Raw genomic sequence first — 57463 nt, 5'->3', positions numbered from 1 at the left:
TTAGGAAAATGGAATTAGGCAGTAAAGAAACTGTCCTCATTTTTATCTTCATTCCAGTAATATTCAATTTCTTTGGCTTTTTGTCTTGCGATATCAATACCATGTTGATCAGCAATAAACCCATAAGCCATATCCATCCCAGCACTCACTCCAGCCGAAGAGTAGTATTTCCCATCAACCACCCAGCGAGCCTTACCGCTCCAATTTACTTGTGTAGATTGTTGTATTACCCATTGCCAAGCAAGCTTATTAGACGTTGCAGATTTTCCATCAAGTAATCCTATTTTAGCTAGCAAGGCACTACCTATGCAAACGCTTAATACAAATTCAGCTTTTTCACAATATTGTTTTAATACAGTGAGAAATGCTCGGTCATTGACGAGCATTCTAGTACCCTTGCCGCCCACAATTAGAAGGATATCAGTAGAAAGTAAGTCATCTTTGATTGACTGCGTATGAATCTGTACATTTTGTGAACTAGGGCGTGTCCCTAATTTGAATAAGCCCAAAAGAGCCCTATTTTAACCCTATATTCCAACAAAATATAGGCAAACACAAACAATGGCGAGAACCGCAATAACTGACAACATATGGGAACAATTACAAACAACCATGAAAGCGCACGGCTGTCATCAATGGAAGAACGACCGTACTGTTATGGAAGCCATACTATGGAAGCTAAGAACAGGTGCACCATGGCGAGACATACCTATTGAGCTAGGGTCATGGAAAACCGCTTATAACCGCTTTAACCGATGGTCTAAAAAAGGCTTGTGGCAGAATTTTTTTTTGATCTACGAAAAGAAATTGACAAAGAATGGGTATTCATCGACGGAAGTTATGTACGGTGTCATCAACATGCAAGTGGAGCTCGGCGTGGTTTCGATAGAGCAATTGGACAAAGCCGTGGCGGAAACACGACAAAAATACACCTATGTGTGGACTCGCATGGAAATCCGCTCGATTTTAAAGTCACTGGGGGTAACGTGCATGACAGTCAAGTTGCAAACGACTTGATAGAAGTCATACAAGAAGCTCAATATTTTATCGCTGACAAAGGGTATGACTCGCAAGAAATCAGAGATAAAGCGATAGAACACGGTATGAAAGCTATTATACCAAAGCGTAAAAATGCCAAGCAACCTAACCCTGATTTTGATAGCTACCTTTATAAATTACGCCACTTAGTCGAGAATGCATTTGCACGATTAAAGCAGTTTCGTAGTATTGCTACTCGCTATGAGAAATTAGCTCGTAATTTTAAATCGATGCTTTACTTGGCTTGCTCTATTATTCATGCTAAGTTAAATTGAGGACACGCCCTAGTAATCAGCCCACCTTATAGCGAAACAAATTGACAATGATAGATATCTGGCAGACGCCCAAAAACCTCAACAACGCCAAATAAGTCTAAGGTTTCAAAATCATCAAAAATAAGACATGTTATAACTTTTTTCATTATTAATTTCCTTGTAAACGATTTAAGTTTCGTTATAACCTTAACCAAATATTCCTCATATACGCGGCTTTAAAATATCGGGATTGCATTACTTATAAAAAACTAACATAAGCAATTTAAAGCAAATGATTAAGCAACTCGTTTCTATTTTTTGTTTTCTCCGACAATCATAATAATGCCACCAATAGTAACGACCGCCAATCCTAACATTTTATAAAAATTAATAGGTTTAGGATCTAATCCAAATAGACCTAATTTGCCAATAATTAACGCAAAATACATTTGGCCAAGAAAAACCCAGAGTAAGGTATTGCCAGAACCTATCTTAGGGGCAGATATAAACATAAATAAGATATAAAAGCTACCTAGAAACCCTGGTAGCCACATCCACCATGAAGCAGCCTCTGCATGGGGTGGCTTTACGCCACCCATTGATATACAAGATATAATAAAAGAGGCAATTGTACCGCCTACGTAAAGGTAGAAAGTAGATTGTATTTGAGATGCTTGTGTTGTTTTTTGAAAAGCGTTGACTATTGCTAGTTGCAAAGGAACAATTGCACCGCCTAATAAACTAATTAGTATGTAAGGTAGTATATTCATAGCATTCCTACTGCCTTTTAGCTCTGAAATTTTGGGGCGTATCATAATAAAATAGTGAAAATCGTCGGATAAAAGCCGAACAATTTTGATAACCACATTTTTCAGCAATCATAGCAATTGGCATATCCGTATTAATAATTAAACCGCGAGCCATCTGCATACGAAGCGCAGCGAGATAGGCTTTGGGCGTTATATCTAGCTGCTGCTTAAAAAGCTTTTTGAATTGGCTTTGGCTTAAACAAGCAATGTTTGCCAGTGAAGCAAGCGAATGCTTAGCGCCAATATCCTTTTTCATCACACTGATGGCATGAAGTAGCCTACTATCAATTTGCTTATTCACATTAATAGTTCTTAAAAACTCTATTAAAAGCTGCAAAAGATAATCATTAATGGTCTCATTAAACTCAGTCATTAGCTGTTTTTCAATGATATTAAGATAGCACAACGTCTTATCATCCAAAAAAACATGCACTTCGTCATCATTTTGCGTTGGCAGAAAATCAATGTCTTCAAGATTAATTACCAAAAAGCGAAAAAGCTGATCTGCTTTGAACTGATGATACCCATGTTTAGGGATAATATAAACTTCCCCATATTTAACTTGCACGGTTTTCGTTTCTAACATCAAATGAATGCTGCCAGATAAGGGTATTAGGACTTGATGATAAGGATGCTGATGTCCCTCTAACTGCGTGTTGTAGGTTCGTATAAATAGCTTATTTAGGTAATCTTTTTCAGTCATAGCTTGTTATTTTTTAGGTGAAAACGGCTTAAATTGGTACAAAAATAAACTTACACATACCAATATATCGCCGGCAATCGTTAACCCATTTAGTTTGGTATTAAAAAATACACTTTCAAATAGCATTGTGATTAAAGGTAGTAAAAAAAACAATGTACTAACCTTCTCTGCAGACCGAAATCTTAACATCAGCGTTAACAATAAAAATGCACCCACAGATACAATAGCGCCCATCCAAATTAAAGCTGCCAGCGAATAAACATTGAAACTAAACACAAAACCATTTATGGCGGTTAAAATAGCAAAAATGCCAAGCGCCGATATTGTTTGTATAAGCAAAGTTAAAACAGGCTCTGTGGTGATTTTAGCTTGGATGACTGTGCCAAAAGTAATGGATAGTAACGCAAAAATCGCCAACACAATGCCTATCAAATTTATTTTTTCAATATTATGATAGCCTAATGTGGCGATGCCCAAACCTATGAAACACATGACTAGCAATATTATATCGCCCTTTTTTAGGGCATCTGAAACCATCAGCTTAGTCATAATCGGTTGAATACCTAGAATAAGTATAATAATTCCTAAAGAAAGCTGGGTCTTGATGGCAGAAAAGTAAAAAATTAGATAAAAAACTTGCAGTAATAGCCCCGAAATAATAATTCGACACAGCTCACTTTTTTCAATTGCGTGAGTTTTTAGACCATTATTGTTATGTTTTACCCTTCCCCAAAATAAAATAAGCAATAGTCCTAGTGCAAGCACTGCTCTTAAGAATAGAAAACTCCAAGTATTGGCATACTGTAGCCCCAGTTTTGAGAATAAAGCACCCCCACTCCAAATAAGCAGAAATAGCAGAGGAAAACCCACCGTTATCAAGGTTGCTGTTAACTTATTCAAATGGCCACCAAACATTCTGACAAGGTTTAAGTCGCTATGATAGCCAAATAATTTCATGGTCGGTATTTTATAAAGATTAAATAATGTGCTAAAAAGCCGATTGATAAATCTTACACATTGGCTAGCAATAAAAATATACCTAGCAAAGTAACTATTTATCAAAAACATTTAATTTAGGCCTAAAAAGTTGAAATGCTAGTTAAACTAATATATAGTTAAGTGCAAATGACATGCAAAATAGGTACACATTATGTCTACTTCTACCTTTAATGTTCGATTAGATGATGAACTTCGCACGCAAGCAACGCAAATTTTTGAAGGGTATGGTTTATCGCCTACGCAAGCGATTAAGCTTTTTTTCAACCAAGTTGTAGCGACTAAATCCATCCCACTGAATTTTGATTATAAAAAAGATGAGTTTTTTCCCAATCTAGAAACTCAACAAGCTATTGTAGCGGCACGACAAGAATATCAGTCAGGAAAACTACCCCGCTATAGCTCAGCAGATGATGCTATGACAGCCATGGCGGAATTAGCCAATGAGTAGAGATGTGGTATTTTCAAGCCAATTTAAAAGAGATTTAAAAAAGCACCATTTAGAATTAGTACATCCTGCTTGGGCAGAAGTTTTTAATTGTTTGTTAAATGATGTCCAGTTACCAGAAAAATATTGTGATCATGCTTTAAAAGGCAATCTAACAGGTTCGAGGGACTGCCATATCAAACCTGATTTGGTACTTATCTATGAAAAGCCTGATGCTAATACGTTACTATTAATCAGGCTAGGTAGTCATAGTGAGTTAGCTATCGCCTAAATTTAATTAAGCTCGTCTTTGAAGATGATAAGCAAAATATTATTGATAGGTTTTAAATGAAATAAATAATACAGCTTATTATTGAATGCCAAATACGATAAAACCGCTAACTAATGTAGCAGTTTTCATTTTCAACAATAACAAGTGTTTTACTTAATTGAGAATTGACTGTGGTATATCTAATAGATATGGGTTTTGATTTATAAAATGGCGAAAAATAATTATTTTTATGGGGCACAGTCCTTTTTGACTAATTCATTATCAAAGTTTGGCTAAACATTTATTAAATCAAGAAATAAGCCCCTATTTCGGGGCTTATTTTTTAACACCACCACACAATTATTGATCAGTCATTCGCTCAATTCTCACCAACATCACCCGATTTGAGAAGATCTCGATAACAGTAAAGCGATAACCATCTTCCTCAATACTGTCATTGATATTTGGTAAATTGGGCAAATTCGCACCCATATAACCCCCAATCGTCAACTGCTCTGCATCCGCAAACAAATCGGAGTTATCGAGTTCTAAGCGCAACTGGTCTAAGCTTGCGGTACCATCGACCAACCAATGATTATCATGCTGGGTAATTTCTGGTGATTCGTCTTCGTCAGGGAACTCACCAGCAATCGCCTCAAACAAATCCAGCGGCGTGACCAAACCTGACACTTGACCAAACTCATCAATCACGATGGCTAAATTACCTTTGGCATTTTTAAGTAGCTTAATCAAATGCAAATTATCAATCGTGTCTGACACATACACGGGCTGGTGCTGTTTTGCCAAATCATACAAGGCTTGTTTATCAGCGTCTGTCATCGTTTCAAGCGTTGATAAAATACTCTTAGAACGCACCACACCCAAGATTTTATCGACTGAGCCATCGCAAATCGGTAATAAGCTATGCGGGGTACTTAACACCTGTGTCTTGATATCAGCCAACGACCCATTGATATCGACCCATGAAATGTCATTGCTCGGTGTCATCACTGTTTCGATATCTCGCTCACCTAGGGCTAACACGCCGCTAATCATATAGCGTTCTTCTTGGACAAAGGCGACTTCCGTATCAGATGGCCTATCTTCGCTAACGAGTTCACTGTTTGGCTCTGCTTTACCACCCATTAGTCGTAAAATACTGTCGGCGGTACGCTCACGTAGTGGTACACGATTTTCATATTTAGTGCGGTTACGTTGGGCAAACTGGTTAAAGGCTTCAATTAAGATTGAGAAACCAATTGCCGCATACAAATAGCCTTTGGGTAAATGAAAACCAAAACCTTCAACAATTAAGCTAAAGCCAATCATGAGCAGGAAGCTTAAACACAAAATCACGACAGTTGGGTGACGACCGACAAAGTTCGTCAACGGCTTTGAAGCAAATAGCATCACCGCCATAGCAACGATTACGGCAACCATCATCACTTCAAGCTGTTTTACCATACCGACCGCCGTAATCACCGCATCAAACGAGAATACCGCATCTAAAATCACAATCTGTATGACGACAGCGGTAAAACTGGCGTAAATCTGCTTACCACCGGTGTGTTCAGGTTTACCTTCGATACGTTCATGTAGTTCTGCCGTGGCTTTAAACAACAAGAACACACCACCGACAATCAAAATTAAATCTCGAACAGAGATATCGAACGAACCGAATAACGCAATGGGATTGGTCAAGGTGATTAACCAAGACATCACGAACAACAATCCGAGTCGCATGACTAAGGCTAACGTCAAGCCTAAGTTACGGGCTTTATCCCGCAGGTGAGGTGGTAATTTGTTGGCAAGAATGGCGATAAAAACGAGATTGTCGATACCCAGAACGATTTCTAGAATGACAAGTGTGAAGAAACCCAGCCAAACCGATGGATCAGCCAATAGTTCTATCATGAAAACTATACCCTTTTAAGTAATTAATCAGTCATTAAAATTGTTGAGTCAATGACTAGGGCAGATTGGGTGGGAAAGTTGGATAAAATAGGGCGTTGTTAGCGGTTTTCCTGACCTCCTCTTACCTTAGCAAAAGACAAGTCAAGGTCTGGCTAACTATGGGAAACCTTTAAATTTTAAATAAGGTTAAATGGTCATAGCTGATTTACCGATGGGATGGTAACATCCACATGGATTGACGATAAATCACAAGCTTAAAAAAGCAGGAAGTTACTCCCCTTGATGATCATGAGTATATTTTAAGCAACACTAAAAAGCAAATAGTTGCTTAAATTAATTAAAGCAATTTGTAACTAAACAATTCGACTATTAATGTCGTAAACTTTTAATCGCTAACACAATCGCCCCAACCACCATCGCAATGGCAGCTCCATAAAGAAAAGTATTAAAATTAGCGCCACTTTCAACGGCTTGCTCCAAAAATAAAATCACTAAAATGATCATCGATACTTGCATCAAATTAATTTTTAAGTCATGAAAATCATGAATGCCAAGTACAGTTAAAAAACGAGATTCTTGCGCAGGTTTATTGGAGATAAATAAACGGTAATAGGCAATCGCAATCATCTGAAAACTTAACGCAATCAATAAAATATCCAACGTCTTTAGCAGATTAACCGCCAAAATCTGCCCATCAAGGGGTTTAACCGCGGGATTGGTAACAAAGTCGGATAGCACATGAAAAATAATATTTAATGAAGCAACATACAGCGTTACTGAAGAGAGTAGGCTCACAATAATCGTGAGAAACACCAAATAACGGCTATTTTTAAACAGCTTTTCCATCATAAAAAATAAGCCTTTGTAAAAAAGGCTTATTTTATCACAGTTAAACATTATCATTAGCAATCGGTAATTACCGTCGGGTCTATGCTTTACCCAAATTCGGAAATTTCACTGACAAAATCGCCGTTATCGTTAATACCGTAGCGATAAAGCCGAGTGAAATAGCCATCGGCACGTGAAACACCTCAAGCAGTAGCATCTTGGCACCGATAAACACTAAAATCACGCTTAATGCATACGGCAGTAAATGGAACTTATCCGCCAAGCCTGACAACAAGAAGAACATCGCACGTAAACCCAAAATCGCCAGTAAATTTGCTGTCAATACAATAAACGGGTCGGTGGTTACCGCAAAAATCGCAGGAATCGAATCCACCGCAAAAATCACATCCGACAATTCCACCAAAATCAGCACCACCGCTAATGGGGTGAAATACTTAACGCCGTTTTTAACCAGTACAAATCGCTCTTGACCCGATGCATCATGGCTATCATCACTGATTCGCAAATGTTTTTGTAAAAACTTATACAAACCTGACTGTTTTGGGTCTTCTTGTTCATCATGGTTTTGCCACATCTTGATACCCGTGTACAGCAAAAAGGCACCAAATATATATAAAATCCAGCTAAACTCACTTACCAGCCACGCACCCGCAAAAATCATCACGGTACGCATGACAATGGCACCAATCACGCCATACAGTAGAATTTTACGCTGCATCGCAGGCGACACCGCAAACGCCGCAAAAATCATGAGCCACACAAACACGTTATCAATGGCGAGTGACTTTTCGAGTAAATAACCCGTGAAGAATTCACCGACTTTTTGATTGGCGATTGCCGAGCCAAACGACCCGTTTAGATACCACCATAAGCCACCTGCAAACAGTACAGAGACACCAACCCAAATCGCACTCCAAATCCCTGCCTGTTTCATGGATACGGATTCGCCTGGCGGCGGAGTCTTAAAAGTAAAAAAATCGACTAACAGTAATGTTGCCACAATGGCAAAAAACACGGCGTATAACATCGGACTGCCGATAGCTATCGCTTCGGTGTTGGCAGGTAAACTCGCAAGTAACATTATCGCTCCTTAAACGTCTCATCAAAAAATTGATAGTGTCGTGGAAGCGATGGAAAAAGGTTAGCCTAAAACAGAAAAACCTTGACCCATGCTAACCACAAATGATTAACAACGAGTCAAGGTCTGGCTAACTATTGTGACAATAGCTGACTTACCGATAAGGGCTAATAATTGAACAATGCCTTATGTAATGACGATAAGCCACAAACTTAATAAAGTGAGAAGTTACTCCCCTTGAGTAACGCTAGCTTACTTTAAGCAACATCATTAGTCAATATGTTGCATATAAATAATTATAGAAGGAGTCAGCACAGAATTCGGAGAAAATAGTACGCTAAGGAATTTTGTTTATTAATAAGTTTATTAAAATCAAAGACTTATTTTTTACCCTTTGCCTTTTTAATAGAGATGAATAATATGCAATTTAATTAAGAGTATTTTCATAAATTTATTAAACAACTAACTTGTCTACAAATCAGCATCCAATAAATATATAGATAGGCCCTATTAGAAAATTTTAATTAAAATCAACGAAGGGTAGTTACTAAAAGGCTTCAAGTACTACGCCAAATGAGCAATCTCATCAATTAACTCAGGCTTTTTACCCAATAATTTAAGTAAAACTTGAGCTGAACCGCTGGGTTTACGTTGTCCTTGTTCCCAAGATTTTAACGTATTGACCGAAATGCCTAGGATTTTGGCAAATTGACTTTGCGATAAACCCGCTTTATGACGGACTTGAGCCGTATCTGATATGTCTGTCATACGTGCAAAGATACCTGCTTTGATTTGGTTCAATGCTTCAATCAGATTGTCTCGCTCTGCTACTAAATCAGGTTCATCATCAATAATCGCTTGAACAGCTGCTTCAATATCGAAGTCTTTAGGAAAATTTGTTTTCATCGGTTATCTTTTTAGCTTTTGAAGCTCACTTGGCGATATATTTTCTTGTTCATTTTTTGCGTAGAAGTAAGACATCACAATCAGCCCATCTTCTAATACATTAAAGTAAATGAGACGAACGCCGGTATTTTCAATCATAAAAAGACCAAACAAATTTCCTTAGCGTGCTATTTTCTCCAAATTCTGTGCTGACCCCATGTAGGTTTGAATTTTATTAGTGTCCTAAATTAGTTGACCACCACCAGATTCTTATCAAAGACTTCATCATCTATTATTCGCCAAACGGCAACTTGCTGATGGTCTTTGGTGGTGACTAGATTTAAAGTTTGTTCAATCATTGCTTGAGGTCTCATATCCTTATGATGTTTATTTGCTTCAAACCCAGTTACTTTACACTTAGCGGTTTAATTAAGCTACTTACTTGAGCTATTTGCTTCAGTTACTAGGCTTGGCTACTTACTCAACTTCAATATTCTAAAGGCGCCCTGAATAACTAAAGCAAATACGATGCTACCAATAATCAAATCAGGCGTACTAGAGTGTAACCAATTAACCAAAATCCCTGCAACAATTACCCCTAAATTGATAATCACATCGTTTGAAGTGAAAATCGTACTGGCTTGCATATGGGCTTCTTCTTCTTTGCTTTTCGATTTTTGTAGTAAATAGAGGCAAATCGAGTTTGCAATTAGCGCAAGAATCGATATGACTATCATGGTAGAAAAGTCAGGTAACTGCTCATTGCCAAAGAAACGTCTTAGTACTTCTAAAAAACCAAGAATCGCTAGCGTAATTTGAAAATATCCGGCAATTCTAGCAATCCGTTTTTTCTTAATGACCGTTCCACCGACCGCAAATAAGCTAATTCCGTACACGAAGCTATCTGCTAACATATCTAAGCTGTCGGCGACCAACCCCATCGAACGAGAAATCAGTCCCGTGCTCATTTCAATAATAAAGAAAGCAAAGTTAATGACCAGCACTATCCATAGTAGCTTTCTTTGCTCAGCATCTTTTTTGTGACTAGAGTCAGCATCAACTTTAAAATTATTGTTGGGATCAGAGGGGTCAATGGTTTCGGTCGAGAGTAAGGTGTCTCCTAATTTTAGGTCATGAATAGCAGTCTCTATCCCTTCTATATTGTCATGATGAAACACAGTTAATTGACGGTTAGGAATGTCGAACTCAAGATGTTCAATATTCGAGTGGCCCTCTAATTTCATTCGGATTAGGTTTTCCTCCGAAGGGCAGTCCATCTTCGATATTTTAAAAGTTGTTTTATTCATAGCTACATTTATATCCGGGTGGTGGTTCAAAAACTAGGCTGGAAAAAACAGGCTGAGAAATTGATAAATAGTGAAATGCAAATGACACTATACATCAAATGCCCAGCCTGTCTAAGTGACAATATAAAGAAAAATGGTTTCAAAAGCTATGGTAAGCGAAACTATAAATACAAAGACTGCAAAAGGCATTGAAGGTAATAATTGCACTATCAGACATCGAGTAAGGCGAGCATTTAGGCGAAGTTGTAACTTTCCTAAAAAACTGGAAAATCACTTTAAAGCCTTTGATTTAGCTTTCTTTGGGGTCAGCACAGAAAACGGACCATATAGGGTGGTAAGTACATTTGTTTAGTATTTAAATTACTGTGATAGGTAAAACTCATCATTGGAACAACTGACCTCTGCTGTCAAGAACGGAGAAAAACACTTGGTAGATTATGTCAGGCAGCCTGACGGTAAAAGGGGTCAGCACGGAATTCGGTTCATATTGTACGCTAGGTACATTTATTGAATTTTATGTGTTTGTTGTTTAATAAATTTATGAAAATACTCTTAATTAAATTGCATATTATTCATCTCTATTAAAAAGGCAAAGGGTAAAAAATAAGTCTTTGATTTTAATAAACTTATTAATAAACAAAATTCCTTAGCGTACTATTTTCTCCGAATTCTGTGCTGACCCCATTTACTGCTATCTCTAGCTCCAATTGTTTTCGAAGTGTTTTGAAAAGCGTGCCGAAAGTAATAGACAATCATAAATATACAACCATCTTTTGTTAGGTAAGAAGAATATTGAATTAGTTAACCGGACTTATAACAGCCTAATGCCATCTAAATAAGACCTAGACGATCACACCTGAAAGACAGGCGCGAATCCACCGCCTGGCGTACGGAAGTTAGTCACCTGACCTTGATACACACGCGCAGCAGGTAGTAACAGTTTTCCGCCATACGTATAAAGACGTATATCTACCTTTCTTGTTGTTACGATGTCATCAATTTTGAGTGATCTCTCTCCTGCAGGGACAAAGGTCTGTGCGATATAATCTTCATCCAGAATGTTTTCGAAGACGCGTCGAGTCAGTTTGCTACCGCGATAAACGCCTTTGCTTCCATGACCAGCAACTGGCTTAAAAAACAGTTGCCGCCGAGTAAGCCACAACTCTGCTGCATCGTCTCTTGATACAATCTTAGTCCTCGGTACAGACCTTTCGAGGCACTCCACTGCAGCCTCATCCAGACCCCAAGAGCGCAATATTTGGGAGTCTGATAGCAATGTCAGGTTTTGCTTATTGGCCAACATAGCATGTACGCGGGGATTGGGTGTCACTACCACAGCACCCTCTAAATAAGCCTGCTTAAGCAATACATGGTCAGGGTCCTCAAATGCAAAGTCGACAAGCCGATTGTAAATCATATCGATTTTCTGGCCATGGGCTGTTAACGTACCGTCGATATACTCGAGTTCAGAGGGATCAAGTATCACAGTATCAATACCTCTAGCTTGGAGCAGTTGACAGGCTAACTCAAACTCTAAGAACATGAACTGACTCTCGGGGTCATTGTCCACAATGGCTATCCGATTGGGCATAGCAACAGCGGACTGTCGCTGCCATTCCTGTTTGAACATGTCAAACACTGCTTCCTCGAACCTATCTAGCATTTGATTGGTTGCAGCGCTTTGCTCTGAGGGGTTGCAACAGCGTTTTTGTGCGCGAGCGAGCAACACATTCAGAAATGCGCCACCGGCATTAGTATTGACCTCGATGAGCTGAGGTCCATCGCTACCCAAGTGAAAGTCATAACCCATGAGGGCCCCTATTGGGCCTGGGTCGAAAGCAGCTATTTCTGGTGCCCACGACAGCACTTGCTCTTGATACAATGGCAGTTCGGCAGCTGACTCGATAGCCCTGACGATTCGCTCCATCGCCTCTATCTCTGTTTTGGGAACGAACACGGGTGTTGCTGAAAAAAGCTTATTAAGCTCGTTCGCTCCTATTGGATTGTTTCTAGTTTCTACCAATTGATCTTGAAGGCTTGTATTAAGCGCTTTACGATCAAGGGTAATGCAGTAGCACTCTTGGTTAAGTCGATTTGCAAGACCGTCATTTTTTTCGTTGTTATTAGTTGGGTGTTCCATTTAGAGTCCGTCGCTAAGTAGAGTACTCACGCTGACATACTCTAGTAAAAAGTAAAAAGTAAAAAAGGTTCTTGGCGTGTTTAAGTAGTGCTAGCTACTTTCTAATGTTTCATTCCCTGAGACTAAATCATTATTCCGTTCATTTTTAATTAATATCTTTGCTAAGAGTAAACCCAGCTCAAATAATAGCCACATAGGAATCGCCAACAACAGCATTGATACACCATCAGGCGGTGTCACTACCGCGGCGATCCCAAAACAGCCGACTATGATATAACGACGCTTATCTTCTAAAATTTGAGTAGAAACGATTCCGGCCATTATCAGCAATAAGGTAACCACTGGAATCTCAAAAGTCAGTCCAAACACCATAAATAGCTTGAGGGCAAAGCTCAGATAACTGTCAATATCGGTCATTGGTATAACGTTCTGCGGAGCGAACATAATAAAAAATTTCAATACCCCTTTGAGTACGACAAAGTAGGAAAAAGCAACACCCGCATAAAATAGAAATATCGAAGATAGCAGTACAGGAATGGCAATTTTCTTCTCTTTTTTATATAAGCCGGAAGCTACAAATGACCAAATTTGATACAGGATATAAGGCATTGCTAAAAATGCGGCGACGAATATCGTTAAGCGAATGGGTGCCATAAAGTTTGACGTTATATCAGTGGCAATCATGGTCGAATTGATGGGTAACTGCGCCACTAATGGGTCTGATAAAAGATTATAAAGCTCGCGTGAAAATCCCACCAATACTAAGAATATAATTAAGACGACCACGCATATTCTTATTAAGTGCGTACGCAGCTCGATTAAATGTCCGGTAATAGGCATATCGCCAAGCGTACCTAACGTATCTCCAGACTCACTATTCTGTGTTGTATCTGTTGGCGCCTCAAACTCTATATCTGTTATTTTTTCTTGTCGACTTTTTTGCCGTTTAAATAGGCTCACTGATCCGCCTCCTGTTTAATGAACGAGGAGGTAGTATTCTGTTGATGGTCTTTATCATAAGGGGTGATTGACTGATGTGAAGCGTCTAGGCTTTGGTTCTGTGACTGCTCAAACTTTTGCATACTGCCACGCATTTCTGCTAATTCGCGCTTCATATCCGACTCGGTCTGACGGATTTTCGCAAGTTCATTTTGCATTTGTTGACGTGTTTCAGCTAGATCAAGCTCAGCTTCTATTTCAGATTGTAGGGTGGATACTGTACGGCGCAGTTTGGCATACCATTGCCCAGCGGTACGTGCGGCTTGCGGCAGTTTTTCTGGGCCCAATACGATTAAAGCAATGACGCCAAACAAGAGTAATTCGGAAAACCCAATATCAAACATAACAGTCACATATATTAATAGACTACTTAGTGCCGCTATTTATAAGCGGCGCGCTTCATACTTTAGGCTGGTCATCAGTGGAAATAGGGCTGATTTCCATATCATCAGCCTGATTACCTACACGCGTATTTAAATCATTACTTGCAGCTGGCGTACTATTTTCATGGCTAAGCACATGATTTTTGCGAGCATTCTCGGGTTCTTCATCTTTGACCGCTTCTTTAAAACCCTTCACCGCACCGCCTAAATCTTTACCTGCATTTTTAAGCTTGGCAGTACCAAATACGACCACCACTACGACCAATAAAATCAGCCAATGTGTAATAGAAAAGCTGCCCATAACGGTATCCTTATATTTTGTGATCTTGTTTAGACCAGTATGTGTCAGTGTGCTTTAGAACACTTTTTACCGTACCAGAATTATAGTTTCAAACGGCGCAATCGCAGCGCGTTAGCAATCACCGAGAATGACGACAAGCTCATCGCTGCCGCTGCTATCATCGGACTGAGCAGAATCCCAAATATGGGATAGAGCACACCTGCGGCAATAGGAACACCAAGTGCATTGTAGATAAAGGCAAAAAACAGATTCTGTCTGATATTGCGCATGGTGGCGTGGCTAAGCTTATAAGCTTTGGCAATGCCCATTAAATCACCTTTTAGCAGGGTAATGCCCGCACTCTCCATCGCCACATCGGTACCGGTTCCCATAGCGATACCAACATTAGCTTGCGCTAGCGCTGGTGCGTCGTTGATACCATCACCCGCCATAGCGACCAATTTACCGCTGTCTTGCATTTCTTTGACGATACGGTTTTTATCCTCTGGTGAGACATCCGCATAAACTTCATCAATACCTAGTTTATTGGCGACTGCCTGCGCGGTTTTTTCGTTGTCACCGGTTAGCATCACAACTTTTAAACCTGCGTCATGAAGCAGTGAAATAGCCTCTTTAGTGCTTGGTTTAATAGGGTCAGCAACTGAAATAATACCAGCAGCTTTACCGTCTATAGCCACAAACATTACCGTTTCACCGTCTTTTCTACGGACATCAGCTTTAGTGGACAGCTCATTATCAAAACTATTTAGGCTTTCCATAAGCTTAGAGTTACCAATAGCGACTTTCTTACCATCGACCACGGCTTGTACGCCTTCGCCAGTAGTCGAATTAAAGTCAGTAGCTTTAGGAATAATGAGTGATCTTTCTTGAGCTGCTCTAACGATAGCTTCTGCTAAAGGATGCTCGCTAGCGCTTTCTACTGAGGCTACCAATGCGAGGAACTCGTCTTCATCTTGACCTACCTGCGCATCAATTGCGGTAAGCTCGGGCTTACCAGCGGTCAGTGTTCCGGTCTTGTCGACGACAATGGTATCGACTTTTTCCATCCTCTCTAACGCTTCAGCATTTTTGATGAGGACGCCGTTTTGCGCGCCTTTGCCGGTACCAACCATAATGGACATCGGCGTCGCTAGACCAAGGGCACAAGGACAAGCAATAATCAGTACCGCAATCGCGTTAACCAAAGCATAGGTCATAGCGGGCTCAGGGCCGAATATCGCCCAGACAATAAAGGTAATGACGGAGCAAATAAGCACGATCGGTACGAACCACCCAGCTACCTTATCTACCAATTTCTGTATAGGTGCGCGGCTACGCTGGGCTTCAGCAACCATTTGTACAATTTTAGATAATACTGAATCTGCTCCAACATTGACCGCTTCGACTAATAGCGTTCCGGTGCCATTTACCGTACCACCAGTCACTGTATCTCCTGCTACTTTTGATACAGGGATTGGTTCACCCGTTACCATTGATTCATCAACATTACTATTACCATCGATCACTGTACCGTCTACGGGCAACTTCTCACCTGGTCTAACCCGTAACTTATCGCCACTGACAACCTCATCAAGCGAGACTTCGATCTCTTCTCCGTTTTCGTCAACACGTCTTGCAGTCGGTGGAGCTAGCTCAAGCAATGCTCGAATCGCACCTGAAGTTTGGCTTCTGGCTTTGAGCTCTAATACTTGACCCAACAATACTAAGGTTACAATGACAGCTGCTGCTTCATAGTAGACTCCGACTTGACCACTAGCGTCTCTAAAACTGTCTGGGAAAATATTGGGAAAAAAGGTCGCGACAATACTAAAAACATAAGCAGCGCCTACGCCTATCGCAATCAAAGTAAACATATTAAGATTGCGGCTTTTTATAGATTGCCAGCCACGAACGAAAAACGGGGCGGCCCCCCAAAGCACTACAGGTGTCGCAAGCACCAACTCAGCCCATTGTAAAACCTGTGAAGGTATACCATACTGACTAAAGTCAACTCCAAACATACCGCTCATAACATATATTAATAGCGGTACAGTCAACACGGTACATATCCAAAAACGACGAGTCATGTCGTCAAGCTCTGAGGTGTCCTCTTCACCGATAGTAAGCGTTTCGGGCTCAAGCGCCATACCACATATCGGACAACCGCTATTTCTAACGTCTCTCACTTCAGGATGCATAGGACAGGTATATACCGTGCCATCGTAATCAGCAGGTACTTTATCGTATTTACCGCCTTTAACAGATTTTACTCCGCTACTATCAGTATCCTTTCCATGACAGCTAGCGTGACTATCATCTTTAGCAACTTCGTCTTCAGGTTTAAGAAACATGCCACATATTGGGCAGTCACTTTTTTCAACATCTCTTACTTCTGGATGCATAGGACAAATATAGACCGTACCGCTATAATTTTCCGGTACTTTATCGTACTGACCACCTTTGATAGATTTTTCATCGGCAATATGTTTCATAAAACCACTCCTTGAAGACAATAAATATTGATAATAAGTACAACTCTTAAAGCACTATCACTCAAAAATAGCAATCGACAGATATTGAACATTTCGATATAGGAATAAGAGGTTTTGAAATAAGAACAGTAAAACAAAGAGCAGTTACTGCAGTTGAAGGGGTAGGTAAAAAATCACATTAATTATCTGTGCAATCTGTCCTTTTAAGGTAAAGGTACCAGCGAAGACTATAGCGCTGATACCAGGTATCACCATTTTTTCATAATCAATTTCTTAGCTTGCCATACCTCTATATATAGCCGTCTATTCGAGCTCTTCAAGAAGCGCTTGCATCTCAGCAATTTCACGTTTTTGTGCTTCTATAATGCCATCCGCTAAATCTCGTACTCGTGGATCTTCAATATCAGCGCGCGAACTGGTTAAAATAGCAATCGAGTGATGAGGTATCATGGCTTGCATCCAATCGACTTGATCAACCGTTGCTTGAGAGCGCACGCCCCACAGCCCAACGGCAAACAGCACCACATTTACCCCATAAACCAGTAAATTAATCTTAGTCTTTTTATACATATTGCTCATAAAGGCGAGCATGATAATCGCCATGACTGCGCCCATATATAATGCCATATAGGCTCTGGTTTCACTAAAATAAACATGATCCAGCTGATAGGTATTAAAATACATCATGATAAACATTACAATCGTAGACGTAAGAATCATCAAAGTGAACTTCACTTAAGGATTCATGCCCTGTTGATGATTCATGTTACCTTGATTTGAAGTATTCATAATATACCCCTTATTATTTTAATAATGTTAGAACCAGAATGTAACCCCCGCAGTCAAACTACTGCTATCAACCGATTTATTTTCTTGACGCCGCTGGCCACGCGCACTGCCAAGAGCCGTCTCATAGCTCACACCGACGTAAGGTGCAAGTTGACGACCTAAGGTTTCATAAGTCAGTCTAACTTCAGTCTCTAATTCATTGAATCCCTTGGTGATATGATTGTCAGTATCGTCTTTACTAAAGGCTGTCAGCCCTACTTCTGGTCTGACAACCCAACGCTGAGTCAAACGCCACTCATATGCCGTACCTAAGTCAAGACGTACTTGACCATCAGTATAGAGATAGGCTCTTGCATCTGTTTCAACAAAGTATGGTGCAGTACCTACGATACCCGCCATAAGGGCAGCCTTATCGTTTTTGGTATCATAAGCGACACCTGCTTCACCATTCCAAAAAATACTTAGCGGCTTCCAATAAGCCAGTGAGGTCAGACTATCAATTTTTTTATCGTCCTTAGTCTGAACACTACCTTCGCTGCGTACAGCTAGGCGTCGCTCATCTTTTCCATACCAAGCATCCACCTCATAGTTAATCTGATCGTCATCAAACTGATAGCCCAACTGTTCTACAGAAACACCCCATAACGGCATATCACCCATCATCATAGGCTGACCATAGCGTCCATAGGGAACGCCGTTTGAATAGTCAGGACTGCGAGCATCAGCTGGAGCTTTACCACCTTGCATACCTGACATATCCATTTTGCCATGGTCCATGCCTGACATATCCATACTGCCATGGTCCATACCTGACATATCCATACTGCCATGGTCCATACCTGACATATCCATACTGCCATGGTCCATACCTGACATATCCATACTGCCATGGTCCATGCCTGACATATCCATTTTGCTATGATCCATGCCTGACATATCCATGCTGCCATGGTCCATACCTGACATATCCATTTTGCCATGGTCCATGCCTGACATATCCATACAGCCATGGTCCATGCCTGACATATCCATTTTGCTATGGTCCATGCCTGACATATCCATACAGCCATGGTCCATGCCTGACATAGTTATGTCTTTTTTAACCGTGGACGGGTCAGCAGCATTAGCAAATGATGATGCTAGTAATACCAATGATGATACCCCGGCGAACCGTAAACCTACTTTATGTATTTTCATCTCATCTCTCACTTAACCATCAAAGATTTGCTTAAACGACCGCCACTTCTCTAAACATACCGGCTTCCATGTGATAGAGCAGATGACAATGCCATGCCCATCGACCAGCTTCTCCTGTGACATCAAAGCTAATTTTTTGTGCCGGTTGCACCATAATAGTATGCTTGCGCACCTGAAACTCGCCGTTAGGCATGCGCAAATCGCTCCACATCCCATGTAAATGCATCGGATGATTCATCATTGTGTCATTGACTAAGGTGATACGGACGCGCTCATTCGGCTTAATATTGACCGGCGTGGCCTCACTGAACTTAACCCCATCAAACGCCCAAATATAGCGCTCCATGTTACCGGTTAAATGTAGCTCGATCTCTCGGGTAGGCTTGCGCTGCTCCGCAAATATTGCCTCATCGACAGAGCGTAGCTGACTATAATTCAATACCTCTCTATTAATATTGCGCAGGTTGATACCTGGATCGTCAAGGTTCATACGTGGACTGTCCACACGCATATCAGACTTAAAGTCATATTCTGTTTTAGCGTGCTTAGCTTTATAACCATTAGCACCCATAGCACCCATCATATCTGCCATGGTGAGCCATTCAATTTTGTCCATAGCAGGCGTTGCCGCACGAGCACCTTCTTTGGTGGCAAGCGTTGCTGCGACATAGCCCGAACGGTCTATGTTTTGGGCAAATATGGTATGCGCATCTTTGGTCGGGGTGACAATGACATCATAGGTTTCAGCCACGCCTATGCGAAAGTCATCAATCGCAACTGGGGCGACATCAATGCCATCGGTTGCCACCACAGTCATTTTGAGACCGGGTATGCGCACATCAAAGATAGTTTGTGCTGAGGCATTGATAAAGCGTAATTTAACGCGCTGTCCTGCTTTGACGATTTGTGCCCAATTAGCTGCGGTCGTTTTGCCATTGATAAGGTAGGTAAATGTGTTTTCACCCGACAAGTCCGTAAAATCAGTGGGCATCATGCGCATCTGATTCCACATTTTGCGCTTATCAAACGCGGTTTTCAGATCCGTTTCGGCAATATCAGCAAGCAATTTTTTGAAGTCTGGTAGATGGTAGTTGTCAAAGTCGGCGCGCTGTTTGAGCAGCTTCAAGAGATTATGCGGGTTGCGGCTGGTCCAATCGCTAAGCACGATCACATGGTCTTCGTCGATAGGATGACGCTCACGCCCTTTAGGTTCAATCACAATGGCACCCAGCATACCGGTTTGTTCTTGGAACCCACTGTGTGAGTGATACCAATAAGTGCCTGATTGTTTTAATTTGAATTTATAAGTAAAGGTGCTGTGCGCAGGAATACCATCAAAGCTAATGCCCGGCACCCCGTCCATCTCAAACGGTACTAGTAGTCCGTGCCAATGAATAGAGGTTGATTCATCCATCTGGTTATGAACACGTATCACCACCGTATCGCCTTCACGCATTTTTAGCGTCGGTGCTGGTAGTGAATCATTGATGAGCGTCGCCATGCTCTTTTTGCCGTTCACAATAACGGACTGTTTACTGACGTATAAATCAAACTCTTTGCCGGTCAATACAGGTACTTTATGAACGTTTTGATCACTATTAATCGTAGCGCCCTGACTGCCTGAGCGACTCGATTGTCCCAATGCGCTACTAGCAATAGTCGGCATCAAGGAGGCACCAAGGACAGCAGAGGATCCGGTTAAAAAACGTCGGCGGTTCAGTATGTTCTGTTTATTCATAATGATGACCTAATTTAATTTGAGAGATGGTGGTTAAGCTTATAGTTATAATATTTTCGATATTTAACAGAATCTATTCACATCTAAGCCAACACTACAGCTGCTGCTGAGGAGACTCAATAGCGGCATAGACTTCTGTGGTGCCGTCTTTATTAAGCTGCATTACCTTATAAGGCATGAATTTACCTTCATACTCCATACCTGGGCTACCAACCGGCATATTCGGTACAGCAAGTCCAATAGCTTGTGCAGGAGGATTTGCTAAGAATTCAGCCATGTGTTTAGCAGGGACATGCCCTTCAAAGACAAAACCGTCGGTGGTAACGGTGGTATGACAAGAACGCATTTGCTGTGGTACGCCATAACGCTCCTTAAATAAGGATAGATCTGCAACATCGTGCGTGGTTGCGTTTAATCCATTACCTTCTGCATAGCCTACCCACTCTTTGCAGCAGCCGCAGTTGGCATCTTTATAAACCGTGGCTGAGACGTTTTTGAGTAATGATGACGAGCTGTTAACGGGAGCATTTGCAGGAGCAGAACTTTCATTCTGTACTTGTGCATTCTGGGCAGCAGACTGTTCAACCTTTACTGGTTGAGAATCAGAGCCACTGATATTAGATTGGCTGCAAGCGGCTAGCGTTAACGAGAGTGACGATGTCACCACCAATAAAAGGACACGACCGGATAACCAGTTATGTCCATTAGAAAACACATGTGTGTAATGTCTCATTAAATTACTCCTAAACGTCTATTGTTATGCTCGCTATTCTAAAAACTTACACCCTATATTTGAATTCTTATGTACTTAACTAAAAACATTAAATGCAGCACTGTTCAGTACTACATTGGTGATAGCGACAACCGTGAGTTAGCAGGCTTTCATATCTAGAAAGTATTAATGCTGCATTCCAGATCCATCATCCGACATATTCATATCACCATCAAATGACATGTCCATCATATCGCCATCTATCCTAGTGGTTAGCATCGTGTACTGAGCTTCATCTAATTTAGGTAACGATCTGATAAAAGCAACCATTGCCCACATTCTAGCGTCATCATGAGAGGCGCCCCATGCAGGCATTCCCGAAGCCATAATTCCGTGTTTGATTGCCCAAAAGCTTTGCTTTGCACCGTCCGCTGTTTGATAACGTTTGACGATCTCAGCCTTAGTGAAGTTAGGTGGCTTTGGATATAAGTTTTCGCTAAAGTCAGTTTTGTCCACTCCCGGAGATAAGTGACAACCTGCACACATATCCTTATAGTCCGCGCCCCCAGAGCTGATATCGACCTTCTCTAAATCTGGTACCACAATATCTTTACTGGCATTTGCTATGGAACGATTGCGAGCGGTTTCCAAAAAGCTAAAAATCATTGGGCTATGCTCTTGGTCTGCTCCCACATTGACAACGCCACTGGTGACAATCGCAAACGCGCCAACGATTGCCACAAATACGGTAAAGAGCGCACCCAATAAAAATTTCATATGTTTTCCTAAAAATTTATTTCCGTTAAGTGTTGACTGCTATTTAACAGAGCTAAAATTTTTAAGATTTACTGTCGTTAGTAACGCAGTGTTTTTGGTACATTTGCTTCATTTTACCCATGTTAGCCATCATCGCTTTCATGGCAGGATCGCTCATGTCCATCTTGCTATGATCCATTTTTCCCATCATATCCATATGCTTTTTCATCTTTTCACAGTTCATTTGATCTTTTTCAGCATGCATTTTAGGGTCATGCGCCATAGCTGAGGTTGAAACGACTAGAGCGATGGCCGTCATTGCGATTGATTTAGACAGTAATTTAAATTGTGACATGATTAATTCCTATTGTTTGGATTAAAGGTTATTGAGTTCAATAGCTGTTAAACTAGCCTAAATGATACATTAATCATTCTGACTGGTAGATGACGTTAAGATTACAATGCTGTCATTCTCACCGCTTTAGATTTTAATGCGCGATATATTCATTTAATATGGCTTCAGCATTTGTATCACGATCGCTACCATATTTTTTCAAAAAATACTTTTCAGACTGCAAATGTTGCTCGTAGAGATGGTCTGTATCAGAGACAAACCTCTATGCGGCGTTGATTTAGAATACTAAATGGTGGCTGACAGCTAGATGACACGGATATTACATGTTCTTTAGGAACAGCATAATATTGTCATCTTCTTGTCATTAAAACCAAATACCAGCATCTGTCTCTATCCAAAGAACACTGTTATAACAAGGGTTCCTGATAAATATATGGCTGATAAGCTAACAATGTTAGTGATACGCTGTTGACAACTATAATGATATAAAGGTAAGCAACGATGAAAGTACTGTTAGTAGAAGATGAGAAAAACCTTGGAGAATATATTAAGAAAGGCTTAACTGAGGCCGGTTTCATCGTGGATCATCACATGACAGGTTTAGATGGCTATCATGCGTTAATGACTGAAGATTTTAGTGTGGTGGTGATGGATGTGATGCTGCCTGACGTCAGCGGCTTTGAGCTGATACAGCGCTACCGTGCTGCTGGAAAGCATACGCCTGTTTTATTTTTAACCGCTAAAGATGATTTAAGCGATCGGATTAAGGGCATTGAAATTGGTGGCGATGATTATCTGACCAAACCTTTTGCTTTTGCCGAGCTAATTGTCCGAATAAAAAGCCTATTGCGGCGTGCCAATCAATCAGACTATAAAAGCTCTGTCATACATATGGCTGACCTAAAAATGGATATTGCTAAACGCACTGTATATAGAGGCGATACCAACATAAAATTGACTGCTAAAGAATTTGCTTTATTACAATTTTTCTTAGAACGTCAAGGTGAGGTACTGCCACGCACTGTGATTGCCTCACAAGTATGGGACATAAATTTTGACAGTGATACAAATGTCATTGACGTGGCTATAAGACGGCTACGGATAAAAATCGATGATGGTTTTGACACCAAGCTTATTCACACAGTACGCGGTATGGGCTATCGATTAGAGCCACTGAATGTCGGAGCAGACAGTAGCATGGGCGACGATGACACCAACAAAGATGATCTAAAATAAAATGAGAGATAAATTTAAGAATCGACGCTGGCCTTTGTTATGGCGTACTGTTTTTTTACTGACAATATTTGTTGTTATCTCTCAAGTTGTTATTTATATATGGGTTCAGCGCTCTGTTAACGAGCACTTTGAGCAAATGGACTCAGAGATTATTACCCATGCAGCTTTTAACCTGCGTAAACGCATGGTGAATTTTAACGATCACATAGAACCTTTTACAGTGTCAAAGTCGCAAGCGCTAATTGATGCCAATCATCTACATTCTTCTTGGTTAGACTATGATTTAAAAACGTTAATATCAGACAAAAACGGCAATTTATTGTCCAGCGATCCCAGTAATTTCATCAATGATCTACCGGCAGATTTTAGCTTGTTACAACTATTGCAGGACTATCGCGATCAGCAGTTTATGATCAAGATAAATAATAGGGATTACCGAGCCATTATCGTTACACATCAAGAGGTTTTGGCATTTATTGCTCTACCTATCGATGTGCATCATCAATATCTTATCCAGTTTAATCGCCAGCTGAGCTTGATACTTATCGCCATTACCTTATTATTGGTTTCAGTAGCAGCACTAAGTGTACACTGGGGTTTTGCTCCCCTAGCTACTATCGTACAAAAGATGAAAGGCATTAATCTTCAAAGGTTAGATGAAAGAATTGTGGTTGGCGATATGCCGTTAGAATTACGTCCACTAACGGAGTCTTATAATTCTATGATGGTCAAGCTTGAAAGTAACTTTGAATCATTATCACGGTTTTCAGACAATATCGCCCATGAGCTACGTACGCCAATAGCGACGCTGAGTACGCAAACGCAAGTCATGTTAACTAAGCCAAGAGAAAGCGACGAATACATTGAGCAATTGCATCATCAGCATGATACGTTAAAGCAGTTATCCGCCATGATTAACGATATGTTATTACTGGCAAAAACTCAAAAAGAGCTGAGTGATTCGCAAATCAGTCATGTCGATATAGAGAGCTTGATCACAAAGCTTATAGATTATTATGAGATGATTGCTGAGGATCGTGAGATAATCTTTGAAAAATCGGGTGATTTTAAAACAGTACTAGGTGATAAAGGCTTATTGCAACGGCTGTTTGCCAACCTGATGTCAAATGCGATTTATTATGCGGCTAGTAATAGCACTATTATGATATCCGCTACTGTCCTCACTTCAAGCACCTCGCTTAATGCGCCAAAAGACGATATTCAATCCCCAGAGCAGCTCTGGTTAAGAATAACTATGACCAACCGTCTAGACAAACCATTAAATCAGATTGAAGCCGATAAACTGTTTGAGCGATTCTATCGTCATGATAAAACGAATACGATGCATTCAGGAACAGGCTTAGGCTTATCTATTGTGCAAGCTATCGCCAATGCTCATAATGGCAAAGTTAGTATTACTATCAAAGATGAGTGTCTTTTTGAGGTTGCTGTAAAGTTGTTGATTGCCAGGTAGTAAATTGTGCTGTTTTATCAGTTCGGTGAATTACTCCAAAACCCTGCCTATATATTAAAAGTCTGGGAAGGCGGTATGTCTTTCCACGGCGGCTTTATCGGCGTCATGCTAGGTATGTGGTTCTTTGCCCGTAAATATAAAAAGACTACCTTTCAAGTATTCGATTTTATCGTTCCTTGTGTACCAACCGGCTTACTGTTTGGGCGTATCGGCAACTATATCAATGGCGAATTATGGGGTCGCGTCTCAGACGGTGGCTATAACTGGCTGACCTACTTTCCGCAAGCCGCGGCGTTTGATATGGAGCAATTACAGAGCAATCCACAATTGCAAGAATTGATGATTGAAGTCAATGGTCAATACATATTGCCTCGTCATCCATCACAGCTATATGAAGCCTTTGCCGAAGGTCTGCTGCTATTTATATTCTTATGGTGGTATTCATCAAAACCACGTCCACGTATGGCCGCCTCCGCTGTATTCTTACTAGGCTATGGCACCAGCCGCTTTATCATTGAATTCTTCCGCCAGCCAGATGCTGACCAAGGATTCATATTATTAGGTTGGATGACCAAAGGGCAAATCTTAAGCGCGCCGATGATTATCGCCGGCTTAATCATGCTGATTTATGCTTACAAACGCGGTATTTATGATTGGGGTAAGCAGCCTGCATATTAGAAATAAGTATCGAGGTGCATGAACAAATAAATATAAATGCAGTTCTAACAAGATACATTCCATTTGCAGAATTAATACCTGTGTTAGGGGTTACCCCAGAATTCGGAGAAAATAGTACGTTAAGGAATTTAGTGTAATCATCCGACCATACCCTATTGCGGAGGCTTCCAAACATGAGGTAGCAAATCATCAATGAACTTATCTTTATGCGTCGGCAGCCGTCTAAGCACATCTGCCAAATACGCATAGGGGTCAAGACCATTAAGCCTAGCTGACTGGACAAGCGACATAACATTCGCCGCCCGCTGACCGCTCTCAAGCGACCCTGCGAACAACCAATTCTTACGCCCGAGCGCCCAAGGACGCATCTGATTCTCTGCCCAATTATTATCAATCGGCAAATTGCCATCATCCAAATAACGTGTCAGAGCCTGCCACCTTTTTAAACAATACTCAATTGCCTTGGTAATATCAGCATTCTTAGTTGTACCTAAGCGTTTCTGTTGTAACCACGCATACAGCCTATCCGCAATTGGCTTTGCCTTCTGTTGCCTGATTTGTCTAACGATTTGGGCATCTCTGGGCATTGGGGTTTGGTTTTTCTCAAACCGCTCATCAATCTCACACTCAACGGCATACAGCGATTGAAACAGTTCTAGTGCCTCAATACTAATAAGACTCTGCCCTGTCACATGAAGCTCATGAAACTTACGTCTGGCATGGGCCATACAACCCACTTCAATCACGCCTCGCCCAAATAATGGCTTGTAGCCGTTATAGCCATCGCAAATAAGCTTACCCTTAAAGCCTTTTAAAAACGCATTGGGATGCTCACTACCTCGACCTTGAGCAAAGTCATACACCACCGCCTTGATTGGGCTGTGCTTTGGGGTCACATACGCCCAAACATAGCCTTGCTTTAACTTGCCTTTAGCATCTTTCATCCCATAGCCATTTAATACTTTGACTGGGGTTTCATCCGCATGCACAATTGGCTGAATAAGCATGAGTTTGATTAATCGATTAACTAAAAACCTAAGCTGCACCCCACAGCGTCCGACCCAATCGGCTAAGGTTGAATCGGATAAATATACCCCACTACGCTGATAAATCAGGCTTTGGCGGTATAAAGGCAGATGGTCAGCGTATTTACTGATTAAGATGTGAGCGAGTAACTCAGGGGTGGCAATGCTTTTGTCGATGATTTGAGGCTCGGTTTTGGCTTGCACCAGTTTCTCACGGTGACACTGAGCATTACGGCAGGTGTATTTGGGATAAACATGACGCTCACGGTAGAACTGCTTTGGCTTAAAGCCAAGTTTGTCTTGAACATCTTGACCCATTTGCGTCATTTGACAGCCACACTCACAGGTAATTGACGGTGGCTCATGAATGATGGTGTGAATGTCGAGGTTGTCAGGGATAACGATGCGTTTTTGTCGTCTAGGCTGAGTTGGCTTTTTGGATTGAATGTCTGTGCTATCGTTCTGTGTGTTAATCGGCTTGCTAGCAGGCAGTTTGGCTCGCTCGTCATCGCTAAGATTGGCTAAGAAGTTGTCATGGGCTTGTTCAAGCAAGGCTAGGTCTTCTAGGGCGGTTTCTTGGTTTAAGTGGGTTTGTTTGGGCGTTAAGCCTTCGCTTTTTTGCCTAAACAGCCGATGAATAAGACGTTGCTGTTTGGCAATGGCGTCAATGAGCTCTTGGTTGATGCGAGCAAGCTTAGCTTCGTATTGCTGCCTTTGAGCGTCCATTTGTTGTTGGTATTGCTGTTTGAGTTGCGCTGCTTGCTGTTGGTAATGTTGTTTTTGTGCGTCAAGCTGCTGTTGAAGCCGAGCGTTTTGGGCTAATAAATCAGCATAGCTTGGCGCAATTGGGTCGGATGGGTGGGCGGTGGTCATGGCATGAGTTTGCCATAACCGTTATCGGTTGTCAGCTAACGGGCGGTGATAGTTGAGATTTAGCGGCTTTATGATAAAGGCAGGTTAGGTCAGAGGGGTGAGTATGTCTTTGCCTAGGTTGTGCCAAGGCAAACCACTAATCAGGGCATTGAATTGTTCATGGCTGATGGTGAGTCCTGTGGTTGGGTTAGGTGCACTGTGATGTCGCATGAGGCGTTCGCCAAGTCCGTGAAATTTGCCATCATCCAGTGCTCGGGTGCATAGCCATATGCCCAGGCCGTCATGGATGAGTATTTTTAGCCGGGTGCCTGCTTTGTTGTAAAATAGGTAGGCACAGTTTGGGCGGATGCCTGGGTGGTGCTGTAGGATGAAGGCGAGTAGTTTATTACTGCCACTTCGCATGTCCATGGCAGCGGTGGATAGCCATATTTGTTGGGGGTTGATAAGGGGGTTCATTGTAGCCCCCGCAGTAGTTCGAGTAGGCTGTGTGTGTCGATTTGGTCGATAGTGAGTTTTATGGGCATTGTGTTGTGGCTGGGAATTTGTAGTTCTATACCTGTCAGGACTGATGACCTAGATGTGATGAAATCGGTGATTTGCTCACGGTTTGGTTTTGGCTGTACACTGACAGGGATGAATGTTGGTGTATTGCGGTAAGCGTCATTGTCAATAAGTGCGGGTATTTGGTCGGTTTGGGCTTGTTTGGCTTTTTGTTCTCGTTTCCAGTTGTGCAATAGGTTCTGGTTGATGCCGTTGTCTCTGGCTATGCTGGCAATAGACCGTCCTGAGCTTATCGCTTCTTGGACTAGAAATTCTTTGAATTCGTCACTGTAGGTCTTGCGTCTGGGTTTGTTGGTTGCCATGTTAATGTCCATTTACTGAAAATCATGGACATTATCTCGCTTTAGTTTACGGTGAAATAGGTGGGATGGTCGGGGGCTTACAATTTAGTCGAGTATTTTTAAAATTGATAAAGGTCAAGGTGTCTAAAAAACGTTGGTTTTTTAGACCTTTTATTTTGAGCAAAAAAACAGGGGCAAAAAGCCCCTGTTTTCGTATATTAACCCGTATATCAAACAGCGTCTAACAAACTTATAAATCTAGCTTTAAAGCAAAAACTTGGGCTAGCCGATATCATAGGCGACTAATGCGTTTCTGCCAACTCAGTCAACTCAGTCAACATGGCCTGTCTTAAAATAGCATTCATCCGAGTTTGATAGCCCTTGCCTGGAGACTTGAGCCATAGCAATACGTCACTGTCTATGCGTACCGTGGCGATTTGTTTGGTTGGCTTATAAAGCGGATTGCTAACAGCGTTCGCCCAAAATTCATCCGTCAACGGTGGGATATCATAATAGTCAATGTCTGCCTCATTTAATTTAGCAAGACGAGCCTTTGCTTCTTTGCTTAATTTAGGCGGATTGGTTAAATCAATACTTCGAGTAACGATTTTGCTCATAACGTCTTTTCTCCTTTTTATCTGCAGGACGGGCTGAAATAATACGGATATACTCCTCACCGTCATCATCAAACCAAGTATGGGCAACCAGAATAACAGCAATGCCTTCAATTTCTCCGATACTTTGCCATCGCATCTCACCATTTTCGATTCTATCTTGGCTCATCAAAAGAAAAAGGTCAGCAAATACGAGCATGGCTTCATCGAAACTAATGCTATGTTTTTCAAGATTACTGGCAGCCTTATTCTCATCCCAAGAAAAATTCATTTAAGCCTACTTTAAATCAATCTATTTAGTATTGTAAATACATTTTTGTAAAAAATAACAATAAGATGCCCAGTCGTCAAGATAACTTGCTCATGCTTACTGATAATTATTCATGTGCTAACAAATCCACTCCCGCTTTCTTCAACTCCCCTTTCGCTGTTACATAGTGATATAGCGTACTACTGGGAATATCGCCCAGCTCCCTACAAATCGCCGGAATACTTTTGGTTTGGTCTTGCATCAGATGCTGAGCATAACGAAGTTTCTCAGCCGTCATGATTCTGGGCCTGCCACCTTTACGCCCCCGAGCCCTAGCAGCCGCAATCCCCTCTTTCACCCGCTGGCGGATAATGTTACGCTCCATCTCAGCAAACGCGGCTTGAATCTGCAAAAATGCTCGACCTGCAGGGGTGGTGGTATCCATCGGTGAATTGATCGCTTTAAAGCCAATGCCATTTTCAGCTAGTTCATCAATCAGTTTAATAAGCTCACTGGCTAACCGCCCTAACCTATCCAAATCAAGTACAACCAACACATCGCCTTTTCTCAAATAGTTTAGACAATCATCCAATCCTTTACGTTGGGAATTACTGCCTGATGCTTTGTCTTCAAAAATTCGCTCACAGCCGATTTCTGTTAACGCATCAACTTGACGATCGAGCAATTGTTTTCCTTCCGATGTTGAGACTCGAGCATAACCAATTAAACTCATGGTAAATTTCTCACGATAAATGATAATTATCATATCTTATCATATTTAGATTTATTTGGCTTTATCATGAAATAAATGGAATAAAAAAGCGCCAAATTGGCGCTGATTTACAAACTCACGAAAAACAATAGGTTGTCGGGATTTAAGATTTGTCTGTTAAATACTCGACATCTGTATAAATAACAAAACTTCTTTGGATTTTATCGTTTATCGATATATAATACGTAAAAATTTGGATTTTTTTTATGATTGTTAATTTTGCATGTGATAAAACTAAAACACTTTTTACAACAGGCAACACACGTCATTTCTCTTCAATTAAAAAAGTTGCTGAAAGAAAATTATTGCAATTAGATAATGCGATTACTTTAGAAGACTTGCGTTCTCCGCCAGGTAATCACCTTGAAGCCCTATTTGGCGACAGAGAAGGTCAGCACAGTATTCGAATCAATGATCAATGGCGGATCTGCTTTGTATGGACACAAGAAGGTCCGACAGAAGTAGAAATTGTAGATTACCATCGATAGTTAGGAGAAATTATATGAAAAATGGTATGAGACCTATTCATCCAGGTGAAATTTTGCGAGAAGACTATCTTGCACCGCTAGAGATGAGCGCCAATGCCTTAGCGAAGGCTATCGGCGTCACACCTGCCCGTATTAATGAAATCGTGCGCGAGGAACGTGGTATTACTGCTGATACGGCACTACGCCTTGCTAAATATTTTGGTGGTAATGCTAAGTTTTGGCTAAACTTACAAACCACTTACGAGCTACGACTAGCTGAAACCCAAGATACGCATTTTTTAGATAAGATTATGCCATTAGCTTTCAGCTAAGTAGAAAACGCTATCTTAAAGTCGATACTATGTATTATATTAAAAATCCGAGACATGTCTTGGATTTTTAGGATTTTGAAGTCGTCACTGTAGCTATTATATTTGGATTTATTGATTGCCATCTTCATGTCCATTTAAATTTGCTAAATGGACATTAGCCTAGTTTAATTAGAGGTAAGGTAGCTGGGATGGATGATTTTTTAATAAAAATCACTAAGATTATCATAGCGTAGGTAATGTAAAATTTTTAGCTTAGGCTAATTTTCTTAAATTTACCCCTCTGATCTATCAAACATTACAGTATGAGTATCTTTATCATGCACTTTATATATTAGATTTTTCAACGTAATCTTTTAAAATACTGTGGATTTTTTCATTGACGCTCAGTTCTTCCTTATCAGCTAGCGTTTTAATTGCTGAATGCAAAGATGGTTGCATTAATAATTGCATGCGTTTGCTTTTGACTTCAATAAACTCAGGATTGCGTTTCATTGGCACATCAAACTCATTTTTTTGATGTTTACTTAAGAGTAGATCTTCTTGAGAAATATTCTTAGTTTCTAACTCCTGGTCTTCGATCTGCTCGTTCTCAAGTATTGGGCTACTGATAAATGACATGGCTGGATTTGCATGGCTAAAACTTTTCTTAGTAGACATCATTGAATCTCCTGCCAAATTTCCTGAAATAAATTACCATAATCTTGAGTCGCATTGCCTTTTGCGTCATAAGAAAAAATGTCTTGTCTTAGTGCCTGGGCTTCTTTAATAGCAATTGCTTCACGAATATTTTGTGTGTATGTTTTTGTATGTATACTTTTAGCTGTATCTTCTATAACTTGCTGTAAATCGCGACTTAAGATATTACGATTACTATAGCGAGTTAATATAATGCCTAAAACCTGTAAATTTTTATTGGTATAACGTTTAACTGCATCAATGGTTTGCCCAAGCTGGGTTATTCCTTGAACGCTGAAAATATCTGCCTGAGCAGGAATTAAAGCAAAATTGCTAGCGGTTAATGCATTAATTGTTAAAATATTTAAGCTTGGTGGTGTATCCATTACGATATAATCGTAGCCTTGAAGCCCTGACAAAGCCTCTTTCAATCGATACTCCCTCCCAGTCATCGTTAGCATAGATTCTACATTCGCTAGCATAGGGCTAGAAGCAATAATTTGATAATTTGTTGGCGTCGTTTGAATCGCTTGTTTATCTAGTTTTGCATTAATCAATAAGCCTAGGGCGTTATTTTCGCTATGACTGGCATTGGTTGCATAAGTCAAATTGCCTTGTTGGTCTAAATCAATAAATAACACGTTTTTATTCTGTTTATTTTGTAGCCAAGCACCTAAAGCATGTGCCGTGGTGGTTTTACCGACTCCACCTTTTTGATTAATGACTGTAATAATTTTTGGCATACTGATAAACCTATACTTATTTATATATACACATAATTGTATATGTATATTTTTATATATTCAATATCTTTTTGAATTTTATTCAATTGCCATTATCCTTTTAAAATAACTACGAAATCTTATATCTGTATGAGCCGATTTTTTGTCATTCTCTTTGTCAAACATCTTCAAAAATACAGGTACTTCCGTAGCAATTAGGTTTCTTACCCTATCTAAAACTTCTATTTGAAAACCCACATCGAGACTTTCAAATAACTGCACAAATTGCTTGCTTTCTTGTTCTTTTCTCAATATTTCTTGTTGTTTTTCCAATTTTGATAATCGGTCCGCTTCGAGTTTCTTTTTAACTTCTTCTGATTGTCTTTGATACTCATGGTTTTGATTGTCGAGTTCTAATAACCCCCACCGTTCATTAATGGCTTTTTTATAAATATTACGTTTATGCGTTTCGTCATCTATCTGATTTTTGGCAATATATTTATCTGCTATTGCTTTAACGGTTTGTCGTTCAGTTTCAGAGAGACTTTCAAAGAGATTGACATTACTAGCTTTGGCAAAGAATTCTGTCGTTTCAATAGGGTTTTCAACTACCATTTTTTCTTCAATAATGATATTAAAATGGGTAATGGAACGACCCAGCTTATCTTGCTCTAACGTTAATTTGAACTCACCTTGTTCATTTACTTGATTCATGGCGGGTTGTAACACTCTTCGCTTGAACTCTGCCACATTGGGGTATTTAGCAAATACGCCGAATAAAATCTTCCATTCATCCACTTGCTTTCGACAATTTCCCACTTTTCTCCATTTGCAAACAAGCTCATAAAGGCGTTTGGCGGGGGTGGTATTGAGTTCGATCGTATTGGCATAATCATATTGAGTATAGTCCAAAGCATCAGGGTTTGTTGCATTTTTAATCAAATGAAGAATATCGTCACTAAATTTTAAGTAAATGAATGACCCTGTATCACTATAACCTATTTTCTGTACCAAACGTATGTGCAGTTTCATTTTACTAAACTTACCATGTTTGGGTTTCGATGCCAAAATTGATTCTGAAAAGAAACTAATATCCGTTAGATTAGGGGGAATCTCCGGCACAACCTCACCATTTGAAAAGTCGTAATACGCATCACAAATGATTTTTGTTTCTTCTAGCTCTAATACGGCTCTTTTTAATACCTTGTATGCGTCATCTAGGGATACTTTGTGAATTTTGGCATACTCTTGGGCAGAAATTATCACCTCACCATTCCAAAGTTCGCAGCTTACATTAGATTGTCGAGCTTTAGTCATCGCAATTGTCATAATATTATTGGGAACAGGTGATAAATCATAACTTGATTCAACCAAAGTATTATGTTTAACAATTGGAAATTCAGCAGTTTCTAGTTTTTTATCAAAAAATTTTTCCATACTTAAATTCTCTTCAAAGGTTTTCTTTTCCAATTTAAAAGAAATCATACGTATTTTTATTTATGTAATCAATACATAAATGTATTTATTACACATGATGAGAAGAGTTGTACATATATAAAATATTAATAAAATCAATTTCTTATATTAAATATGTACTAAGTACATAGGACTAGAAGAGTTGTACATCTATCCGATAAAGCACAAGAAGAGTTGTACATATAAACTAGAAGAGTTGTACATATAAACTAGAAGAGTTGTACATATAAACTAGAAGAGTTGTACATGTATTGGCTCGCAAAGCCTTGCTACATAAGGCTTTGCGAGCTCCTACAATATATATAATATTACAATTATTACAATAAAGACTTTTTTTCAATTTTTAAATCAACAAAAGTATAATCTATAAAAAGTTGGGCTAATTGTTTTGCTTGAAATTACTTGATCTTAAAATCGAAATTTCATATTAATAGGTAAAATAAGTTTATTAAGCGATTTTGAATGCTTAGGAGAAGATTTAATAGGAAGGGCTAAAGGAGATAGGTGTTGATATAAAATGTATGATTCATAGAGATCGTTTCAATTTGGCCATCTCTAAATCCACTTTATAATTGGCATTTTGAATACGTTCATCTGATGGGTTATATTGGTTTTGCACCTCATCAGAAAAAGGCGTTTCCTCGCTTAATTCAAAATACCTCTCCATGGGTGTTTTTCCCTTCAAAGCTGAATGTGGTCTTAGCCAATTATAGTAATGCTGCCATTCAGCCAATTGGTCCTGAAGGTTTTCGGACGTGATATCTACGGTTGCATAGAATTCAGTTTTATCAGTCTTTTGAGAACGCTCAACTTTACCATTGAGATGTGGCGAACCTGGTTTATTGGGTCTAAATTTGATGCCATACTCCATCATTTTCTTCTGAACCTTTTCAGCAAAGAATTCAAGTCCACGATCGGTTTGTACTCTTTGAATGGGAAATGGCATTTCCTCAATCACACAATCTAAAAAATCCAGCGTATTGGCTGCCGTACGGCGGTTATAGAGCCTAAGTACCCGATATCTAGTACAGTCATCAATTGAGGTGTATTGATAAAGCCCAGATGCTATTTTACAGGTATCCATTTGGACTCTATCTCCTGGTAGTGGGCGTTCATACCGTAGGTAATCTGCCTTACGACGAAATTTCTTAATCGGTTTGACTTGGTGATTGGTTAATACTTTATGAATCGTCGCCAAAGATAAGGATATTTGATGAAGCCTCATTAGTTCCGTTTGCAAACGTCTAGCTCCGAGATTTCTACTAGACCGCATTTGTAATAATAAATCTTCAATGTGTTGATTAACTTTGGTATTAGGTGATTTAAGCGGACGCTTACTTTGGCTTGCCAAACCCTCAATACCTTGTTCAGAGTATCGCTTCCACCACTTGCGTAACGTTGGTCTTGAAATACCACATCTACGACAAACTAGACCAGCATCATTCGTGTCTTCAAATAATTTAATCCATCCGAGTCTTTGTTGAATTTCTTTGTTCATAGTCTCTGATTATATTGAAATGATGTCTATGAATCATACATATAAAAATAGCTCTAAAGCATTCCTATGAGCATTTAGAGCTATATATTGTAGCTAGAGTGAATCCATCAGTTAAAGACTACCACCCACACCTTTGAATTTTTCAACGAAGTTGGCTATTTTTTGGAAAACAGTCTGTTTTTTAGTAAGGTATTCAGGGTTTAACGGACTCATTTTGGGTAAGATATCATTGAGTTCAGTACCATTCTCACTGGCATATTCACGTTTGAGTGACGTTAAGATGTAGCGTTTTGCTGAGTCCGCGTTAAGATTTTCATCATCAATGAGAGCTTGGGCCTCTTTTTGTTGTTCAGCTTGGGCAAATTTAAAAAATTCGTCGATGATGTTAGCTTTATCTTTGATAGTATCTAAATTGGTGTGATTGATGAAATCCACGATTAGGCTTTCTTTAGCACGGTTGCCAATACTGGCTCGAATAACACGACGGATTTCTTCAACCAATTCGGCTTTGCTTTTAACCTTTTTGCTGTGTTCAAAGATTAACTCAAGAATATAGTCCAGATTGATTTCCTGAGATTTGAGCAAATCGATTTCAAAGACTACGTCATCCCAATCAATAGTGGCTTTATTCTGGTTATCAGCGTCTTTTTGCCGACGAATCCAATCTCGAATGTCGTTGTAACTGGATCGATAATCTTGAATAAGCCTTGCTGATGGTATTTCGATAGATTGCATGGTCTGAATATCATCATCAGTAAGATAGTAAGTTTGTTTAAAAGTTTCAACGGCTTCGGCATCGTTTATATCTAGCGTTTGAAGGGCTTGCAGTCCTGCAAATTCGTCATAGTTTTGTAGGATATTATCAGCTCGTAGGTATTCGCCGAACAGTTTGGCAAAGTCTCTTTTGTCTTTCTCGGTGACGATATTATCAGGGTCTGGGAAACGCTGTTGAAGCTCAGCGATTACGTCAAGGTAGCCACGGCACGCTTCTCCTGTGCTTGCGTCGGTGTAACCCTGCATATATTCGTCATAGCTTTTTTCAAGAACAACGTTTTTAGTGTTTTTATCGCCAAACAGGGTAATAGCATCGATAGTCGCCTGCTCTAGGTCACGAAAAGTCACGATATTGCCAAACGTTTTGGTGGCATCGTAAATGCGATTGGTACGAGAATACGCTTGTATCAGACCATGATAGCGTAAGTTTTTATCGACAAACAGCGTGTTTAGGGTCGGAGCATCAAAGCCTGTCAGAAACATCCCAACCACAATTAACAAATCAATTTTTTCTGCTTCTGGTAATGGTCTATTGTCGCTATTCTTGCCCTTGACTCGTTTGGATAGGTCTTTATAGTAATTTTCAAAGGATTTGCTTTCGGTGCTATAGTTGGTTTTAAACTGGGCGTTATAGTCGCTGATGGCTAAATCAAGAAATTCTTTAGCAGTGGCATCCATCGCGCTGGGTTCAAACGTTTCATCAACGATATCCCCCACTGCCGTTTGTTCTTCATTCGCTGTATAAGAAAAGATGGTAGCGACCTTTAAGGGATGTTCTAAGCCTCCTTTTACGGCACTGTGGAGCTGTTTAAAGGCGTTGTAATACAATTTGGCACTATCGACACTGCTGACGGCAAACATGGCGTTAAAGCCCTTATTTGACGCATTTAGGCGGTGGGTCTTTTGCTTGAAGTTGTTTAGGATATATTGGGCGATTTGTTTGATGCGTTCTGGGTGTTGCAAAGCCTGCTTATTTTCGGCAACGGTGAGCTTATCAAGGTCTTTTTCTTTTTCGATGGCTTTAAACTGTGGACGCACATCGTTGTAATCGACTTTGAACTTGAGGACTTTTTCATCACGAATGGCATCGGTAATCACATACGAGTGCAATTCACGCCCAAAAACGCTGGCGGTTGTTTCTGAGCCCAACGCATTTTTTGGGAAAATCGGTGTTCCTGTAAAGCCAAACTGATAAAACTTTTTGAATTTACGCTTCAGGTTTTTTTGGGCTTCACCAAACTGCGAACGATGACATTCATCAAAGATAAAAACTACCTGCTTATCATAAATCGGCAATTTATCTTCGCTTTTCATTAGGTTGTTAAGTTTTTGAATGGTAGTGACCACGATTTTATTATCATCGCTTGCCAAGTTTTCTTTCAGTTTGGCGGTACTGGTCGAGCCGTTTACGCTATCGGGGCTAAAACGTCGATATTCTTTCATGGTTTGATAATCCAAATCTTTCCTATCAACCACGAAAAATACCTTGTCAATAAACGGCAAGGCGGTGGCAAGTCGTGCCGCTTTAAAACTGGTCAATGTCTTGCCTGAGCCTGTGGTGTGCCAGATATAGCCGCCACTTTCGACCTTGCTCCAGTTTTTGGCATTAAAAGAACTGTTAATTTTCCATAAAATCCGCTCGGTGGCAGCAATTTGATAAGGTCGCATTATTAGTAACGTATTACTGACATCAAACACGCTGTAATGCAAAAGCACATTGAGTAAGGTTTTCTTCTCAAAGAATGTGGCGGTAAAGTCTTTTAAATCCTTGATGAGCGTATTGTCCGACCTTGCCCAGTTCATGGTAAAGTCAAAGCTGTTTTTATCTCGTTTGGTGGTATTGGCAAAATAGCGGGTATCCGTGCCGTTTGAAATGACAAAAATTTGTAGATATTTATACAGTGATTCGTCTTTGTTAAAGCTTTCTTTGCTATAGCGATGCACTTGGTTAAAGGCTTCTCGAATCGCTACGCCCCGTTTTTTGAGTTCGATTTGTACCAACGGCAAGCCATTGACCAAGATGGTTACGTCATAGCGGTTGCGGTGTTTGCCTGTTTGGCTAAATTGTCCGATGACCTGTAGTGAGTTGCGAGTAATGTTTTTTTTATCGAGTAAATAAATGTTTTGTCGGGGGCGATTATCGTCAAAAGTAAAGTCATGCACAAAGTCATCGTAGATTTTGCGGGTTTTGTCGATAATGGTATCGCTTGGGCGGTCTAGGTAATCGGTCAAAAAGCGTTGCCATTCGCTATCGCTAAAAGTGAGATTGTTGAGTTTTTGCAGTTGTTCACGGGCGTTGGCTAATAGTTTGTCGTGGGTGGTGATGTCTTTGCGGTATTCATAACCTTGGTTGGTCAGGTCGTCAATGAGTTCTTTTTCTAGGTCGGCTTCGGTCTGATAGCTGCCTGTCTGCTCGATTTTGGTGTATTTGTCGAGAACGATAAAGTGATTGGTTTCGGCGATGGGTTTGTAATTCGTACTCATAGTGGTATCTTTATGAATGGCTAATGATATGTGTATGTATTGATGTGTATATATTTATAATATACAGTTAAATGTATAAATCTATAGATATACTAAAATATCATCAAGTTAGTTGTATGTTAACTTATGGCTATCTATATATTGATGAGTATCAATGTATAAATTTATCTAACTACTAATAAATATATAAATTTAACTGTATATGTTTATATGTATACTATGAGGTATAAATATTTGTGTGTATGTATTTATATGTATGCTATTTTAATTTTTAGGAAAATCAATTAGTTGCTCTCGGTAGTATTCGTATTGCTGCTCACGTAGGGTGATTTCTTTGGGTAAGCCTTCGGTGATAGAGTGGGTTAGGGCTTCAAATTTATCTAAAATATTTACAATTCTTTTTTGCTTATCAAGCGGTGGGATAGCAATTTTAAACCTTATAGGACTTACGCAAAGACGACCGAAGGCGAGCGTAACTGCTCACGCAAATAATCACTGAGTAAACCCCTTTTAACCTGATATAAAGATTGTTTTAACCGTTTAGCCTGTCTGGCTAACTGCAGCCAAACCAGCATACAACAACAAATATGATTCCGCTGAATACGAGCCTTACGACACTGATTAGCTTCAATACCAGTGAGTTGTTTAAGTTCTCGGTGAAACTGCTCAATCTTCCAGCGGATGGCACACACCAATCGTGTGCCATCTGATGAATCCTGAGTGGTGTCATTGGTGACAATCCAGTCCGTGCGGTTTTCATTAACCACTACTCGGAACAGTTGCACTTTGTAATCTTTAGGAAAGGCATGTATTTTAATCAGTTTGCCATTTTGTTGCTCTTGGTCAGTCCAAGTTAATTCGTTGACTGCTTTGTAAGGGTTTACTCCTTTTGAATCATCGACTTTTCGATTGGATTTTAAAGGACAATAATAGATTTTTTGTAAGTTATCAATATACAGCATAATGTCTTTGGTGGCATACCATGTATCCATGAGCACATATTTGAATTTAATTTGTTTGTGTTCAATACTGTGCTGTAGCATGTCTTTTAGATGGTCAAGTTTGCTTTTGCCATCGGTGGTTTTGTCATAAATACGGTAATCAATGAGCCAGTATTGTTCGGTCTTTGGATTGACATAGATACAGTTAACGATGCAGATGCCTTTAATAATGCGATGGGCGTTGCCACTGTATTGGCGATTAACCAATTCGATTTTGTGACTATGATTTTTATCGAGTATGCTGTCATCAAAGATAAGATAGCCATCGTCGTCTAATACGATGTCGTCTTTGACTTTTTCCCATACGAGCTTGGGTTTTAGTTTGTCATGACGTAGGTATCGATTGATGCGGTCATGACTAATTGATTCAGGATGATGTTCTGCGTAGTTGGTAAGGGTGTAATTGGTTTGGCTTACCAGTAAATATTGACAGTAGTCTAAGCGGGTGATAGCTTTTTTCTTCATCTCTTTATGCTATAGTGAAAACTGAATTATATCGAACAGGGTCGTTCGTGGTAGGCCTGTCGAACCATAACGACCGTTACCCTTAGACAAGCTCAGGGCAAACGGTGCTTACTATAATTTAGGATTGACTATACTATATTTTTATCCGCTTTCGCAAAATTTTATGCTTTTTGCGTAAGTCCTACCTTAAAAATTTTTCTGCATTCAACCTAGTAACTTTTGTGCCATGTGCGTATTTTTCTTTATATTTCTGAAACTCAGTGGTTTGCAAAAGATAAGTTAAGTATTTTGTATCAAGTTCAGTATTTGGGCGAAAGGCAAACATATCACCAGAAATAGCTATTTCATTGCCTAACCAACCTAAAGGTTTCATAACGTCCTGTATATTTTCACTTGTACCAGCAAGTAGCACGTCACCATTTTGAGCCTTTTTTAATTTCTTAGCCAAATTTTCAGAAACAAAAGATTTGGTCTTATCTGCAAATGTGCCATAAAAAGTATAAATTTGCCCGTAATGAATTGCAGGAAATCCATCTTCTGTAAAATCAGATTTCTGCAAACCATTACCACGAATTAATTGTCCAAGTTCACCCAAACTTTTCCAATTAATTTCATCACTGGAAAACGAAAGCAATTTATCACGGTAATATTGATATTGCTTTTCTCGCATGTTAAGCTCGGCTGTAAGCTCGGCTGTAAGCTCGGCTGTAACGGCTGTAAATGTGTCCAAAATTCGTACAATCTCGGCTTGAACGTCAAGCGGTGGGATTGGAACTTGGATTTTTTTAAACCTTTCCTTAGAGATATTAAAACGAGTAACGCCACTTGCTGTACGTGCAATTTGTGTACGCATTAAGTCACCACGAAATAAAAATTTAGTGAACTCTGGCATTAATTCAACATCATCATTAAATCTTAAACCAAATGAAAAACTGTTTAAATAAATTTTTTCAATTGGATGTTCTGTAACAACTGATGAAATTCCCGCTTCAGCTTGAGTTTCTGATGAACCCGTAAATAAAATATCACCATGTTTTATGAAATGTTGTTTTTCATTGTCATTAGCTTTTACAGTACCAAGATTTTGTAAATCCACCGCCAAATTTGCAAAAATATTTTTATAACTTACATATTTGGCGTTACCGTTTTCAAAATCAGCTTTATTTTTTCCAGTCAAACCACCGTATAAAACAGAAACATCCCCAAGCGTTTTCCACTCAACTTTTTGCCCTTTTAACAACTTATTCAAAATCGCACTCACGCCCCTGCCTCCGCCATCATTCTATCAATATCCGCAAAGGCATTTTCCAATCGCTCAATATGGTATAACTCATACATATCCACGATAAACTGCGTAATCCCTAACGATTCCCACATTGCCAAAACCTTTTGAGCCGAAACCTGTCGATACTCAGCATAACGCTCTAACAAATAAATAAAAAATGCGTATTCCTTGCTCATACTTCATCCGCCCGTAAATACAGTGAATTGCGTGGATTGCCTGTCACTTGCTCACTTTCCCACATATCAAAAATAATCAAGGGACTTACCTTGTATAACTCAAGCTCTGGGTCTTGTAACATGGCATAGGTTTCAGAGCTGATAAACGCCTTAATCGCTTGCAATTCATCAAAACCGTATTTTTCAACGATATGTTGCACCACATGACGGTCAAAAAAATCTAATGTTCGGGCTGATACAGCGTTCATACGATTTTGCTCCCCTGATAAGTCAAATAGCCTAAGCTAATCTCACTACAAAACGCATATTGGTCAGTCAAATTCTGCGGTAATAAACGCCGAACCGCTTCTTCTTGGGTGTATCTGCCATCCATATAATCATCAATGACAGGTAAAGTGGCATCATTAGCAACAGGACCAATCACGATATCAAAATCAAAAAGTTTTAACGCTTTGCGATTATTAACGACAAATTCGAGCCAATCGGCATCGGCGTTTTCAAAGTGCATCAAATTTAAAGCAATCGCACGCTCTTCATCAAAGGAATAAATATTGATAATGGCTTGTCCCTGTTGACGTCTTTTAAAAACCAGTTTCGCCCAGCGTTCCGCTTGAGCATAGCTACTGGTCAAATAAAATCCACAACCAAAATCTAAGGCTCGTAAATTGGGTAAAATCTTTGGCATATCGACAGCGACATTGCTACCGTGATAGAGTGTTATCATGCCTCAATCTCCGCCACAATTGCATCAATCTCTTTGCGTAACCTATCAATATTGGCAACCGTCTGGGCAAGTTCGGCATTTAATGTTTGAATATCAATCACTTCACGGGTGTCTTCGGCTTCCACATAGCTACTCACCGCTAAATTGTAGTCATTTTCGGCAATCTCACGATTTTCGACCGACTTGGCAAAATAGGGAATATCTGTTTTGCTGGCGAAAACATCGATAATCTGGGCAATATGGTCATCGGTTAGCGTGTTAGTATTGGTTTCTTTTTTAAACAACTTACTGGCATCAATAAACTGGGTTTTATTATCGGCTTTATGTTTTGATAAAACTAGAATATTTACCGCAATCGACGTACCAAAAAACAAGTTGGGGGCAAGTGAAATCACCGTTTCGACAAAGTTGTTATCGACCAAGTATTGTCGGATTTTTTGTTCCGCACCGCCACGGTAGAAGATACCTGGGAAAGAGACAATCGCCGCCCGTCCTTTACTCGATAAATATGCCAAGGCGTGCAGAATAAAGGCAAAATCTGCCTTTGACTTAGGAGCCAGTACGCCCGCAGGGGCAAAACGCTCGTCATTAATTAGCGTTGGGTCATCGCTACCCACCCATTTGACCGAGTAGGGGGGATTCGACACAATCACATCAAACGGTTTATCATCGCCAAAATGGGGCTCAAGTAGGGTGTCGCCGAGCATGATATTAAACTTGTCGTAATTGATATTATGCAAAAACATATTCATACGAGCCAGATTGTAGGTCGTGTGATTGATTTCTTGTCCAAAAAAACCTTCCTCAATGATATGCTCATCAAATTGCTTTTTGGCTTGCAATAATAGCGACCCCGAACCCGCCGCAGGGTCATAAATCTTATTTACGGTTGTCTGACCATGTAATGCCAGTTGAGCAATCAATTTAGAAACGTGTTGTGGGGTAAAAAATTCACCGCCTGATTTGCCTGCATTGGCAGCATAGTTAGAAATCAAAAATTCGTACGCATCACCAAACAAATCAATATGATTGTCTTCAAAATTACCAAAATCTAAATTTTCCACACCTTTTAGCACGGCCGCAAGGCGTTTATTTTTGTCTGCGACTGTATTACCTAAACGGCTACTGGTGGTGTCAAAATCGCCAAATAACCCTTTAATATCAGGTTCGGAAGGGTAGCCTAGGGCAGACGCTTCAATATCTGAGAAAATATTGGCTAAATCCGTATTTAAACTGTCATTGGTGTTAGCATTTTTCGCCACATTGCTAAATAGCTGACTGGGATAAATAAAATAGCCTTTGGTCTTAATCGCATCATCTTTGATACTGGCTAAAATAGGACTGTCATCGGGGAATGTGGCGTAATTGACGCTATCGTCACCCCCTTCGATATAACTAGCAAAATTCTCACTGATAAAGCGATAGAATAACGCCCCCAACACATACTGCTTAAAATCCCAACCATCGATAGAACCGCGCACATCATTAGCAATTTGCCAAATACGACGTTGCAGCTCTGCACGTTGCAAAATAGCGGTCATAATATATCCTAAAAATAAATATTAACTTGATGGCTGACTTTCAGCGACAGGTTTCTCGAAAATAAACACATCTTTGGGCTCGCAATCCAAATAAATGCACAACTTATCTAACGTCTCAAAATCAATCCGAGAGGATTCATTATTAAAAAGCCGATAAAGCGTTGTCCGATTTACACCCGAATCACGCTCTGCATCTGCAACACGGAGCCCACGTTGGGCAAAAAGCACAGGTAAATTCAACTTAATCATAGAAAAACCAGATAAATGACAAAAAATGCTTGACTTAGTTTTCTTTATGTTTTAATTTATTTCCTGTAGAGAAAACAAAATTAAATATAAAGAAAATTATATTTTCTTTTGATTTACTATTATCGCATAGGAATGAATAATTTACCAAAAATTATCCCACAAGGAGCACAAAAATGCACCCAAACCCCGTCATCCAACACCTCTATGATCAACTTGACCAAAGAAAAAACCGCCAACAGCAAATTAATAAGCTTACAAGCCAACTAATCAAAGAACAGCGGATACAACCAGGTGACAACCTTTACCTGTTTCTAGGACTCATCAAACGCTGCAACAACACCCAAGCCATTCAAACATGGATTTCAGAAATATTAGACGAAATAGACGTAAACGACGACCAAGAAAAATACCAACAACTTGAACATAAATTTCTAAAACTTATGCCAGAAATAGCATAGAACAAGTCCCTTTAACAACCGCTAAAACCACAAGGCTAACCTAAAAAAAGGACCATCATATGGACTACAAATACCTCGCAAAAAACCACATCAGTGAACAACAAACCATCATTGTGCGTGACTACTTTGAAACCCCACTAGAGACTCACGGCAATCATTTAGATCACATCACACATATCTGTCAGTATTACAACATCAGTGCACCGTTACTAAGGATAATGGTCAGCCACTTCAAAATCTATGACACCCAAACCCACTGTAGAGAGTGCAACATCATGCGACAAATCTACGAACCGACCTATAACTATCAGAACCAAAAATTCAATTGGATATGCGATGACTGTCACCAATTTATCCAACAGCCATTTGACAGCAATTTTTCAGCAGAACAATTCTATAATGAAGACTATGATTGTCCCTTCTAAAATCTTATCGGCTAAAATCATTTTATGAATGCCATCATAAAAAAAACATAAAGATCTTGCTTAAAAAAGACAGCTAACGAAAATGAACTGGCTGTCTTTTTCAAAAGAACCATCTCAAAAATATTTAACCCACAATAGACCCACACTAAAGATTCCACCAAAAAGATTGTACCGATCCAACCAAATTCACTAATAATTTCTACTATCTTTAGCAAATCATACTCTCTTTCAAATAATTAAAAGAATAGGGAAGGATTTATCGAAAACAAATTTATCCTACATAGAAAGTCTCACAACCCACCAAAGAACTATCACTAACTCAGATACAGAACTGCATCAATTCCATGAGATGACAACCAAAAATTAGTATGCTAACCTAACCAATATAAATGAAAAAAAATTGGCATAGCCAGCACATGCATAGACACCAAATTTACTAACGTAAATTGACTGTCTCTGCGTCCTGGCAAAGGGGGCTTGCCCCCTTTTGAAACCCCAAGCACCCATTTATCGCTTCACATAGTTGCGATTAAAATGGGTGCTCATTGGGGAGACCCCAAACCCCCTTTAACCAAAAATGGACTTCATAAAAAATAGATAGGCACTAAAAATGGCACAACAATCAGCCGAAAAAAAGCAAAGCCATGACAAAGTATCGGTAAAAAACTCATTAAAAAAACTACGAGATAAGCGGCTTAACATTCGCTTTAGTGACGAAGAATTTTCTATGCTCGAAGCCAAAGCTGAAGGGATGAGTTTGGCTCGCTATGCTCGTGCAATTTTAACTAAGGGAAAGGTGACAAGACGTGAACGGGATTTTCCGACGATTGACCCAAGACTATTACAACAACTGCACGCTATGGGTAAAAATTTAAATCAACTGGTGCGTTATACCCATGAGCAAGCCAATGCCAAACGTCCGATTGATACCCTAAATTTAGCACTAGCCATTGATAATATGGCTGAACAATTGGCTGGGTTAAAAGCCCAGTATCAAGTCAAAAAAAATTACTTTACTGCGGGGGAAGGTGAGGATCATGCGACTGAAGACATTGATGATTCTATTGCTATGCCAATGGAAGTTTCACACTAAAAAAGGGCAAGCTAAATAACCTTGTGACTGGGTGATACTGTGCTATTGAAATTCTTTAAACGAGGCGGCACTGATGATGACAGGCGCACATTAGGGGGCAGTGCCGTAAAACATTATTTACTCGGGACTCACACTCAACCGCGTGACAAAGCCCGTTTGCTATTGGGTGATGCTGATGAAGTCACTGAGATTATTAATGGCTTGCCATTTGCCAAAGTTTATACCTCAGGCTGTCTAAGCTTTCATGAGGATGACAAACTCACCGAAGCTCAAAAGTTTGACATCATGGCCGACTTTGAAGCCATGATGTTTGTTGGTCTTGAACCGTATCAATACACCAGTTATTGGGTTGAACATACGGATAAAGGTCGGGTCGAGCTTAACTTTGTCTTTCCTAATGTTGAGTTGATATCGGGCAATCATCTACAAGTCTATTATCACAATCGTGATTTGAACCTTGTTAATAGCTGGAAAAATTTGACCAATGATAAGTATGGTTTTATCAATCCTTCTGATTTAGAAAACCGTCGGGATGTGACTCCCAGTATTGGTCCAAATCTGTTGAAAGACTGGGATCAGTCGAATAAGCAAAAAATTATCGATAAGCTCAAACACTACCAAAGCATTGAGGATTTTAAACAACAACTCACCGATGTGGTACTAACTCAAGCGGCATTGCGACAACAAACCGATGAGCCTTTAACCTGTCAAGATGACGTTGCAAAATTGCTTGAAGACTTCGGTTTCGAAATCTCTCGCAGAGGCAAAGACAGTATCAGTATTAAAAACCCTGACCCCACCAAAAAAAATATAAAACTTAAAGGTGTCATTTATGAGCGAGACGTCACCCAATCCATTATTAGCTACATTGCACAACGCACAGGCCCAAACCAATCAGCAAATCCAATCCCAGCAGGAACAAGAGAAGACCAGCTTAGAACAGCAGAAACAATTTTTCCAAGCGAGCTTGAAAAACGTCGAGAACGACATTATCAGCGGTATGACGAAAATTTGCGAGCTGCTCGAGCAGTATCAAAAGAGCAGTCGAAGCTTAAGCGACAGTCATCTAAAGCAGCATCAAAGCTGGCTCAATCAGACCTGTCAGACCTTGGAGAGCGCCAAACAGGCCTTGCTTGGGATGTTGGAGCAAATGGATCAGCTCAAGCAGCAGACGAGCGACGATTATCAGCGCATTCAAACTCACCTGACGGAGCAGGGCAATCAACTGCATCAAGCCATAACCAACGAGACAAGAACCACCCTGCAGCATCACCAACAGCAGCAACAAACCCTACGGGCGCAGATGGAGGCGAATCATCAAGCGGATATCGAAGCTATCGAGGACAGCCAACAACAGAGCAGGGCGCTGATTGGGCAAATGGCACGCAACAAACTGCGCCTAGGAATCGTGATGGGCAGCCTATTGGGGGGATTGATACTGCTGATGCTGATTCTGACTCTGATGAATTACAGCCAGTACCAGGATTGGCAAGAGACCAAGATCTTGGTCGACCAAAGTCAAAAGGAGCTAAGCTTACTCAATCAACAAATCAATCGTACACCACTTCAATATCAAGCCCAAGCCCTTACGGATATCCAGGCGGTGTATGGTGGTGGTATCAATATCACTCCCAAAAATCCAAAAAACGCCGTGTGTCAGAACAACGGTTTTGGCTATCCGACTTTATTTATCAGCCAAAACCCGTATTACCGTCCCAATTAGAGAAAAATAACCATGCAACCCATTACCACCCAACAACTCATTACCGAGAGCTTAAACAAGCTGTCGAGCGATTTGTACAGCCAAGTGAGCCAGACGCTCAACCAACTCAAGCAGCAGCAACCGCAGACAATCGACAAGATGGTACAAAAACATCTGGAATTGATGTTGCCCAGCTTATATCAACAACTGTTAGTACACCTCGACCAACAGATACAGCAAAAAACCCAGCAACACAACCAGCAAATCAGCGACTACTTGACCGAATTAGACAAGCTACAGACCGCCGAGATAGCAACACTGAAAAAAGGACAAGAAGAATTTCAAAACTTGCAAGACAAGATCCAATCAACCTTGACCCGCTTGGATGTTATACAAATCGTCGACGAAAGCGAGTTCGAAAAGTCACTGACAGATTTAAAGGCTTCGATAAAGACATTACAGAGCAGTATATCGCAGAGCAACAGCGAGCAGCAAAGCTTAGAAAGCTTAATCAGCGAGCTGGAAACGTTAAAAACGGATTTAGTGGACAAAGTGAGCGAATTGACAAAGTTGCAGTCGGATTTAACCAGTTACACAATGCAGTTAAAGCAATTATTGAGTTGATCATCAATTTACTCAAACAATTATTTAATAGCCTAAGCAATCAATTTAGCAATGTGGTTAAAATCAATACTGAGACCAAGCAGCCATTATCGCCTCAACAGAAAACCAATTATGTTAATAGCCGTCCACAGAGTTTGGGCTGGTATAATGAGCTCAAAGATGAAGTTAAAACGCTGCCAAAAGAGCGCAAAAATGATAACGTACCAAGATTTAGAATGAGATAATGTGAGACAAGAAAGATTGGTATTTAACATAATCAAAGTTGGGAGTAGTAAAAAACTTATGATCAGTATAGTTTGTGACTTTTTTATGGATAATAAGTTATTACAGAAGGGTGGCTAAACGACTATTTCTTTAAAAGATGGATTTAGAAAAATTTTAAATGTAGAAACCCAAAACTATGTTTGGGTTTCTAATAAGAGATAAAATAATCAACAAAAATTATATTATACGATTTTACAAGCCTCCTCAAAAGCCAATCTTGGCAAGCGTGAATACTGTTTCTCTTTTTCACCGTAGCCTATATTAATTAATAGATTAGATTTCCACTGAGTACCTGCTAGGAAGGTGGCATCAACCACATTGATTTGAAAGCCAGACATCGGGCCTGTATCGAGTCCCAAGCTACGACAAGCCATAATCAAATAAGCCGCTTGCATCGAGCTGTTACGAAAGGCGGTCTCTTTTGCCATCTCGGGGCTAGAGGTAAACCATGATTTAGCATCGGTATGGGGGAATAGTTGAGGGAGTTTTTCGTAAAAAGATTCATCATAGGCGACAATCACAGTGACAGGGGCATTCATGGTTTTTTCAACATTCCCTGAAGACAGAGCAGGTTTTAATCTTTCTTTGGCTTCGGCAGATTTGACAAAGACAAAGCGAGCGGGCGAACAATTAGCCGATGTTGGACAGAGCTTTACCAAGTCATAAAGTTGTTGCAATATCTCATCTGAAACTGGTTTGTCTTGCCAATGGTTGAATGTTCTAGCTTGATGAAATAATTGATTTAAACTTTCATCGCTAAGACTTTGATTATATACAGACATTTTTTTATCCTTTTTCTATTTAGTTAGGTTAAAAGTTAACTAGATTAAAAATTTTAAAATCGTTTGATTCATCATTGTTGGTTGAGTGACGGTGCTAGCATGACCACCTGTCGCCATCAGGTTAAATTTGGCATGGGGCATATTTTGAGTCAGTGATAGGCCCCGTTGCCAAGGCACTAAGGTGTCATCGGCATTGCTTATCACTAAAGTTGGATGATTGACGGTTGCTGCGGTTGTTTTGGGTTGGTAGGCTTTTAAGGAGTTTAAGCGAGCCAGAACATTGGGTATGGGTGCGAATTTTACAATGGCTTGATTTTCTTGTTCGGTTAAAATTTGGGCATTTTCTGAAATCCACTGCGGTGGGTATAAAAAAATGGCTTGGGCCTTAACATATGCCTCAATACCTGTATGCTCAAGTAAACTTTGACGTAAATTAAAACATTTTAGGGTATAAAAATCGAGTTCATCCCAAGGATTGAGCAAAACCAATTTTTCTAATAATTGAGGCGCTTGGGCTGCGACCTCTAATCCAATAAAAGCACCGAGTGCATGACCGACAAAATGACAACTGGATAAATTGTTACACTTTAAAATGTCAACAAGTTCAGTCGCTAAATCTTTGAGCTGATAGTTAGAAGACAATAACTCGCTATCTTGCTGCACGCCTTGTTGGTCATAACATAACACCTGAAAATGTTGGGTAAAAAAGTCAATTTGCGGTTGCCAAAAATTCGCATGACCGCCTAAACCAGAGCTAAAAACCAGCGTTTTTGTAATAGATTTATCGTTACAGGGAAAAATTTCTACTGTCATACATTCTTGCCTTTATCCATTTTTAATGACTAATCAACTAAAAATGAACTATTCAAGAATCATACCAATACTAACGTGGGTGAAAACACCTTTGCTAAGGGATTAAACTATCAACCAATAATTGAAAGCTGGTTTGTTTTGCCTCAGTGGTAAATTTTTTATTGGATAAAGTCTTACCCACGACGGCGTCAGTCTGCACAGCAAAATCCGCATAATGCTGGGTTACCGCCCAAATATGAAAAATAAGATGATAGGGAGAGACGGCTTTTAGTTTCCCTTGTTCTATCCATGTCTCGATGACCTGAACCTTTTGCTTAACCAGTTTTTTAAGTGGTCCTTTTAATACGTTCATCAAATGCGGGGCTCCCTGCATAATTTCTAGGGCATATAGCCTTGAAGATTCGGGGTTATTTTTGGATAGCTCATATTTGACGGCAATATAATTTTTCAAAGCCTCTTTTGGCTCTGCTTTGGTTTCCAGTCCAGCAAGTGGCGTTAACCATTCTGTCAACACATCTTCTAAAACGACAACATATAAATCTTCTTTATTATCAAAATAATACAATAAATTAGACTTTGACATATTGGCTTTTTTGGCAATCGTTTCAATGCGGGCTCCATTAAGCCCCAATTGAGAAAATTCGACCAAGGCAGCTTGTAAAATCTCTTTGCGTTTGAGACTTGTTTTATCAGTTTCTGGATTGATTGCGTTTTTCATAACAATTGCCTTATTCGTTTAAATCTTAAGCTTTGTTTGCAGATTTATAACAACATTATCTATTAAATTTCACCAAAAAATCACCTTTACCTTGCACCTGTTTGAAGCATATGCACAAATATGATGAATGAATTTGACCATTTGGTCAAATTTAAATTTTATAAAATTTGCATAAAATATTGATTTTAATAGTATTAAATATTGGCACGCTAAATGCAATAGAGAAAATATGAGAAATTTTGATTTCATAATTTTTTTCATAACCCCAAAATTCATTTATACAAGCATTCTTAGAAGAAGGAAGGTAACAATATGAAAGTAGGTATCTTTTGTCCGATTGGTAACAACGGTTGGCTTATTTCAAAAAATGCACCACAGTACAAACCTACGTTTGAATTAAATAAAGAAATCGTACAACGTGCTGAACACTATGGCTTTGATTTTGCCCTGTCGATGATTAAATTGCGGGGCTTTGGTGGCGAAACCGAATTTTGGGATTATAACTTAGAAACCTTTACCTTGATGGCAGGTTTAGCCGCCGTCACCTCAAAAATAAAAATCTACGCAACTGCCGCAACGCTAGTCATGCCACCTGCGATTGTCGCTCGTATGGCGTCAACCATTGACTCGATTTCAAATGGACGTTTTGGTTTAAATGTGGTAACAGGTTGGCAAAAACCTGAATATAGCCAAATGGGTATGTGGCCAGGGGAGGAGTACTTTGGCAAACGCTATCAATATTTATCCGAGTATGTCCAAATTTTAAGACAACTGTTTGAAACAGGGCAGTCTGATTTTAAAGGCGAATTCTTTAACATGGATGATTGCCAAGTCAAACCTATGCCACAAGCGGACATGAAAATCATTTGTGCAGGTCAATCCGATGATGGTTTAGCCTTCTCAGCAAAATATGCCGATTACAACTTTGTGTTTGGTAAAGGCTTAAATACCCCAACTGCTTATGCACCCATTAACGACCGCTTAAAAGCCCAAACCGATAAAACAGGTCGTGATGTCTCGACTTATGTACTGTTTATGGTCATCGCCGATGAAACGGATGAAAAGGCTCAGGCTAAATGGCAAAGCTATAACGAAGGGGCAGATATGGAAGCAATTGCTTGGTTACAAGACCAAGGTAGCAAAGATAAGACTTCGGGCAGTGATACCAATATTCGCCACATGGCGTCAAGCGTGTCGCCTGTCAATATCAATATGGGTACGCTGATGGGTTCATACGAGAAAGTCGCCAGTATGCTCGATGCAATCGCTGAAATTAAAGGCACGGACGGTATTCTTTTGACTTTTGATGATTTTATCCAAGGCGTTGAGGACTTTGGTACTCGCATTCAACCTTTGATGAAAAGTCGCATTGATGTGGATAGTCCAATTGCTAGTCAAGTCAGCAAATCAGTGGCTTAAGGAGCAATAAAATGAATTCTGAATCTATCGTTTGTGCAAATTTTACTTCAGAAACTGCACCTGTGTTAAAAGCTGAGCCAGAGTCTATCAAACTAGATCCAGCCCAAACGGCTCTCATCATTGTCGATATGCAAAATGCTTATACCAGTATGGGTGGCTATTTGGACTTGGCAGGGTTTGATGTGTCTAAGACTACCCCTGTCGTTGCCCAAATTAAAAAAGCCATTGATATTGCTCATAAAGCAGGTATCCAAGTTATCTTTTTTCGTAATGGTTGGGATGAGAATTATGTGGAAGCAGGCGGTGAAGGCTCACCGAACTTTCATAAATCAAACGCCCTAAAAACCATGCGACAAAAACCAGAACTCAATGGCAAGCTGTTGGCAAAAGGTGGTTGGGACTATGATTTAATCGATGAGTTGTCGCCCAGTAAAGATGATATTGTTATTGATAAACCCCGTTATAGCGGTTTTTACAATACCAGTCTCGATAGCATGTTGCGTGTCCGTGGTATCCGTAATTTAATTTTTACAGGCATTGCCACCAACGTTTGTGTTGAATCCACCTTGCGAGACGGCTACTTTTTAGAGTATTTCGGCATTTTATTGGATGATGCGTGTTATCAAGCAGGCCCTCGTGAAGCCCATGACGCCACACTTTACAACGTCAAAACCTTTTTTGGTTGGGTGAGTAATGTCGCAAATATGGAATCCTGTTTTCCATAAAAAATAAATAAAATCAATTATTAACAAATAAACAACTCAATATAAGGAATTTTATCATGGCAAAAACAGTCATTATCCCAGAAGGCACTGGCAAACCATTAGCACCCTATGTACCTGCTACCAAAGCAGACAATATTGTGTATGTATCAGGGACGCTTGCGTTTGATGAAAACAATAACGTGGTGCATGTTAGTGATGCGGCAGCTCAAACCCGTCATGTATTAACCACGATTCAAAAAGTGATTGAAACAGCAGGCGGCACAATGGACGATGTGACTTTTAATTCTATTTTTGTAAAAGACTGGGCGGATTATGCAGCGGTTAATACGGTATATGCCGAATTTTTCCCAAATGACAAACCTGCTCGTTTTTGTATTCAATGTGGTTTAGTTAAACCTGATGCGTTAGTCGAAATCGCTTCTATTGCCCATGTTGGCTAAATAACTTTAACTAAAGGTGGCTTTGACCGAAGGTGTTGTCAATTAATCATCTAGTGTAAAAAATTACCGCTTTAATCTTAACCCAAGCATAGCAATCACCCATTTCCATTTCTATGCTTGGTGTGCAGGGGAGACACCATGAATTCATTAAATATTGAAAAAGCTTTGGGTGGGACCGCTAGAATTAAGAGTGATTCAACCCAGTTATTAAAACCCAAACTGAATGAAACCCAGCAAAATTATCGTAATGCAATGAGTAATTTAGCGGCTGCGGTAAATATTATTACAACGGATGGTGCTGCTGGTAAGGCCGGATTTACCGCTTCTGCGGTATGTAGTGTGACCGATACGCCACCCACCTTGTTAGTGTGTCTGAATAAAAATGCCTCTGTTTATCAAACCTTTAAAAATAACAAAGTGTTGTGCGTGAATACCTTGGCGTTAGAACATAAAGAGTTGAGTAATCTGTTTGGTGGTAAAACGCCCATGCCAGAACGTTTTGCTCAAGGTAATTGGACGACCTTAACAACAGGCTCACCTGTACTTGAAGATGCTATTTTATCCTTTGACTGTGAAGTTAAAGCCATTAACACGGTCGGTACGCACGATATTTTCATCTGTGAAGTGGTGGATATTCGACATAAACCTGAATCGCAAAGCTTGGTTTATTTTAACCGAGATTATCATCAATTAAGTAAAGTCAATCATTAGCTACTTAACTCAAACATAGGGGGCAATATGGAAAATTGGTTTGTAAAATGGCGACCTTATCAAGGTAATATCGAGACGACACCTGTCAAGATTGATGAATATTTACCCATGGGTAAAAATATCATTTTAGGAGCTCAGCACGCTTTTGCTATGTTTGGTGCGACGATTCTTGCACCCTTGCTAATGGGGTTTGACCCAAGCTTAACCATGATGATAACCGGCTTTGGCACGATTTTGTTCTTTTTAATAACAGGCGGCCATGTACCTAGCTACTTGGGTTCAAGTTTTGCCTTTATTGGGGCGGTTGCTGCGGCAACAGGTTATAGTGGTACAGGGGCTAACCCAAATATTGAACTGGCATTGGGCGGTACCATCGTTTGTGGCATTTTATATGCCATTGTCGGTTTGATTGTTATGAAAACGGGTACAGATTGGATAGAGCGACTGATGCCACCTGTGGTGACGGGTGCGATTGTGATGATTATTGGCTTGAACTTAGCCCCTGTTACAATCAAGAGTGTGTCAGGCAGTAATTTTGATGCTTGGATGGCATTAGTGACCGTGCTTTGCATTAGCTCAGTAGCGGTATTTACCAAAGGTATGGTACGTCGACTGTTGCTATTGGTGGGTTTGGTAGTTTCTTATATTATTTACTTTTTGGTCGCCAATGTGATGGGACTCGGTAAACCCATTGACTTTGCACCAGTTGCCAATGCGGCTTGGTTTGGTTTACCAACTTTTCATCATCCTGTGTTTCAAACCAACGCTATTTTGATGATTGCCCCTGTGTTTATTATTTTGATTGCTGAAAATTTAGGGCATTTTAAAGCCGTTGGTGCAATGACAGGACAAAATATTTCACCTTACATGGGTCGAGCATTTTTAGCGGATGGGGTATGTACCACGCTTTCTGCCTCAATAGGCGGCACAGGTATGACCACTTATGCGGAAAATATTGGCGTTATGGCTGCCACCAAAATTTATTCTACCGTGGTATTCGTGATTGCAGGGGTGTTTGCTATTTTATTGGGCTTATCACCGAAATTTGGTAGCTTGATTAGCACGATTCCTGTGGCGATTTTAAGCGGTGCGTCGATTGTGGTATTTGGTTTGATTGTGATTGCAGGGGCAAGAATTTGGCTAAATGCCCATATCGATTTTAGTAAAAATAGCAATATGTTTGTCGCTGCCGTACCAATTATCATGGGTACAGGTAACTACTCACTACATATTGGTAGTTTTGATTTGGGCGGTATCGGTACCGCAACCTTTATTGCTATTTTGATGAATGTACTTTTCAGTTTTTCAAAAGAAGAGCCTGCTATCAATAGTACAAGTGATACCAAAAACATTGAATCGACTAATTGGAATGCTGAACCAGCATTGAGTGTTACTAAAACTCACTAGGGGGCTTCTTGGAGTTATTCAATAAACAAAATAATTCATGATAAAAATAGGTATGAATAAAAACTTAAGGTAAGGCATTTGTTAATGCAATGTCTTACCCATAGATATACGATAAAGGTAATATAAAATGAACACGATTGATGAGATTATTCAAGATATTAAACAAGGAAAAATGGTTGTTATTTTGGATGATGAAGACAGGGAAAATGAAGGCGATTTGGTGATGGCGGCATCTTGTGTCAGACCAGAGGATATTAACTTTATGATTACTCACGCTCGAGGACTTGTGTGCTTGACCTTAACCCCTGAACAATGTTCTAAATTAAACTTACCTTTGATGTGCCGAAATAATCAGTCGCAATTTAGTACCAATTTTACGGTTTCGATTGAAGCTGCCAAAGGCATAACCACTGGTATTTCTGCTCTTGATAGAGCAAAAACCATTCAAGCAGCCGTCTCACCCAATGCAAAAGCAACAGATGTGGTGAGTCCAGGTCATATTTTCCCTATCATGGCAAAACCCAATGGTGTACTGCAACGTAATGGGCATACCGAAGCAGGCTGTGATTTAGCAAGATTGGCTGGATTACACCCATCTGCCGTCATCGTTGAAATCATTAAACCTAATGGTGAAATGGCTCGGCGTGACGATTTGATAGCATTTGCCAAAAAACACGATTTGAAAATAGGCACGATAGCTGATTTGGTTAAGTATCGTAAACGTGAGGAAATAAGTGCGTTTAGTCATAAGCAAACAAATATGACTCACTATGCAGGTAGTCGCCTTTATTGTTAATTCAATATTATTTTATAGAAGTTAGGTTTGCTATTTTTAACCCTGAAATACCTAATAGAGTGCTGGTGCAATTAAAACAAGTGAGAGTAAAAATGAATATTTTAGTGACAGGCGTAACGTCAGGGTTTGGTAAAGCGATTGCTGAATTACTTATTTCAAAAGGTAATACTGTTATCGGAACGGGCAGACGCCAAGAAAAACTGGAGAAACTTAAAGCCCAATTTTCTACACAAGGGCAAGGTGATAAATTCATTCCAATGAACTTTGACATATCCGATTTAGCCACAACAAAAACTGCTTTACAAAGCCTGCCACAAGATTTTCTCGCCAATATTGATGTACTTATTAATAATGCAGGACTTGCTTTAGGATTAGAGCCAGCAGACAAAGCGAATTTTAATGATTGGCAAAGAATGATTAATACCAACGTATTGGGATTGGTTCATCTTACCCATGAGATTCTCCCCTTTATGACCGCTAAAAACAGCGGATATGTTATTAATATCGGTTCAACAGCAGGTAATCATCCCTATTTTGGGGCAAACGTGTATGGAGCGACCAAGGCATTTGTTCGACAGTTTAGTTTAAATTTACGGGCCGATCTAGTGGGCAAAAAAGTACGTGTCACTAACTTAGAGCCTGGACTATGTGGTGGTACAGAATTTAGTAATGTCCGTTTTAAAGATGATTATGATAAAGCATCTGCTGTGTATGAAGGTGTGGAGTATATCCAACCAACTGACATTGCCAATATTGTAGCATGGCTGGTTGAACAACCTGAGCATCTAAATGTCAACGAATTAGAACTTATGCCTACTGCTCAGACCTTCGCAGGGTTGACTGTTGTTAAAGATTTATGAGTCAATAGAATCCTCAGTATTGAAGATAATTTAAAAGAACAACACCGATAATGGAATTTAATAAACTTTACTTTATAAATAGTTAAATGCTTGTGAGATTAAAGTTTGACAGGCATTTAATTTTTGAAATTTAGAATTTTTCTTTTGTAAATATTTGGTTTTAAATAAATTATTTAACATAAAATAAATTGTGCGAAATTATATATGCTAGCTAATAATTT

61 protein-coding genes and 3 pseudogenes are annotated in these 57463 nt (G+C 39.9%); 20 read left to right on the top strand and 44 right to left on the bottom strand.

The window, feature by feature from the left end; all coding sequences use genetic code 11:
- Positions 1–14: 14 nt before the first annotated feature.
- On the bottom strand, positions 15–509 hold the full coding sequence (locus AXE82_RS11485) for a DJ-1/PfpI family protein (protein WP_082741509.1): 495 nt from the start codon (positions 507–509) through the stop codon (positions 15–17).
- Positions 510–561: 52 nt separating this feature from the next.
- Here AXE82_RS11485 and AXE82_RS11995 point away from each other — a divergent pair.
- A protein-coding gene (locus AXE82_RS11995; RefSeq protein WP_172460518.1) for an IS5 family transposase occupies positions 562–1313 on the top strand; the annotation gives its coding sequence in 2 pieces (ribosomal slippage) (positions 562–781 and positions 781–1313; 753 coding nt in all).
- Positions 1314–1603: 290 nt separating this feature from the next.
- Here the strand turns inward: AXE82_RS11995 and AXE82_RS11470 are convergent.
- The 3 genes from AXE82_RS11470 to AXE82_RS11460 are packed head-to-tail and all read right to left on the bottom strand — an operon-like array spanning position 1604 to position 3761.
- Positions 1604–2062 carry a DMT family transporter gene (locus AXE82_RS11470; RefSeq protein ID WP_062335155.1) on the bottom strand — a complete coding sequence of 153 codons (459 nt, stop codon included), beginning with the start codon at positions 2060–2062 and terminating at the stop codon, positions 1604–1606.
- 7 nt (positions 2063–2069) lie between these two features.
- Positions 2070–2804 (bottom strand): helix-turn-helix domain-containing protein, encoded by a 735-nt coding sequence (locus AXE82_RS11465; RefSeq protein ID WP_062335154.1) that lies wholly within the window; start codon positions 2802–2804, stop codon positions 2070–2072.
- 6 nt (positions 2805–2810) lie between these two features.
- On the bottom strand, positions 2811–3761 hold the full coding sequence (locus AXE82_RS11460) for a DMT family transporter (protein ID WP_062335152.1): 951 nt from the start codon (positions 3759–3761) through the stop codon (positions 2811–2813).
- A gap of 193 nt (positions 3762–3954) precedes the next feature.
- Between AXE82_RS11460 and AXE82_RS11455 the strand changes: the two genes are divergently transcribed.
- Both AXE82_RS11455 and AXE82_RS11450 read left to right on the top strand, forming a co-directional pair.
- A complete protein-coding gene (locus AXE82_RS11455) occupies positions 3955–4251 on the top strand; it encodes a type II toxin-antitoxin system RelB/DinJ family antitoxin (protein ID WP_062335150.1) in 297 nt (98 codons plus the stop codon).
- Positions 4244–4519, top strand: coding sequence for a type II toxin-antitoxin system YafQ family toxin (locus AXE82_RS11450; RefSeq protein WP_062335149.1), 276 nt, complete (start codon positions 4244–4246; stop codon positions 4517–4519). Before AXE82_RS11455 ends, AXE82_RS11450 begins: the two co-directional genes overlap by 8 nt.
- Before the next feature lie 339 nt (positions 4520–4858).
- Here AXE82_RS11450 and AXE82_RS11445 read toward each other — a convergent pair whose 3' ends face one another.
- The 7 genes from AXE82_RS11445 to AXE82_RS11425 all read right to left on the bottom strand — a co-directional run bounded on the left by AXE82_RS11445 (position 4859) and on the right by AXE82_RS11425 (position 10531).
- Positions 4859–6412: a TerC family protein gene (locus AXE82_RS11445; protein ID WP_062335147.1), complete on the bottom strand. Its 1554-nt coding sequence runs from the start codon at positions 6410–6412 to the stop codon at positions 4859–4861.
- A gap of 369 nt (positions 6413–6781) precedes the next feature.
- The gene (locus tag AXE82_RS11440; RefSeq protein WP_036600992.1) at positions 6782–7261 is read right to left on the bottom strand and encodes a YqhA family protein; all 480 of its coding nucleotides are present in this window, start codon (positions 7259–7261) and stop codon (positions 6782–6784) included.
- Between the two features lie 79 nt (positions 7262–7340).
- A complete protein-coding gene (locus AXE82_RS11435) occupies positions 7341–8342 on the bottom strand; it encodes a TerC family protein (RefSeq protein ID WP_060994617.1) in 1002 nt (333 codons plus the stop codon).
- A gap of 561 nt (positions 8343–8903) precedes the next feature.
- The gene (locus AXE82_RS11430) at positions 8904–9245 is read right to left on the bottom strand and encodes a helix-turn-helix domain-containing protein (protein ID WP_062335143.1); all 342 of its coding nucleotides are present in this window, start codon (positions 9243–9245) and stop codon (positions 8904–8906) included.
- A 3-nt stretch (positions 9246–9248) separates the two neighbouring features.
- Positions 9249–9383 (bottom strand): hypothetical protein, encoded by a 135-nt coding sequence (locus AXE82_RS12380; RefSeq protein ID WP_257619763.1) that lies wholly within the window; start codon positions 9381–9383, stop codon positions 9249–9251.
- 89 nt (positions 9384–9472) lie between these two features.
- Positions 9473–9598, bottom strand: a complete 126-nt coding sequence (locus AXE82_RS12375; RefSeq protein WP_256713876.1) for a hypothetical protein — start codon at positions 9596–9598, stop codon at positions 9473–9475.
- Positions 9599–9697: 99 nt separating this feature from the next.
- Complete coding sequence (locus AXE82_RS11425) at positions 9698–10531, bottom strand: cation efflux transmembrane domain-containing protein (RefSeq protein WP_062335141.1); 834 nt, start codon at positions 10529–10531, stop codon at positions 9698–9700.
- Between the two features lie 75 nt (positions 10532–10606).
- Here AXE82_RS11425 and AXE82_RS12490 point away from each other — a divergent pair, with 75 nt between their 5' ends.
- Complete coding sequence (locus AXE82_RS12490; RefSeq protein ID WP_418001145.1) at positions 10607–10723, top strand: transposase-like zinc-binding domain-containing protein; 117 nt, start codon at positions 10607–10609, stop codon at positions 10721–10723.
- 658 nt (positions 10724–11381) lie between these two features.
- On the opposite strand, the gene AXE82_RS11420 is transcribed toward AXE82_RS12490, so the two are convergent.
- The 11 genes from AXE82_RS11420 to AXE82_RS11370 form a co-directional block, all read right to left on the bottom strand.
- Positions 11382–12671: an ATP-grasp domain-containing protein gene (locus AXE82_RS11420; protein ID WP_036599449.1), complete on the bottom strand. Its 1290-nt coding sequence runs from the start codon at positions 12669–12671 to the stop codon at positions 11382–11384.
- A gap of 90 nt (positions 12672–12761) precedes the next feature.
- Positions 12762–13631, bottom strand: coding sequence for a twin-arginine translocase subunit TatC (gene tatC / locus AXE82_RS11415; RefSeq protein WP_011959994.1), 870 nt, complete (start codon positions 13629–13631; stop codon positions 12762–12764).
- The gene (gene tatB / locus AXE82_RS11410) at positions 13628–14014 is read right to left on the bottom strand and encodes a Sec-independent protein translocase protein TatB (RefSeq protein WP_036599454.1); all 387 of its coding nucleotides are present in this window, start codon (positions 14012–14014) and stop codon (positions 13628–13630) included. Before tatB ends, tatC begins: the two co-directional genes overlap by 4 nt.
- Positions 14015–14069: 55 nt before the next feature.
- Positions 14070–14354 (bottom strand): Sec-independent protein translocase subunit TatA, encoded by a 285-nt coding sequence (gene tatA / locus AXE82_RS11405; RefSeq protein WP_011959992.1) that lies wholly within the window; start codon positions 14352–14354, stop codon positions 14070–14072.
- 80 nt (positions 14355–14434) lie between these two features.
- Positions 14435–16825, bottom strand: coding sequence for a copper-transporting P-type ATPase (locus AXE82_RS11400; RefSeq protein ID WP_062335138.1), 2391 nt, complete (start codon positions 16823–16825; stop codon positions 14435–14437).
- A 303-nt stretch (positions 16826–17128) separates the two neighbouring features.
- Complete coding sequence (locus tag AXE82_RS11395; protein WP_062335160.1) at positions 17129–17545, bottom strand: DUF305 domain-containing protein; 417 nt, start codon at positions 17543–17545, stop codon at positions 17129–17131.
- 96 nt (positions 17546–17641) lie between these two features.
- Positions 17642–18811, bottom strand: coding sequence for a copper resistance protein B (locus AXE82_RS11390; protein ID WP_062335136.1), 1170 nt, complete (start codon positions 18809–18811; stop codon positions 17642–17644).
- 31 nt (positions 18812–18842) lie between these two features.
- Positions 18843–20549 carry a copper resistance system multicopper oxidase gene (locus AXE82_RS11385; RefSeq protein WP_040404300.1) on the bottom strand — a complete coding sequence of 569 codons (1707 nt, stop codon included), beginning with the start codon at positions 20547–20549 and terminating at the stop codon, positions 18843–18845.
- 94 nt (positions 20550–20643) lie between these two features.
- The gene (locus AXE82_RS11380) at positions 20644–21282 is read right to left on the bottom strand and encodes a DUF411 domain-containing protein (protein WP_007117296.1); all 639 of its coding nucleotides are present in this window, start codon (positions 21280–21282) and stop codon (positions 20644–20646) included.
- A 165-nt stretch (positions 21283–21447) separates the two neighbouring features.
- Positions 21448–22038: a c-type cytochrome gene (locus tag AXE82_RS11375; RefSeq protein ID WP_062335134.1), complete on the bottom strand. Its 591-nt coding sequence runs from the start codon at positions 22036–22038 to the stop codon at positions 21448–21450.
- Between the two features lie 61 nt (positions 22039–22099).
- Positions 22100–22372 (bottom strand): hypothetical protein, encoded by a 273-nt coding sequence (locus AXE82_RS11370; RefSeq protein WP_062335132.1) that lies wholly within the window; start codon positions 22370–22372, stop codon positions 22100–22102.
- Positions 22373–22873: 501 nt separating this feature from the next.
- Here AXE82_RS11370 and AXE82_RS11365 point away from each other — a divergent pair.
- From AXE82_RS11365 to lgt, 3 genes and pseudogenes are all read left to right on the top strand, one after another.
- Positions 22874–23608: a heavy metal response regulator transcription factor gene (locus AXE82_RS11365; RefSeq protein WP_062335130.1), complete on the top strand. Its 735-nt coding sequence runs from the start codon at positions 22874–22876 to the stop codon at positions 23606–23608.
- Between the two features lies 1 nt (position 23609).
- Positions 23610–25082, top strand: a complete 1473-nt coding sequence (locus tag AXE82_RS11360; RefSeq protein WP_062335128.1) for an ATP-binding protein — start codon at positions 23610–23612, stop codon at positions 25080–25082.
- A 6-nt stretch (positions 25083–25088) separates the two neighbouring features.
- Positions 25089–25760, top strand: a pseudogene (gene lgt / locus AXE82_RS11355) (prolipoprotein diacylglyceryl transferase); the annotation flags it as partial.
- 152 nt (positions 25761–25912) lie between these two features.
- On the opposite strand, the gene tnpC reads toward lgt, so the two are convergent.
- The 6 genes from tnpC to AXE82_RS11325 all read right to left on the bottom strand — a co-directional run bounded on the left by tnpC (position 25913) and on the right by AXE82_RS11325 (position 30097).
- Positions 25913–27658, bottom strand: coding sequence for an IS66 family transposase (gene tnpC / locus AXE82_RS11350; protein WP_082741375.1), 1746 nt, complete (start codon positions 27656–27658; stop codon positions 25913–25915).
- Between the two features lie 84 nt (positions 27659–27742).
- The gene (gene tnpB, locus AXE82_RS11345) at positions 27743–28114 is read right to left on the bottom strand and encodes an IS66 family insertion sequence element accessory protein TnpB (protein WP_062330255.1); all 372 of its coding nucleotides are present in this window, start codon (positions 28112–28114) and stop codon (positions 27743–27745) included.
- Positions 28111–28521 (bottom strand): transposase, encoded by a 411-nt coding sequence (locus tag AXE82_RS11340; protein ID WP_065252196.1) that lies wholly within the window; start codon positions 28519–28521, stop codon positions 28111–28113. The genes tnpB and AXE82_RS11340 overlap by 4 nt, the downstream gene beginning before the upstream one ends.
- A gap of 281 nt (positions 28522–28802) precedes the next feature.
- Positions 28803–29117, bottom strand: a complete 315-nt coding sequence (locus AXE82_RS11335; RefSeq protein ID WP_062335126.1) for a BrnA antitoxin family protein — start codon at positions 29115–29117, stop codon at positions 28803–28805.
- Entirely contained in the window at positions 29089–29385 is a 297-nt protein-coding gene (locus AXE82_RS11330) for a BrnT family toxin (protein WP_062335125.1), read from the bottom strand. Before AXE82_RS11330 ends, AXE82_RS11335 begins: the two co-directional genes overlap by 29 nt.
- A 106-nt stretch (positions 29386–29491) precedes the next feature.
- Entirely contained in the window at positions 29492–30097 is a 606-nt protein-coding gene (locus tag AXE82_RS11325) for a recombinase family protein (protein WP_062335159.1), read from the bottom strand.
- Between the two features lie 245 nt (positions 30098–30342).
- Here AXE82_RS11325 and AXE82_RS11320 point away from each other — a divergent pair, with 245 nt between their 5' ends.
- Complete coding sequence (locus AXE82_RS11320; RefSeq protein WP_062335123.1) at positions 30343–30624, top strand: type II toxin-antitoxin system RelE/ParE family toxin; 282 nt, start codon at positions 30343–30345, stop codon at positions 30622–30624.
- Between the two features lie 14 nt (positions 30625–30638).
- The gene (locus tag AXE82_RS11315) at positions 30639–30935 is read left to right on the top strand and encodes a HigA family addiction module antitoxin (RefSeq protein WP_062335121.1); all 297 of its coding nucleotides are present in this window, start codon (positions 30639–30641) and stop codon (positions 30933–30935) included.
- A 324-nt stretch (positions 30936–31259) separates the two neighbouring features.
- Here the strand turns inward: AXE82_RS11315 and AXE82_RS11310 are convergent, their stop codons facing one another.
- From AXE82_RS11310 to AXE82_RS11255, 13 genes and pseudogenes are all read right to left on the bottom strand, one after another.
- Positions 31260–31595 (bottom strand): hypothetical protein, encoded by a 336-nt coding sequence (locus tag AXE82_RS11310; RefSeq protein ID WP_062335120.1) that lies wholly within the window; start codon positions 31593–31595, stop codon positions 31260–31262.
- A complete protein-coding gene (locus AXE82_RS11305) occupies positions 31592–32353 on the bottom strand; it encodes a ParA family protein (protein WP_062335118.1) in 762 nt (253 codons plus the stop codon). The genes AXE82_RS11310 and AXE82_RS11305 overlap by 4 nt, the downstream gene beginning before the upstream one ends.
- Positions 32354–32431: 78 nt before the next feature.
- The gene (locus AXE82_RS11300; RefSeq protein ID WP_062335116.1) at positions 32432–33817 is read right to left on the bottom strand and encodes a replication initiation protein; all 1386 of its coding nucleotides are present in this window, start codon (positions 33815–33817) and stop codon (positions 32432–32434) included.
- Between the two features lie 517 nt (positions 33818–34334).
- Entirely contained in the window at positions 34335–35306 is a 972-nt protein-coding gene (locus tag AXE82_RS11295) for an IS481 family transposase (RefSeq protein ID WP_062333364.1), read from the bottom strand.
- Positions 35307–35417: 111 nt separating this feature from the next.
- Positions 35418–38564 carry a type I restriction endonuclease subunit R gene (locus AXE82_RS11290; protein WP_062335114.1) on the bottom strand — a complete coding sequence of 1049 codons (3147 nt, stop codon included), beginning with the start codon at positions 38562–38564 and terminating at the stop codon, positions 35418–35420.
- Positions 38565–38828: 264 nt separating this feature from the next.
- Positions 38829–38999: pseudogene (locus tag AXE82_RS11985) on the bottom strand (restriction endonuclease subunit S); the annotation flags it as partial.
- Positions 39000–39010: 11 nt separating this feature from the next.
- Positions 39011–40030, bottom strand: coding sequence for an IS701 family transposase (locus AXE82_RS11285; RefSeq protein WP_007115743.1), 1020 nt, complete (start codon positions 40028–40030; stop codon positions 39011–39013).
- Positions 40031–40211: 181 nt separating this feature from the next.
- Entirely contained in the window at positions 40212–41291 is a 1080-nt protein-coding gene (locus AXE82_RS11280) for a restriction endonuclease subunit S (RefSeq protein ID WP_062335111.1), read from the bottom strand.
- Positions 41288–41491 carry a DUF3791 domain-containing protein gene (locus tag AXE82_RS11275; RefSeq protein WP_062335110.1) on the bottom strand — a complete coding sequence of 68 codons (204 nt, stop codon included), beginning with the start codon at positions 41489–41491 and terminating at the stop codon, positions 41288–41290. Before AXE82_RS11275 ends, AXE82_RS11280 begins: the two co-directional genes overlap by 4 nt.
- On the bottom strand, positions 41488–41739 hold the full coding sequence (locus AXE82_RS11270) for a hypothetical protein (protein ID WP_062335108.1): 252 nt from the start codon (positions 41737–41739) through the stop codon (positions 41488–41490). Before AXE82_RS11270 ends, AXE82_RS11275 begins: the two co-directional genes overlap by 4 nt.
- Positions 41736–42215, bottom strand: a complete 480-nt coding sequence (locus AXE82_RS11265; RefSeq protein ID WP_216635634.1) for a DUF3990 domain-containing protein — start codon at positions 42213–42215, stop codon at positions 41736–41738. The genes AXE82_RS11270 and AXE82_RS11265 overlap by 4 nt, the downstream gene beginning before the upstream one ends.
- On the bottom strand, positions 42212–43759 hold the full coding sequence (locus AXE82_RS11260) for a type I restriction-modification system subunit M (RefSeq protein WP_115304631.1): 1548 nt from the start codon (positions 43757–43759) through the stop codon (positions 42212–42214). The genes AXE82_RS11265 and AXE82_RS11260 overlap by 4 nt, the downstream gene beginning before the upstream one ends.
- A gap of 18 nt (positions 43760–43777) precedes the next feature.
- On the bottom strand, positions 43778–44005 hold the full coding sequence (locus AXE82_RS11255) for a helix-turn-helix domain-containing protein (RefSeq protein ID WP_062335103.1): 228 nt from the start codon (positions 44003–44005) through the stop codon (positions 43778–43780).
- 173 nt (positions 44006–44178) lie between these two features.
- Here AXE82_RS11255 and AXE82_RS11250 point away from each other — a divergent pair, with 173 nt between their 5' ends.
- The 4 genes from AXE82_RS11250 to AXE82_RS11230 all read left to right on the top strand — a co-directional run bounded on the left by AXE82_RS11250 (position 44179) and on the right by AXE82_RS11230 (position 48531).
- Positions 44179–44463, top strand: coding sequence for a hypothetical protein (locus AXE82_RS11250; RefSeq protein WP_062335101.1), 285 nt, complete (start codon positions 44179–44181; stop codon positions 44461–44463).
- Positions 44464–44522: 59 nt separating this feature from the next.
- Positions 44523–44888: a hypothetical protein gene (locus AXE82_RS11245; protein ID WP_062335098.1), complete on the top strand. Its 366-nt coding sequence runs from the start codon at positions 44523–44525 to the stop codon at positions 44886–44888.
- A 610-nt stretch (positions 44889–45498) separates the two neighbouring features.
- Entirely contained in the window at positions 45499–45981 is a 483-nt protein-coding gene (locus AXE82_RS11235; protein ID WP_062335095.1) for a plasmid mobilization protein, read from the top strand.
- A 39-nt stretch (positions 45982–46020) separates the two neighbouring features.
- The gene (locus AXE82_RS11230) at positions 46021–48531 is read left to right on the top strand and encodes a relaxase family protein (RefSeq protein ID WP_062335093.1); all 2511 of its coding nucleotides are present in this window, start codon (positions 46021–46023) and stop codon (positions 48529–48531) included.
- Between the two features lie 222 nt (positions 48532–48753).
- Here AXE82_RS11230 and AXE82_RS11225 read toward each other — a convergent pair whose 3' ends face one another.
- The 3 genes from AXE82_RS11225 to AXE82_RS11215 form a co-directional block, all read right to left on the bottom strand.
- Positions 48754–49353 carry a malonic semialdehyde reductase gene (locus tag AXE82_RS11225; RefSeq protein WP_062335091.1) on the bottom strand — a complete coding sequence of 200 codons (600 nt, stop codon included), beginning with the start codon at positions 49351–49353 and terminating at the stop codon, positions 48754–48756.
- Between the two features lie 39 nt (positions 49354–49392).
- Positions 49393–50166: a pyrimidine utilization protein D gene (gene rutD, locus AXE82_RS11220; protein ID WP_062335089.1), complete on the bottom strand. Its 774-nt coding sequence runs from the start codon at positions 50164–50166 to the stop codon at positions 49393–49395.
- A 94-nt stretch (positions 50167–50260) separates the two neighbouring features.
- Entirely contained in the window at positions 50261–50884 is a 624-nt protein-coding gene (locus AXE82_RS11215) for a TetR family transcriptional regulator C-terminal domain-containing protein (RefSeq protein ID WP_060994630.1), read from the bottom strand.
- A 312-nt stretch (positions 50885–51196) separates the two neighbouring features.
- Between AXE82_RS11215 and rutA the strand changes: the two genes are divergently transcribed.
- From rutA to AXE82_RS11175, 7 genes and pseudogenes are all read left to right on the top strand, one after another.
- Positions 51197–52303 carry a pyrimidine utilization protein A gene (rutA, locus tag AXE82_RS11205; RefSeq protein WP_060994628.1) on the top strand — a complete coding sequence of 369 codons (1107 nt, stop codon included), beginning with the start codon at positions 51197–51199 and terminating at the stop codon, positions 52301–52303.
- An 11-nt stretch (positions 52304–52314) separates the two neighbouring features.
- Positions 52315–53028 carry a pyrimidine utilization protein B gene (gene rutB, locus AXE82_RS11200; RefSeq protein WP_060994627.1) on the top strand — a complete coding sequence of 238 codons (714 nt, stop codon included), beginning with the start codon at positions 52315–52317 and terminating at the stop codon, positions 53026–53028.
- Between the two features lie 56 nt (positions 53029–53084).
- Positions 53085–53468, top strand: a complete 384-nt coding sequence (gene rutC / locus AXE82_RS11195; RefSeq protein WP_060994626.1) for a pyrimidine utilization protein C — start codon at positions 53085–53087, stop codon at positions 53466–53468.
- 138 nt (positions 53469–53606) lie between these two features.
- Positions 53607–54179: an NADH-dependent FMN reductase RutF gene (gene rutF, locus AXE82_RS11190; protein WP_060994625.1), complete on the top strand. Its 573-nt coding sequence runs from the start codon at positions 53607–53609 to the stop codon at positions 54177–54179.
- Positions 54180–54206: 27 nt separating this feature from the next.
- Complete coding sequence (locus tag AXE82_RS11185; protein ID WP_060994624.1) at positions 54207–55586, top strand: solute carrier family 23 protein; 1380 nt, start codon at positions 54207–54209, stop codon at positions 55584–55586.
- A 127-nt stretch (positions 55587–55713) separates the two neighbouring features.
- Positions 55714–56376, top strand: a pseudogene (ribB, locus tag AXE82_RS11180) (3,4-dihydroxy-2-butanone-4-phosphate synthase); the annotation flags it as partial.
- A gap of 98 nt (positions 56377–56474) precedes the next feature.
- The gene (locus AXE82_RS11175; RefSeq protein ID WP_062335087.1) at positions 56475–57242 is read left to right on the top strand and encodes an SDR family NAD(P)-dependent oxidoreductase; all 768 of its coding nucleotides are present in this window, start codon (positions 56475–56477) and stop codon (positions 57240–57242) included.
- The last annotated feature ends 221 nt before the right edge of the window (positions 57243–57463 follow it).

The organism is Moraxella osloensis (genome assembly GCF_001553955.1).
In the GTDB taxonomy this organism is placed as follows: domain Bacteria; phylum Pseudomonadota; class Gammaproteobacteria; order Pseudomonadales; family Moraxellaceae; genus Faucicola; species Faucicola osloensis.
Note: the sequence above shows the minus strand (reverse complement) of the source record. Positions and strands in the feature narration are given on the sequence as shown.

What these genes read in the sequence shown, in the direction of transcription:
- AXE82_RS11470 (WP_062335155.1), bottom strand. Translation starts at nt 2,062, where the DNA reads ATGAATATACTACCTTACATACTAATTAGTTTATTAGGCGGTGCAATT.
- AXE82_RS11465 (WP_062335154.1), bottom strand. Translation starts at nt 2,804, where the DNA reads ATGACTGAAAAAGATTACCTAAATAAGCTATTTATACGAACCTACAAC.
- AXE82_RS11460 (WP_062335152.1), bottom strand. Translation starts at nt 3,761, where the DNA reads ATGAAATTATTTGGCTATCATAGCGACTTAAACCTTGTCAGAATGTTT.
- AXE82_RS11455 (WP_062335150.1), top strand. Translation starts at nt 3,955, where the DNA reads ATGTCTACTTCTACCTTTAATGTTCGATTAGATGATGAACTTCGCACG.
- AXE82_RS11450 (WP_062335149.1), top strand. Translation starts at nt 4,244, where the DNA reads ATGAGTAGAGATGTGGTATTTTCAAGCCAATTTAAAAGAGATTTAAAA.
- AXE82_RS11445 (WP_062335147.1), bottom strand. Translation starts at nt 6,412, where the DNA reads ATGATAGAACTATTGGCTGATCCATCGGTTTGGCTGGGTTTCTTCACA.
- AXE82_RS11440 (WP_036600992.1), bottom strand. Translation starts at nt 7,261, where the DNA reads ATGATGGAAAAGCTGTTTAAAAATAGCCGTTATTTGGTGTTTCTCACG.
- AXE82_RS11435 (WP_060994617.1), bottom strand. Translation starts at nt 8,342, where the DNA reads ATGTTACTTGCGAGTTTACCTGCCAACACCGAAGCGATAGCTATCGGC.
- AXE82_RS11430 (WP_062335143.1), bottom strand. Translation starts at nt 9,245, where the DNA reads ATGAAAACAAATTTTCCTAAAGACTTCGATATTGAAGCAGCTGTTCAA.
- AXE82_RS12380 (WP_257619763.1), bottom strand. Translation starts at nt 9,383, where the DNA reads ATGATTGAAAATACCGGCGTTCGTCTCATTTACTTTAATGTATTAGAA.
- AXE82_RS12375 (WP_256713876.1), bottom strand. Translation starts at nt 9,598, where the DNA reads ATGAGACCTCAAGCAATGATTGAACAAACTTTAAATCTAGTCACCACC.
- AXE82_RS11425 (WP_062335141.1), bottom strand. Translation starts at nt 10,531, where the DNA reads ATGAATAAAACAACTTTTAAAATATCGAAGATGGACTGCCCTTCGGAG.
- AXE82_RS12490 (WP_418001145.1), top strand. Translation starts at nt 10,607, where the DNA reads ATGCAAATGACACTATACATCAAATGCCCAGCCTGTCTAAGTGACAAT.
- AXE82_RS11420 (WP_036599449.1), bottom strand. Translation starts at nt 12,671, where the DNA reads ATGGAACACCCAACTAATAACAACGAAAAAAATGACGGTCTTGCAAAT.
- tatB (WP_036599454.1), bottom strand. Translation starts at nt 14,014, where the DNA reads ATGTTTGATATTGGGTTTTCCGAATTACTCTTGTTTGGCGTCATTGCT.
- tatA (WP_011959992.1), bottom strand. Translation starts at nt 14,354, where the DNA reads ATGGGCAGCTTTTCTATTACACATTGGCTGATTTTATTGGTCGTAGTG.
- AXE82_RS11400 (WP_062335138.1), bottom strand. Translation starts at nt 16,825, where the DNA reads ATGAAACATATTGCCGATGAAAAATCTATCAAAGGTGGTCAGTACGAT.
- AXE82_RS11395 (WP_062335160.1), bottom strand. Translation starts at nt 17,545, where the DNA reads ATGATTCTTACGTCTACGATTGTAATGTTTATCATGATGTATTTTAAT.
- AXE82_RS11390 (WP_062335136.1), bottom strand. Translation starts at nt 18,811, where the DNA reads ATGAAAATACATAAAGTAGGTTTACGGTTCGCCGGGGTATCATCATTG.
- AXE82_RS11385 (WP_040404300.1), bottom strand. Translation starts at nt 20,549, where the DNA reads ATGAATAAACAGAACATACTGAACCGCCGACGTTTTTTAACCGGATCC.
- AXE82_RS11380 (WP_007117296.1), bottom strand. Translation starts at nt 21,282, where the DNA reads ATGAGACATTACACACATGTGTTTTCTAATGGACATAACTGGTTATCC.
- AXE82_RS11375 (WP_062335134.1), bottom strand. Translation starts at nt 22,038, where the DNA reads ATGAAATTTTTATTGGGTGCGCTCTTTACCGTATTTGTGGCAATCGTT.
- AXE82_RS11370 (WP_062335132.1), bottom strand. Translation starts at nt 22,372, where the DNA reads ATGTCACAATTTAAATTACTGTCTAAATCAATCGCAATGACGGCCATC.
- AXE82_RS11365 (WP_062335130.1), top strand. Translation starts at nt 22,874, where the DNA reads ATGAAAGTACTGTTAGTAGAAGATGAGAAAAACCTTGGAGAATATATT.
- AXE82_RS11360 (WP_062335128.1), top strand. Translation starts at nt 23,610, where the DNA reads ATGAGAGATAAATTTAAGAATCGACGCTGGCCTTTGTTATGGCGTACT.
- tnpC (WP_082741375.1), bottom strand. Translation starts at nt 27,658, where the DNA reads ATGACCACCGCCCACCCATCCGACCCAATTGCGCCAAGCTATGCTGAT.
- tnpB (WP_062330255.1), bottom strand. Translation starts at nt 28,114, where the DNA reads ATGAACCCCCTTATCAACCCCCAACAAATATGGCTATCCACCGCTGCC.
- AXE82_RS11340 (WP_065252196.1), bottom strand. Translation starts at nt 28,521, where the DNA reads ATGGCAACCAACAAACCCAGACGCAAGACCTACAGTGACGAATTCAAA.
- AXE82_RS11335 (WP_062335126.1), bottom strand. Translation starts at nt 29,117, where the DNA reads ATGAGCAAAATCGTTACTCGAAGTATTGATTTAACCAATCCGCCTAAA.
- AXE82_RS11330 (WP_062335125.1), bottom strand. Translation starts at nt 29,385, where the DNA reads ATGAATTTTTCTTGGGATGAGAATAAGGCTGCCAGTAATCTTGAAAAA.
- AXE82_RS11325 (WP_062335159.1), bottom strand. Translation starts at nt 30,097, where the DNA reads ATGAGTTTAATTGGTTATGCTCGAGTCTCAACATCGGAAGGAAAACAA.
- AXE82_RS11320 (WP_062335123.1), top strand. Translation starts at nt 30,343, where the DNA reads ATGATTGTTAATTTTGCATGTGATAAAACTAAAACACTTTTTACAACA.
- AXE82_RS11315 (WP_062335121.1), top strand. Translation starts at nt 30,639, where the DNA reads ATGAAAAATGGTATGAGACCTATTCATCCAGGTGAAATTTTGCGAGAA.
- AXE82_RS11310 (WP_062335120.1), bottom strand. Translation starts at nt 31,595, where the DNA reads ATGATGTCTACTAAGAAAAGTTTTAGCCATGCAAATCCAGCCATGTCA.
- AXE82_RS11305 (WP_062335118.1), bottom strand. Translation starts at nt 32,353, where the DNA reads ATGCCAAAAATTATTACAGTCATTAATCAAAAAGGTGGAGTCGGTAAA.
- AXE82_RS11300 (WP_062335116.1), bottom strand. Translation starts at nt 33,817, where the DNA reads ATGATTTCTTTTAAATTGGAAAAGAAAACCTTTGAAGAGAATTTAAGT.
- AXE82_RS11295 (WP_062333364.1), bottom strand. Translation starts at nt 35,306, where the DNA reads ATGAACAAAGAAATTCAACAAAGACTCGGATGGATTAAATTATTTGAA.
- AXE82_RS11290 (WP_062335114.1), bottom strand. Translation starts at nt 38,564, where the DNA reads ATGAGTACGAATTACAAACCCATCGCCGAAACCAATCACTTTATCGTT.
- AXE82_RS11285 (WP_007115743.1), bottom strand. Translation starts at nt 40,030, where the DNA reads ATGAAGAAAAAAGCTATCACCCGCTTAGACTACTGTCAATATTTACTG.
- AXE82_RS11275 (WP_062335110.1), bottom strand. Translation starts at nt 41,491, where the DNA reads ATGAGCAAGGAATACGCATTTTTTATTTATTTGTTAGAGCGTTATGCT.
- AXE82_RS11270 (WP_062335108.1), bottom strand. Translation starts at nt 41,739, where the DNA reads ATGAACGCTGTATCAGCCCGAACATTAGATTTTTTTGACCGTCATGTG.
- AXE82_RS11265 (WP_216635634.1), bottom strand. Translation starts at nt 42,215, where the DNA reads ATGATAACACTCTATCACGGTAGCAATGTCGCTGTCGATATGCCAAAG.
- AXE82_RS11255 (WP_062335103.1), bottom strand. Translation starts at nt 44,005, where the DNA reads ATGATTAAGTTGAATTTACCTGTGCTTTTTGCCCAACGTGGGCTCCGT.
- AXE82_RS11250 (WP_062335101.1), top strand. Translation starts at nt 44,179, where the DNA reads ATGCACCCAAACCCCGTCATCCAACACCTCTATGATCAACTTGACCAA.
- AXE82_RS11245 (WP_062335098.1), top strand. Translation starts at nt 44,523, where the DNA reads ATGGACTACAAATACCTCGCAAAAAACCACATCAGTGAACAACAAACC.
- AXE82_RS11235 (WP_062335095.1), top strand. Translation starts at nt 45,499, where the DNA reads ATGGCACAACAATCAGCCGAAAAAAAGCAAAGCCATGACAAAGTATCG.
- AXE82_RS11225 (WP_062335091.1), bottom strand. Translation starts at nt 49,353, where the DNA reads ATGTCTGTATATAATCAAAGTCTTAGCGATGAAAGTTTAAATCAATTA.
- rutD (WP_062335089.1), bottom strand. Translation starts at nt 50,166, where the DNA reads ATGACAGTAGAAATTTTTCCCTGTAACGATAAATCTATTACAAAAACG.
- AXE82_RS11215 (WP_060994630.1), bottom strand. Translation starts at nt 50,884, where the DNA reads ATGAAAAACGCAATCAATCCAGAAACTGATAAAACAAGTCTCAAACGC.
- rutA (WP_060994628.1), top strand. Translation starts at nt 51,197, where the DNA reads ATGAAAGTAGGTATCTTTTGTCCGATTGGTAACAACGGTTGGCTTATT.
- rutB (WP_060994627.1), top strand. Translation starts at nt 52,315, where the DNA reads ATGAATTCTGAATCTATCGTTTGTGCAAATTTTACTTCAGAAACTGCA.
- rutC (WP_060994626.1), top strand. Translation starts at nt 53,085, where the DNA reads ATGGCAAAAACAGTCATTATCCCAGAAGGCACTGGCAAACCATTAGCA.
- rutF (WP_060994625.1), top strand. Translation starts at nt 53,607, where the DNA reads ATGAATTCATTAAATATTGAAAAAGCTTTGGGTGGGACCGCTAGAATT.
- AXE82_RS11185 (WP_060994624.1), top strand. Translation starts at nt 54,207, where the DNA reads ATGGAAAATTGGTTTGTAAAATGGCGACCTTATCAAGGTAATATCGAG.
- AXE82_RS11175 (WP_062335087.1), top strand. Translation starts at nt 56,475, where the DNA reads ATGAATATTTTAGTGACAGGCGTAACGTCAGGGTTTGGTAAAGCGATT.